Source organism: Aminobacter ciceronei, from assembly GCF_014138625.1.
Taxonomy (GTDB): domain Bacteria; phylum Pseudomonadota; class Alphaproteobacteria; order Rhizobiales; family Rhizobiaceae; genus Aminobacter; species Aminobacter ciceronei.
In genome coordinates this window covers 57,143-111,726 of the sequence record NZ_JACJHY010000007.1, presented here as the reverse complement: position 1 = coordinate 111,726, position 54,584 = coordinate 57,143, and the positions used below count along the sequence as shown (strand labels likewise).

Genomic DNA, 54,584 nt, shown 5'->3' with positions numbered 1-54,584 from the left:
CGGCGGTTCGGCGCACAAGCGGCTTGCCCTGGAACAGCGCCAAAAGCTTGTTGGGCCCGCCCATGCGGCTGGAACGACCGGCGGCGAGCAGCACGGCATGCACTTTCGGAACCGACGGAATGGCGGTGAGATCGCGTGGCTGCGGCCGCGTCGCAATTTCCATCAGCAGGCCGCCGACGCCCATTCCGGCAATGTCGGCCGCGGAAACGTCGAGCCCTGCCATCAGCCGGTCGAGCACCCAGTCAAAGCCGTTTTCCTTGGGGCTGCGCGCGCAACCCGGCGCACCGAGAACGGCGGTCTTGCCGATATGGCCAAGCACAAGAAGGTTACCGGGATCGACCGGCATGCCGGAACGGACGACGGTGCCGCCGGCGGCGCGGATGGCGGCCGGGATGACGTCATCGAAATCGGCCAGCGCCGAAGCGCCGAAAATGACGACGAGGTCGTTGTCGCGGGCAAGCTGCCTGGTGGCCTCGGCCACCGCACCGGCCTCATGCGCCGTGCGCCGTTCGGCGACGAGCCGGCTGCCCGAGCGTGCCAGCCGCTGCTGGGTCAGGCGCGCGGTCTTGTCGAGCACGCTTGGCTTGACGCTGGGCAGCATGGTCTGGATGACGCCGACGCGCTTCGCCGCGAAGGCATTGACGGCGAAGATCTCGCCTTTGGCGCACAGTTCGGTCGCCTGCCGCACCAGATCGCCTGACACGGCAAAGGGGATGATCTTCACCGTCGCCACCATCTGGTCTTTTTCGACCGTGGCATGCTGGGCCAGAGTGGCAACCGTTATCGAGGGGTCTATGGCGTTGATGGCGTCGATCAGGCCGGCATCGACGGTGAAGACGCCGGCTTCACGCGCATGCAGATTGACCCGGCCGGTCGCCGCCGGCTTCACCTCGATATGACGGTGCCGCATGCTGGCCGCGATCGCCCCAGCCGCCTGGTCTTCGCCGAGATCGCCCGGCTCCAGCACGGCGACGACGATCTCGCTCAGCCCCGAGGCTGCGAGGATGGCCACGTCTTCGGCGGCAAGCACATGGCCCTTGCGGTAGCGGAGGTCACCGGCGCTGGTGGAATGCGCAAGCACAGCGCCCTTGGCCTGGTCGACGGGGATTGCGCCAAATCTCACGCCGCCTCGCTTTTTGCCTTGGCGCCGAGGCCGCGCGCACGGAACGCCGAAATGACCTGCGCGAGAATGGCAACCGCGATCTCGGCGGGGTTGGCGGCACCGATGTCGAGCCCGATCGGCGCGTTGATGCGGTCGATCTGCTCCGGCGTCACGCCCATTGCCAGCAGGCGCTCTACGCGCCGGCCATGCGTCTTGCGGCTGCCCAGCGCACCGACATAAAAACACTCGGCATCGAGTGCTGCCTTGAGCGGCCAGTCGTCGATCTTGGGATCGTGGGTGATGGCGGCAAGTGCGGCATAACGATCGAGCGGACAATGCTTCAGCGCATCCTCGGGCCATTCGGCCTTGTGGACGACGTCGGGGAAACGTTCATCGCTGGTGAAGGCCGTGCGCGGGTCGATGATCTCCAGCGGAAAACCGGCGATCTTGGCCATCGGCGCAAGTGCCTGGCTGATATGGACGGCGCCGATCACCACCAGCCTGGGCTGCGGCAGGTGCACATTGAGGAAGAAGCTGCGGCCCTCGGCCTCGACCAGGCCGGACATGCCGCTGCGAAATGCCCTGGCGATCGCCTGGCCAAGGTCGCCTGCGACGGCATCGCCTTCCCTGACGACGCGGTCGCGGCCATCCCCGATGTCGGTGACGAGTATCGCGGCGCGGCGCGCGCGGCGCTCGGCATTCAGGGTTTTCAGGACATAGGGATCCATCGCTCAGCCCAACCGCTCGACATAAACCCTGATCTTGCCGCCACAGGACAGGCCGACCTGCCACGCCGTCTCGTCGGCGACACCGAACTCCAGCATCTTCGGCTGGCCGCTGCCGATGACATCGAGGGCCTCTGATATCACCGCCCCCTCGACGCAGCCGCCGGAGACCGAGCCATGGAAGGTGCCTTCGGCGTCGATAACGAGATGGCTGCCGACGGGGCGCGGCGCCGAGCCCCAGGTTTCGACCACGGTGGCGATGGCGACGTCCTTGCCGTCCTTCATCCAGCCTTCGGCGATGATCAGCGGGTCGCGGGCCTCATCGAGAAACTTGCTTGGCATGGAAACCTCCCTTTGCGACCTTACGCCGCCCGGCGCAGGCCGTCGATCATCCACAATCTGGGGTCGGTGTCGCGCGACGCCGGCGCGCCGAGCGAAGCGCAGAGATCGCCAAGCGCGTTGAGATTGTGCACCGGGCGGAACTCGTCGACATAAGGAAGCATGGCACGAACGCCGCGCGCGCGCGCTTCGAACCCCTCGAAGCGCAGCAACGGGTTGAGCCAGATCAGTCGGCGGCAGGATTTCTTGAGCCGCTCCATTTCCTCGGAGAGGCCTGACACATCGTCACGCTCGAGCCCGTCAGTGATCAAAAGTACCACGGCGCCCTGCCCGAGCACCCGGCGCGACCACAAACGGTTGAACTCGCCCAACGTGTCGCCGATGCGGGTGCCGCCGGACCAGTCCTTGACCGCGGCGGAGCAGTCGGCAAGGGCCGTGTCGGGATCGCGGTGACGCATCTGCCGGGTCAGGTTGGTCAACCTGGTGCCGAAGACGAAGGTGTGCACGCGCCGGCGCTTTTCGGCCAGCGCGTGCAGGAAATGCAGGAAGATGCGGGTGTACTGGCTCATCGAGCCTGAGATGTCGGCAAGCACGACCAGGGGCGGATGCACCTCGCGCACGGAGCGGAATTTCGGCAGGATCAGCTGGCCGCCGGTGCGGGCTGCCGCCCGCATCATGGCGCGCGGATCGACATTGCCGCCATGCGGGTCCGGCTTGAAACGACGCGTGCGCACGGTGTCGAAGGGCAGCCTGAGCGCTGCGATCTCGCGCCGGGCGTCTGACATCTCGTTTGCTGTCATCTGGGCAAAGTCCTTGCCGCGCAGCATCTCGTTGCCCGACACGGTAAAACGGGCGTCGACCTCGATCTCGGGGATTTCGCGCGGCGGCTGGCTGTTGTGGTGGCCTTCGAACATCGCCTGGCTGACGCGGTTTTCGGCGGCGCGCGGCTTCTGCTTCTCGCGGCGGTCGGGCGCCACGGGCGAAAACATCGCCAGCATCTTTTCGATCAGCTCGCGCGACTTCCAGAACAGCCGGAAGGCTTCATCGAAGGTGGCGTGATCCTCGTGGCGGCTGACCAGCACGGCATGCAGCGTCCAGTAGAAATCGTCGCGCGAGCCGATGCCCGCGGCCAGCACCGCCTCGATCGCATCCATCACCGAAGCCGGGCCGACACGCATGCCGGCCTTGCGCAGCGCGCGGGCGAAATAGACGATGTTGTCGGCGATGCGACCGTCTGATGCAGCACTGCTGGGCGTCATGTCACCGCACCTACTCCGCCGCAGCCAGCTCCGCCCTCACCTCGTTGAGGATGCGGCGGCCCTCGCCTTGCTCGATGCGCGCGATGTCGTCCTGATATTTGAGCAGCACGCCGATAGTGTCCGAAATCGTCTCGGGATCGAGTGCTATCTTGTCGAGCTCCGTCAGCGCCGACGCCCAGTCGATGGTTTCGGCGACGCCGGGCACCTTGAATAGCTCGATCTCGCGCAATTTCTGGATGAAGCGGACGACCTCGGCGGACAGGCGCCGGTTGGCCTGCGGCACCTTGCGGCTGACGATTTCGAGCTCGCGCTCTGCATTGGGATAGTCGACCCAGTGATAGAGGCAGCGGCGCTTCAGCGCGTCGTGGATCTCACGGGTGCGGTTGGTGGTGATGATGACGATCGGCGGTTCCTCCGCCCTGATCGTGCCGAGTTCTGGAACGGTGACCTGGTAGTCGGAGAGGATTTCGAGCAGGAAAGCCTCAAAGGCCTCGTCGGTTCGGTCGAGTTCGTCGATGAGGAAGACAGGGGCAGCACCCGCCTTGCCGGTCAACGCGTCCAGCACCGGACGCCGGATCAGGTATTTTTCCGAGAAGACGTTCCTTTCCATGTCGGAGCGGTCGACCTTGCCGACAGCCTCCTCCATGCGAATCTCGATCATCTGCGCCGCATAGTTCCACTCATAGACGGCGGAGGAAACGTCGAGGCCTTCGTAGCATTGCAGCCGGATCAGGCGGCGTCCGAGCGCGCTGGCCAGAACCTTTGCGATCTCGGTCTTGCCGACGCCGGCCTCGCCTTCGAGGAATAGCGGCCGGCTCATCCGCAGGGATAAGAAAAGTACCGTCGCAAGCGCCCTGTCGGCGACGTAGTCGGCGCCGGCGAGCATCTTAAGCGTCTCGTCGATTGTCTGGGGAACTGGACGAGGCGTGTCGGTCATGGCGTTTCCGGAGAGGCGGTCTACAGCACGTGATAGCTGCGGCCGTGATAGATCAGCGGGCGAAGGTTATCGCCGATGCGCAGGCCTGTCACCTTGCCAAACATGACACGATGGGTGGCCAGTTCCTTGGCGTCGACGAGCTCGCAGTCGAACACGGCAACGGCGCCGATCAGTGCCGGCGCGCCTGATGCCAGCACCTCCCACTCGCCAAGGGCGAAGCGCTGTTCGGGCGCGAGGCCTGTGACACCTGAGAAGGCCACGGCCAGTGGCTCGTGCCTGGCGGCGAGCGTGTTGAGGGCAAAATTGCCGTTCTTGACGAACAGGTCGTTGTTGGGGTTCTCGCGGTTGACGCAGACAAGCACCATCGGCGGGTTGTCTGACACCGAGCAGGCAGCGATGACGGTGGTGCCACGTTTTCCCGCCGGACCGTCGGTGGTCACCAGGTGCACCGCGCCGGCAAAATGGCTCATCGCGTCCCGGTAGGCCTGCGGCCCGACTTCAAACTTCTTCAACACCGGGTTTTCCTGCAACGAGACATAACAGCTATATATGGCCGCATCGACCGGGTCACAAGCTGAGATGGCACAAGCACGTTGCGCTTGGCCGGGCCAGGCAGTAGGTCAGGTTATCAGCCTAAACTTGGTCTTGCAGAGGATTTTTCGGAGCGAATGCGAGCCGCAACGGCCATCACCACCCTGCTTTGCGCGTCGCTGGCGACGCTTGCCGCCCATGCCGAGCCGGTGAAGCTCGGGCTTGCGACACCGCTGTCGGGTCCGTCAGCGATCCTCGGCGAGCAGGTCAAATCAGGTGCCGAGCTTGCCGCGACGCGCAGCGACGCTGTTCTGGTGATCGCCGACGACGGCTGCACGGCCGAAGGCGGCGCCAAGGCAGCGCAGGTGTTCATCGACGCCAAGGTTGCGATTGCCGCAGGCTTTCTCTGCACCGAGGCGGTCGAGGCCGCTCTGCCCGTGCTCAAGGCCGCCAACATTCCTGTCATTTCGGTCGGCGTGCGCACCGACAGCCTGACCGACCTGCGTGACAAGACCGCCTGGCCGCTGTTCCGGCTGGGGCCGCGCGGCGATGGCGAGCGCAATGCGGCAGCCTCGATCCTGACGCGGCTGTGGAACGACGAGCTGTTTGCGATCATCGACGACGGCACGATTTATGGCCGCGAGCTGGCCGAAAGTTTCCGCGCCAGCGCCGAACAGGCCGGGCTGAAGCCGGTGTTCTTCGACACCTACAGACCTCAGCTCGACAACCAGGTCGCGCTGATCGGCCGACTGCGCAAGGCGGGCGCCACGCATGTCTTCGTCGGCGGCGACGGCGAGGACATCGCCGTGATGGGCCGCGACGCAGCTTCGCTCGGCGCCGACATCATTTTCGCCGGCGGCGAGACTTTGCGCGTCGCCGACCGCACCGTGCCGCCCGCCACGGGCACGTTGATGATCGCACCGCCTGAATGGTCGGATGTCGCCAAACCGGAGGTGCGTTCGGCATTCGAAGCGGCCAAGACGATGACCGACGGCTACACTTTGCCCAGCTACGCCGCCGTGGAAATCGCCGGCGCTGCAGTGCGGCTCGCCGCGTCGAGCGGAAAGCCTGTCGCGGACATGCTGGCGGGCCAGGACTTCGACAGCGCCATCGGCACCATCCGCTTCGACGCCAAGGGCGACCTTGTGGAAAGCCCGTTCCGGCTGTTTCGTTTCGACGGAACCAGCTACCTGCCTGCAGAGACCCAGTAATGCTGCCAGCCACGTTAACAGCCGGACCGCTGAACCTGATCACCGACGTCGCCGGACTGCGCGTCGGCAACGCCAGCGATGAAAAGCTGAAATCGGGCGTGACGGTGGTGATCTGCGACACGCCGGCCACCGCTGCCTGCCAGGTGCTGGGTGGTGCGCCGGGAACGCGAGAGACCGACCTGCTCGAAGCGCACAACACCGTCGAGACGATCAACGCGGTCGCACTCTCGGGTGGCTCGGCCTTCGGTCTGGATGCCGCCTCGGGTGTGCAGGCAGCGCTGCGCGAAAAGGGCATCGGCTTTGCCATGCGCGACCAGGTGATCCCGATCGTACCGGCGGCGATCCTGTTCGACATGCTGAATGGCGGCGACAAGAACTGGGGCCGCTATCCGCCCTATCGCGAGCTTGGCTACGAGGCGGTGCAGGCAGCGGCGCGCGAATTCGCGCTGGGCACGGCAGGTGCCGGTACCGGCGCGCTGACCGCCGGCCTCAAGGGCGGGCTGGGCTCGGCATCGACGGTTCTGCCCAACGGTGTGACGGTCGGCGCCCTTGTCGCCGTCAACGCGACGGGGTCGGTGACAGTCGGCCGCTCCAGGCATTTCTGGGCGGCACCGTTCGAGCTGGACGGCGAGTTCGGCGGACTGGGATTCCCATCATCACTGCCTGCAGACGCTTCGCGCGTGTTCAAGAAATACGAGGAAGACAACAGTGCGGCCGCCAACACCACGATTGCCGTCATCGCCACAGACGCGGTGCTGACCAAGGCAGCGGCGAAGCGGCTGGCGATATCGGCACATGACGGCTTCACCCGCGCGATCTGGCCGGTGCACACCCCGTTCGACGGCGACCTGGTGTTCGCGCTCGCGACCGGTGCAAGTGGCATCGAGGTCGGGCAGGCCGAGGTCGTCGACTTCTACGCCGCCGCCGCCTCGACCATGGCGCGCGCGATCGCCCGGGGCGTGCATGAGGCAACCGCCACGCGTGGCGACATCATGCAGGTGTGGACGACGCGCAAAGGCTGAAGCAAAACTCTTTGTTGTCTGTATGTTAGCGCCATCGTTTGAATAGCTGAATCAACTGCAGAGAGGGCCGCTGCCTTGAAAGTGATGAAGCTTCTTTGCCTCGCCGCACTGTCGCTGTGCGTCGCCTTGCCGGTCGCACAGGCGGGCGACGCTGCTGAACTCAACGTGCTCGGCTTCAGCGCCGACGGCAAGGTCTTTGCCTTCGAGGAATATGGCATCCAGGACGGCTCCGGCTTTGCCTATGCCAATCGCTTCTATATCGACACCGCGTCGGACAAGTTCCTGCCCGGCACGCCGGTGCGCGTTCAGATGGAAGACGAGAGTGTGGGCCTCGACGCAGCGCGCGCCGAAGCGCGCAAGCGCGGCGACACAATCGTCAAGGAGGAGGAGCTGGCCGCCAATCGCGGCCGCCTCGCCGGTTTCAACGCCGTGACCGAAACGAGTGCCGACCCGTTCAACATGACGGTCAATCCGCGCCCGGTGTTTCCGCCCATCGACAAGCAGCTCGAATTCAAGCTCGCGGAGATTTCCTTCGGCGAGATCGAGCGCTGCGCCGGCATCGGCCCGGTCAAGGGCTTCAAGCTGGTCCGCGTCGATGAAGACGGCAAGGCAGAGGTGCTGCAGGAAGACAAGGACGTGCCGCAGAGCCGTGGTTGCCCGACCGGATACCGCATCGGCGGTGTGCAGACCTTCTTCGGCGATGGCGGAACGCCCGCCTATGCCGTGCTGGTGACCGTCATCCGCCATGGCTTCGAGGGCCCGGACCACCGCTGGATCGCCGTGACGGGGCAGATGTGAGCAATACTGTTGTCGCGGGCCCGTCCCGCAGCAAGAGCCGAGGGCCGATGCGCATACGCCACCGACTGGGCCAGGCGCTGCCGTCGCTGCGGGTTGCCATTCTCGGCGCAGCCCTGTGGGGCTTTGCGATGGGCGCCAGCGCCTTCCTGACGCTTCTGCTCGACCATTGGGAAACGCCGGTGCGCGTCCGTGCGGTCGTGCTGCTGTTCGCGCTCGGCGGCGCGATCGCCTTCCCCATCGGCTGGACCTTGGCGCGCCTTTTGTCACGCCACCGCGGCCGCGAGACCGCTTTCGCGGCGGCATTCGTGTCGTTCGGGGTGGTGACGATCGGCCTGACCGCCCTGCTCTATGCGCTGCAGTACCGGAGCTATTATGCAGAGTGGCATGCCGCACCCTTCACCATCACCTGGGCATTCCAGTTCGTCTTCACCGGGCTCGTCGCGCTCTATCAATTCGCTGTTCTGGGCCTGCGACTCTATTTTCCCGGCGGATTCGTCGCTCTTTTCGCCGCAGCTTCATGGTTTGCCAGCCGTTCGCGTTGAGCATTGCGCCCACCTCTGTTAGGGGAGCCGCAACGAAACCACAGCTGGACGAGCCCCGCCATGATCCCTCGCTATTCCCGGCCCGAGATGGTCGCCATCTGGTCTCCCGAAACCCGGTTCCGGATCTGGTTCGAGATCGAGGCCCATGCCTGTGACGCGTTGGCCGAAATCGGCGTCATCCCCAAGGAAGCCGCGAAGACGATCTGGGAAAAGGGCGGCGCCGCCACCTTCGACGTCGAGCGCATCGACGAGATCGAACGCGTCACCAAGCATGACGTCATCGCCTTCCTGACGCATCTCGCCGAATTCGTCGGCCCGGATTCGCGTTTCATCCACCAGGGCATGACCTCGTCCGACGTGCTCGACACCTGCCTCAGCGTGCAGCTGGTGCGCGCCACCGACATGCTGCTCGCCGACCTCGACGCGCTTTTGGCCGCTCTCAAGCGCCGCGCCTTCGAGCACAAGGACACCGTCACCATCGGCCGTAGCCATGGCATCCATGCCGAGCCGACAACCTTCGGCGTCAAGCTGGCGCTGGCCTTCGCCGAGTTCACCCGCTGCCGCGAGCGCCTGGTGCATGCCCGCGAGGACATCGCCACCTGCGCCATCTCGGGCGCGGTCGGCACCTTCGCCAACATCGATCCGCGCGTCGAGGAGCATGTCGCCGCCAAGCTCGGCCTGAAGCCGGAGCCGGTGTCGACGCAAGTCATCCCGCGTGATCGCCACGCCATGTTCTTTGCCACGCTGGGCGTCATCGCCTCGTCGATCGAGCGCCTGGCCACCGAAATCCGCCATCTGCAGCGCACCGAGGTGCTGGAAGCGGAAGAGTATTTCTCGCCGGGCCAGAAGGGCTCGTCGGCAATGCCGCACAAGCGCAACCCTGTCTTGACCGAGAACCTGACCGGCCTCGCCCGCATGGTCCGCTCCTATGCCGCGCCGGCAATGGAGAACGTGGCGCTCTGGCACGAGCGCGACATCTCGCACTCGTCGGTCGAACGCATGATCGGCCCGGATGCCACCGTCACGCTCGACTTCGCGCTGGCGCGCCTGACCAACGTCATCGACAAGCTCGTCGTCTATCCCGACAACATGCTGAAGAACATGAACAAGTTCCGCGGCCTGGTGCACTCGCAGCGCGTGCTCTTGGCCCTTACCCAGGCCGGCGTTTCCCGTGAGGACGCCTACCGTCTGGTCCAGCGCAACGCCATGAAGGTGTGGGAAGAAGGCAAGGACTTCCTCGAGGAACTGCTGGCCGACAAGGAAGTGACCGCTGCCTTGCCGGAAGCGGAGATCCGTGAAAAGTTCGACCTCGGCTATCACACCAAGCACGTCGACACGATCTTCAGCCGCGTCTTCGTCTGAGCTATTCGACCATCGACGCAAATAAAGTCCTTGCGCGCATCACCGCAAGGACTTGCATCCGTCCCGTCGCGAACGATTTGAGACGTTGATTTCTGCACCGGAAATGTGCAGAAGGCACCCAGTCATCGGACCCGGTGCAATTCCGGGTGGCTCTTCCGGCCGCCGATCCGCCGGACAATCCAGTCAATGCAATCTGATTGCTCGCCAGCAGGCGAGCTTACCATTGCCATGTCCTCTGCAACACAATGACCATCCTTGACAATTTTCGCCGCGATTGGCTTTCCAACGTCCGCAATGACATTCTGGCTGGCATAGTCGTCGCCCTTGCGCTGATACCCGAGGCAATCGGCTTTTCAATCATTGCCGGCGTCGACCCCAAGATCGGCCTGTACGCCTCATTCTCAATCGCAGTGGTCATTTCTATTGCCGGCGGCCGTCCAGGCATGATTTCGGCTGCCACGGCCGCGACGGCCGTCTTGATGGTCACGTTGGTGCGCGAGCACGGTCTGCAATACCTGTTGGCCGCGACCATCCTGGCCGGAATCATTCAGGTCGTCGGCGGATTCGCCCGGATCGGCTATGTGATGCGGTTCGTTTCGCGTTCGGTGATGACGGGCTTCGTCAATGCCCTTGCCATCCTGATCTTCATGGCGCAACTGCCCGAACTGATAGGCATGTCGTGGCAGACCTACGCTATGATTGCCGGCGGCCTCGCCATCATCTACCTGTTCCCCCGCCTTACCAAGTCGATCCCCTCGCCGCTGGTTTGCATCATCGTTCTCACCGCGGCAGCGATTGCGCTCGACATCGATGTTCGGACGGTAGGCGATCTTGGTGCTTTGCCCAACAGCCTGCCAGAGTTCCTCATCCCCAACGTGCCCTTCACCATGGAAACGTTCTGGATCATCTTGCCTTATTCGATAAGCGTCGCTGCCGTTGGCCTGCTCGAAAGCTTACTGACAGCATCTATAGTCGACCAAATGACCGACACGCGCAGTGACAAGAACAGGGAGGCCGTCGGGCAAGGAGTCGCAAATTTCGTCACCGGCTTCCTTGGAGGCATGGCGGGTTGCGCGATGATCGGCCAGTCGGTGATCAATGTGAAGTCCGGCGGCCGGGGCCGTCTCTCCTGCTTCGTGGCCGGATCGCTGCTACTTTTCCTGATCCTTGTGTTGGACGATTTCGTGCGCATCATCCCCATGCCTGCACTCGTGGCGGTCATGATCATGGTATCGATCGGGACATTCAGCTGGTCATCGCTCCACGACCTGCGCAAGCATCCGCGCCGTTCCAGCATCGTCATGCTGGCTACCGTGGTCGTGGTCGTGGGCACGCACAACCTCGCATTGGGAGTTGGAGTAGGCGTGCTATTGTCGGGCATCTTCTTTGCGTGGAAGGTATCCCAGATTTTCCGCGTCACCTCATCCCTGACCGCCGACGGCAAGGAACGAACCTACAGGGTCGAAGGCCAGCTGTTTTTTGCTTCCTCCGACGATTTCCTCGACTCTTTCGATTTCAGGGAACAATTGGAACGCGTTCGCATCGACGTCAGCATGGCCCATATTTGGGATCTGACAGGCGTCGGCGCCGTGGACAGGGCAGTGCTCAAATTTAGGCGCGAGGGCACTGAAGTCGAGGTCGTGGGCCTTAACGAGGCAAGTGCCACGATCATGGACAAACTTGCTGTTCACGACCAGCCTTATGCGATGGAGCGTATGCTGGGTCACTAGCAGGCGTGCCGCCTGGATTGCGCCTGCCTGATGGTTGTGCCAACGCGTTCGCCGGTTATCAACCCGCGAACGCATCCATCAGGATGAAGGTCGCGTCCTGTCGCTGATGCTTGTTGATCAGCGGCACCAGCCGCGTGAAATGCTCGGACGCGCAGTGGATATCGAGCGCCGCGCGATCGGGCCACAACTCGATGAACACGAAATGCCCCGGATCGTTCTGGTCAACGAACAGGTCATAGGACAGGCAGAGTGGCTCCTGCCGCGTCGTCTCCACCAGTTCGGCATAGAGCGGCCGCACGATCTCGACGAACTCAGGCCTGATGAAATCCTGAGCGATGACTTTCAGCATATTTGTCCCGGTCCTGCATGTTCAATGGCCGAACCGCCGGTCTGGCGGTTCGGCCATTGGCTTAGCACAGGCTCCGGCCAGTTGCTGTCAGGAGGAAAGTCAGCCCGGCTGGCCAGGCACAGCGCGGATGACCGTGCCCCAGGGGTCTTCGTAGGTCGAAGCGGCCTTGGCGTCGGCCGAGCGCATCTCGACCCAGGCAAGGCCGGTCAGCGAGGCGTCGCGCCTGCCGGCAACCGGGCTCTGCCAGGAATTGGCGCCGATATGGTGGTGATAGCCGCCCGAGGACAGGAAGACAGCGCTGTTGCCGTATTCCGCGACCGTGTCGAAGCCGAACTGGCTGTGCCACCAGCGGGCCGCCGCAGCGGGATCACCGACGCGCAGGTGGACATGGCCGACAATGCTGTTTTCAGGCGCGCCCTGCCAGCCGGCGTCGCCGTCGGGCACTTCTGATACGATCGAGCCGATGTCGAGCTGCCTGGTCGCCATCTCGACCTGCGCGCCATTCCACTTCCAGCCATCATGCGCGCGGTCGGAATAAATCTCGATGCCGTTGCCTTCCGGGTCGGTGAGATAGAGCGCCTCGCTGACCAGATGGTCGGAAGCGCCGTCGACCGGAATGCGCCTGTCGATGGCATGCTTGATCCAGCGGCCGAGATCGGCCCGGCTTGGCAAAAGGAATGCGTTGTGGAACAGGCCGGCGCTACGCGGATCGTCTGGCTTCGCTGCCTGGTCGGCCTCGATGTCGAGCAGCGCGCGGCTGCCGGCGCCGAGCGTGATCGTCTCGCCGTCGCGCTTGAGTTCCTGCAGGCCGACGACGTCGCGATAGAAACTGGCCAGCGCATTGGCATCGCGGGCCTTGAGGCCGACGCGGGAAACGCTGATCGGGGTCGTCGCGGCAAAGGGAATGTTGCTCATCCTGGGCTCCGTGTGGCCGGCCCGCACTCCCGCACCCAATGCGAGAAGTGCCGCGCTGCCAACCAATTTGCGTCGTGTCAGTTCCAGAATCCACTCTCCGGCCAACAAGGCTGTTTTTCTCCAGCCATAGATCGTCCGCGCGCATCGTTCACACAAGTGAGCAAAGACCGAACACGTCGTTCAACGATTCGATATCGATCTAAGACAGTAGATGACCTCGCGCAGCGCGCCTTTGGCCGTGAAGTGCACCGCCCCCTACAAACATGAGCCCTTGTGCAGATTATCCATTGCATACTCCTCCAATTGACCGACAGCCATATTGATCTTGACCGGGGCACAGGACATGAATGTTTGCGATATGATCGATGCTGGCCAATGTTGCGGCCTCGTCTGGCACAGTGGGAATTACACCTTCTGGTAGAAAAATACCGGCAACAAGGCTGGAAATTAAGGAAACCTTAGCCAGCCTAAATTAGAGCTGATTACAAGTGATGGGCGCAGAGGGGACCTGCGCCGCCGCAAGCATTTTATCTCACGCCGCTCGCGCCCCCGTCCGATTGCTCGTCAGCCTTCCAGCTGGCCATGCAGACGGCCGTCTGGCCAACTGAAACGGGACATACATGCAGTCTGCAGCCGCCCCGACAGAACGAGGCAACGATATTGCGAGTACTGTCGTGGCGACGATGAGCCAGATGGGCGTCATTGGACTGCCGCGCAATTACGAGATCTTCTACGAAGCACTGACCGGCACCAACGCGGCCCTCAGCCTGGAGGTCATCGCACTCGGCAATCGTCCGACACAGGAGCAACTCGACCTGATCGGCCAGAAGTTCTTTGCCCAAAACCATGGGCAAGGCATCGTCGAACATGCCCGCGAAATCCTGGCGCGAGAGCTGGAAGGCGTCGCCAACCTGCTGCGCAACGAGCAGACGCATCTGGAGCGTTATGGCAAGGTTCTCGATGAGACGTCGAGCGGCTTGAACAGCCGTACCGCCATGTCGCAGGAACTGCTGCAGAAAATCGTCGGCGTGATGGCGGTTGCCACCGCCTCGAAGATCGATCACGGCAAGCACGTGGCAACGGCGCTGAGCGACAAGTCGAGCGAACTCGAAAGCGTCAAGTCGAAGCTCGAAGAGTACAAGAAGCTTGCCGATACCGATCCCCTCACCCACATCTGGAACCGGCGCGCCTTCGACCGGCGGATCGCCAAGATCTATAACGACAACAGGGGCGTGCTGTTCAGTGCGCTGATCCTGGCCGACATCGACCGTTTCAAGGACATCAACGACCGGCACGGCCACCCTGTGGGTGACAAGATCCTGCGGATCATCGCCAGCATCTTTCAGTCCAGCGTCCACCGCGACATGTTCGTGGCCCGGACCGGCGGTGAGGAGTTCGCACTGATCGTCGAAGGCACCACTGAGGAAGCGACGTTCGAGATCGCTGACCGCGTTCGCCTTTTGGTTGCGCAGACGCAATTCAAGGATATTCAGCCGGGCGTGAACTGCGGCCAGGTCACCGTTTCGATGGGTGTGTGCATGGCCTCGGATGCCGATAGCGCCGAGGACCTCTACGCCAAGGCCGACCGGGCACTCTACCGCTCCAAACTGATCGGCCGCAACCGCGTTACACGCTATTCGACGATCGCCGAGCGCCAGGGCAAGAACTGGATGCTGTACAAGAAGGACTGAGGCGCATCGCCATCCGTTCAAATGAAAAAGGCGCCGGTCAGACCGGCGCCTTTTCGATTCTGCAACCGCGTTTTGGCGATCAGGCGTTGACGGCTTTCTTCACTGGAGTCGGTGCGCTCTTGCGGAGCAGTTCCGACACGAGGAAAGCGAGCTCGATCGCCTGGTCGGCATTGAGGCGCGGGTCGCAATGGGTATGGTAGCGGTCCTGCAGTTCCTCGGCCGTGATGGCACGGGCGCCACCGGTGCATTCGGTGACGTTGTTTCCGGTCATCTCGACATGGATGCCGCCCGGGTGCGTGCCCTCTGAGCGGTGGATGTCGAAGAAGCTCTGCACTTCGCTCAGGATGCGGTCGAATGGACGCGTCTTGTAGCCGGCAGCGGTGATCGTGTTGCCGTGCATCGGATCGCACGACCAGACGACCTTGCGGCCTTCCTTTTCGACGGCGCGGATCAGCTTCGGCAGGTGCTCATCGACCTTGTCGTGGCCGAAGCGTGCGATCAGCGTCAGGCGGCCTGCCTCGTTCTCCGGGTTGAGCAGGTCGATCAGCTTGAGCAGGTTGTCAGGCGTAATCGACGGGCCGCATTTGAGGCCGAGCGGGTTCTTCACGCCGCGGCAATACTCGACATGCGCGTGGTCGACCTGGCGCGTACGGTCGCCGATCCAGATCATGTGGCCCGAGGTGGCATACCAGTCGCCCGAGGTCGAGTCGACGCGGGTCAGCGCCTGCTCGTAGCCGAGCAGCAGGGCTTCATGGCTGGTGTAGAAGTCGGTCTCACGCAGCGCGTAGTTGGTCTCCGAGGTGATGCCGACGGCCTTCATGAAGTCCATCGTCTCGGTGATGCGGTTGGCCAGCGCTTCGTAGCGCTCGCCCTGCGGACTGTTGGAGACGAACCCGAGCATCCACTTGTGCACGTTCTCCAGGCTGGCATAGCCGCCCTGGGCGAAGGCGCGCAGAAGGTTCAGCGTCGCCGCCGACTGGCGGTAGGCCATCTCCTGGCGCGCCGGATCGGGAATGCGCGACTTCTCGTCGAAAGCCGGGCCATTGATGATGTCGCCGCGGTAGCTCGGCAGCGTCACGTCGCCCTTGGTCTCGTTGTCGGACGAACGCGGCTTGGCGAACTGGCCGGCGATGCGGCCGACCTTCACCACCGGCTGCGCGCCGGCGAAGGTCAGCACGACCGACATTTGCAGGAAGACGCGGAAGAAGTCGCGGATGTTGTCGGCACCGTGTTCGGCGAAGCTCTCGGCACAGTCGCCGCCCTGGAGCAGGAAGGCTTCGCCATTGGCAACGGCAGCAAGCTGTTTCTTCAGCTTGCGCGCCTCACCTGCAAAAACCAAGGGGGGAAAAGATGCGAGACGAGCTTCCGTTTCCACGAGCGCCGCAGCGTCCGGATAAGCCGGGACCTGCTGGATCGGCATGCTTCTCCAGGAATTCGGGGACCATTTCGTCATGTTCGCACCTAATAAAGTTCGCTAACGGGCACCTCACCCGCGCCACAACCCGCCATTGCGGGAACGCGGCTCTTTACACGATGAGGAGCCCCTAATCTACCCCGGAACACGTCCGAGATCGAACGTTTCCCTGCGGCAGGTCCGAGAGGCGACCACGTCAGTTGTCGACGCGGACGCCGTCCTTCACCAGATAGGTCGGCTTGTACATCGTCACCAGCTCTTCAGCAGCCGTCGGATGCACGGCCATGGTGCGATCGAAGTCGTCCTTGGTGAGCCCTGCCTTGAGCGTAATGCCGAGTAGCTGCGCCATCTCTCCGGCGTCGGGGCCGAGCACGTGAGCGCCCAGGACAAGCCGCGTGTCGCCGTCGACGACCAGCTTCATCAGCATCTTTTCCTGCCTGCCCGACAGCGTGTGGCGCATCGGCCGGAAGCTGGTGCGATAGATCTCCAGATGCCTGAACCGCTTGGCGGCGTCTTCCTCGGAGAGACCGACGGTGCCAATCTCGGGCTGCGAGAACACAGCTGTCGGGATGCAATCGTGGTCCGGCTCAGTCGGATTGTCCTTGAACGCCGTTTCGACGAAGCACATTGCCTCATGGATGGCGACAGGGGTCAGCTGGACGCGATTGGTGACGTCGCCGACGGCCCAGATGTTGTCGGCGCTGGTGCGCGAATACCGGTCGACGACGATCGCGCCCTGCTTGTCCATCTCAACGCCGGCGGCCTCGAGGCCGAGGTTCTCGGTGTTGGGTGTGCGGCCGATCGCGAGCAGAACCTGGTCGACGGTGAGCATCTGGCCGGTGTTCAGTGTGACGTCGAGACGGCCATCGCCGCGCTTGCTGACGTCCTGCGAAACCGAATGCAGCAAGATCTTGATGCCCTTCTGCTCCATCGTCTCGTGCAAGGTGCGGCGCAGGTCCATGTCGAAGCGGCTGAGGATTTCCTTGCCGCGATAAACCAGCGTGGTGTCGACACCGAGGCCATGGAAGATGTTGGCAAATTCGACAGCGATATAGCCGCCGCCCTCGATCATGATCGCCTTGGGCAGTTCGGGGAGGTCGAACACTTCGTTCGAATAGATGCAGTGCTCATGCCCCGGCAGTGCGGGATGCACCGCAGCCCGTCCGCCGGTTGCGATCAGGATCTGATCGGCGGTGACGGTGCGGTTTTCATCGACGATCCGGATCGTGTGGCTGTCGACGAGTTCGGCACGCGAATGGATCGTCTCGCCGCCGGAACCTTCGACATTGCGCTTGTAGATCGCCTCGAGCCGCGAAATCTCGCGCTCCTTGTTGGCTACAAGCGCCTTCCAGTCGAACTTGGCCTCGCCGACCGTCCAGCCGTAACCGGCAGCATCTTCGAAATGCTCGGGAAACTGCGAGGCGTAGACATAGAGCTTCTTGGGCACGCAGCCCCTGATGACACAAGTGCCGCCGAAACGGAACTCTTCGGCAAGTGCGACGCGCTTGCCGAGAGCGGCCGCAACACGTGCCGCACGCACACCGCCCGAGCCGCCACCGATGACGAAAAGATCGTAGTCGTACTGGGCCATGGGTGTCCTTCCTGCGGGAGAGCAGTACGCCAACGACGCGCGCCGCTCTTCTAAGTCCTTGAAACTGCGCACCGCACGGGATGCGCCTGTGATGCGGTCACAGGTAGTGGCAGAGACATCAAAAGAAAAGCCCGGCGAATGCCGGGCTTTTGCATCGTGACCGATGGTCGCGGCTGATCAGTTCGCCGGTGCTGCCGGGGCTGCGGGCGCAGCACCCTCGGCCGGAGCCTTGGTGCCGATGACTGCCTTGAGCTGCTCACCCACCTGCTCGGCGAGATCGCGCGCGATGCCGTTCTGCCAGATCTCGGCAGCCTTGACCAATTCGCGCGAGGCGATCGGGCCGTTCTCGATCAGCTCCTTGCCGGCTTCCGAATTGTAGAAAGCAGCAATGTCGTTGAGGTTCTGTTCGGAGAACGACTTTGCGTAGGCGAGCGCCGATTCCTTTTCGAGATCGGCACGGCGGGCGGCCAGCGCCAGCGTCTTTTCGTCGACGGTCTGGGTGATCACTTCCTGCATATCGGGATTCTGCTGGATCAGCTGCTGCTTAAGTGCCGCGGCTGCCTGCGGCAGGATCGAATCGAAAGAGTCGGTCGCGTGGATCGAAGCGATCGCAGCATGTGCCGCCTTGAGGTGGGATTCGCTGATTTCCTGCGCCTGGGCCGAGAATGCGACGGCCGCGAATGCCGAAGCCGCCACCATGACGGAGAAGCGGCGAAGCCGGTTTATCGAAATCATGATGAATAGAACTCCTGTTTAGCGTACCGGATGAACGGTTCTGACCCCGTCCGAGCCGGCGATGACGGCAACGGTGGCCAGCCCCAGAAAGAGACCGTGCTCCACGACGCCAGGAATGGCGTGCAGGGCATCCGAAAGCGCTCTTGTATCTGGAATGCGGCCAAAAGATGCATCGATAATGAAATGTCCACCGTCGGTTACGAAGGTCTCGCCGCCGACTTTGCGCAGCACCAAAGGCCCCGAAAGCCCGAGCTTTTCCGCAGCTTTCGCGATGGCGATCTCCGTCGCCTTGAGGCCGAACGGATTGACCTCGATCGGCAGCGGGAAGCGCCCCAGCGTGTCGACGAGCTTGGTCTGGTCGGCGATGACGACCATGCGCGTCGACGCCGCGGCCACGATCTTCTCGCGCAGCAGCGCGCCGCCGCCGCCCTTGACCAGCGTCAGCTGCGGATCGATCTCGTCGGCACCGTCGATGGTGAGGTCGAGCTCAGGCGTCTCGTCGAGCGTCGACAGCGGAACCGACAGCTCGCGGCAAAGGGTTGCGGTGCGTTCAGACGTCGGCACGCCGATGATCTGCATGCCGTCAGCTACCTTCTCGGCCAGCAGCCTGACGAACTCCTCGGCCGTCGAACCGGTACCTATGCCAAGGCGCATTCCGCTCTCGACATACCCCAAGGCGGCGCGCGCCGCCTCGATCTTCAAAGCCTTGGCATCCATGACTTGTTCGCAAAATCCTCGAATATCAGGCTTGGCTCCTAGCATTTTTGCCCGTTGGGTCAAAGGCTTTATGGCCCGGGCTTGCGTCCTGCCGGGTCCAAGGCTATCGCCTCTTGCAACGCACAACTCCACAAAAGGCGGAGCCATGTCCAAGCCGATCATCGTTTTCGACCTCGACGGGACGCTCGTCGACACCGCCCCCGACCTTTTGGACAGCCTGAATCACACGCTCGTCGCCGGCGGCCTCGCCGAAGTCGACGACCGGGCGTTCCGCCGCTTCGTCGGCCAGGGCGGCCGCATCATGATCGAGCGCGCCTACAACGCCCAGCAAAAGCAGCTGGCCAGCGTGGAGCACGACCGCCTGCACGACATCTTCCTCGATCACTACACGGTCAATATTCCGGGTCGCTCGCTGCCTTATCCCGGCGTGGTCGCCGCGATGGACCGCTTCACTGATGCCGGCTACCTGCTCGCCGTCTGCACGAACAAGTACGAAAACCTTGCCAAGGGGCTCATCCAGGCGCTCGGCCTGTCCGATCGTTTCGCCGCCATCACCGGCCCGGAAACCTTCGGCATCCGCAAGCCCGATCCGCGGCACCTTACCGAAACCATCGCCAAGGCCGGCGGCGACGCGTCCCGCGCCGTCATGGTCGGCGATTCGGTCACCGACATCGACACGGCAAAGGCCGCCGGCATTCCTGTGGTTGCCGTCGATTTCGGCTACACCGACCGTCATGTCAGCGAATATGAGCCGTCGGTGGTCATCTCGCACTACGACGAACTGACGCTTGGCATGGCCCAGAAGCTGATAGAGGCGGCAAGTCGCTAAAGCCGCCTTGACACCACTCCCACCCCTCCCCTATATCGCCGTCACGTTCGGCTCTCGGGCCTCGGACGGGCGATTAGCTCAGCGGGAGAGCACACCCTTCACACGGGTGGGGTCATAGGTTCAATCCCTATATCGCCCACCATTACCTTGGCCCCTCCGCAGCCGTCTCCAAGCAATACGCACAGTCATGCCAAACGATGCCGGAACGTGTACGATTCTGGCATCGAATTGATATGGCCCGTTCTCCTTCCGCAGATCTGTCGACGCGCAAGGAGATGTCATGAGCGAAGATTGGGAAGTGTGACCCGAGCCGCTGGCTGAAAACGTGCTGTTGGCCGAGGGCCATACGATCATCTGGCGACCGAAGGTCAAGCTACCCTGGCGATTGCCAGCACGGCCGTCCCGCGTGTTGATCGAACATGATGTGTTCTGGCCGGCTGCAAGTGCGAGAGGGACCGCACGCGGTTACACTTACCACGTGAAGGCGGTCGATGATCAGGCGGACGATTCAGTTGAGCGTGCCGTCGAGCCTGGCCGCCGCCGCGCCTGGCGGACTGGGAGCCTGAACCAAGCTGGCGCTATGGAAAAACCGGCCCCTCTGGTTCGGGCTCAGTCGGCGTCACAGGCTTTTCCCTGACCTGCCTCTCCGGCCGATCGCTGCCTTCAGCTGGCTTTGCCGCACGCCCGCAGTTATCGCTCTTTCGATAGGTGGCAGCGCCGCCCGTTTCGGTTTCGCACCGCCGCCTATCGGTCTGGCAGGCCGTCAACAGCATAAGTGACGCAAGGACGAGAACAATCTTCAGTACAGAAGGCATGCATTCCTCCAGACACACAGCGAACCCTTGCCGGCACCTTAGGTACAGCAGATTACCACAAGACTATATTGTCACATAATTTTCAAATAACATCACGTAATACGCATAAGAATATTTTCCACTACATCTTTACTCCAATTCAGAACGCCAAATCACAATTCGATATCCGAATACATAACCGAACAACGGCAATGCCGCTCTCCCTTACACGTCCCGGATCACTGGCGACGAACACTACGCTACCTGCCCCGATCAGGAGACAAACGCAGTCTCCGGCAAGATGGGACCAGAATTCGTCGTTTCGCCGTTACGATATTCGTGTCATTTGCCGTGCGACGGTAACCAATTCAACTACCTGGACTAAACATCGAGACCGGCCAATACATTGCCACGCGCGATTCGAATAACCTGAGAGACTCTGCTTTTTGATGTTATTTTCCAGACGACCTGCAGATGAAATTTACAGATATTCTTTTGAAGCGAAGCTACGCGCTCTATTTCGTGGTTATCTACGTTTTGTATCTCGCCCTCCTGCTGATTGCCCTGCGAGAGCGGAATCCGGCATTCACCGTCGACGTCACCACAATCTTGCTGCCGGCGATCGAGCTCGCGTTCTTTTGCGTGCTGGGACTTGTTGCCTGGCATGCCCAGCGCAGCGGCTGGGTGGCCTTGCCGGCGTTGTTCGTCTCTCTCGCCGTGCCCCTGCTGGTGATGCTGATCTATCTGGTGCAGGGATTTTCCGCCTATCTGTCGGGGCACTACATCTCCGTTCTGGCGTTGGAAAACCACACCGACGGCAGCCAGTATGCGGCAAAGCCCCTGTTCTTCGTCATCGCAGCCCTTGGCTTCGGAAGCTGGATCTGCCTTTCGTTGTTCGCCCTCAAGGCGCGCAAGCAAGCTGCGCTCCACCGGCCCGGAAAGAGCTTCGTTTTCGCCGCGACACTTGCCTGCCTGCTCTTTGCCGGCATGTTCGACAGCTCTTCCTTCACCGAAAGAACCCTCGATCTCCGTCCGGATATGGCTCCGGCCACATCTCTTGCCCGCAAATTTCGCGATCTGCGCAGGGCCCGCAACAACCTCTCTGACATGGCCGACACGCTGGATCGGCAAGGCATCAGCCTGCCGATCAACGAGCACTACCCTCTGTTGCGGGATCAGGCCTATTCCAGCCCTTTGTCGTTTGGCGCCGCACAATCGGCGTCAGACAGGCCCAACATTATCGTGGTCTTTGCCGAAGGGTTGTCTGCCCGCTTTCTGGGAACCTATGGCGGCAAGCATCAGGGATTGATGCCCAACATCGACCGCTTTGCCGCGCGTTCAATGACTGTCTACAACTACTTCAGCCACACTGCGGCAACCTATCGAGGAATCCAGGGACAGCTGGTTTCCGGATATCCGAGGAATGGCGGCGCCGAAAGCGGCGGCTGGGAAGCCGAAGGGGAAAACAACACAGCGCTGCTCACCAGCATCAACTACCGGACGATACCAGACATCCTGCTGGACCGAGGCTACAAGACGGCATTTCTGTCCTCCAGCCCGCAGGGCGCCAGTTTCAACGCCATGCTGCGATCGCTCGGCTTTGACACCGTCTACGCCGTAGAGACGCTCCCTGAACTTTTGGGTGGCAGACCCGCAGCACTCAGTTCCGGCACGTCTGACGCAGCCGACGCGGAGGTATTTTCGGGCCTGAAAGGCTTCCTGGAGAAACAAGCCTTAAGCGGCAACAAGCAGCCGTTCTTCGTTGCGACCTACAATGTCGGCACCCATGCGTTCCTGGATTCCGACAGCGCCGGCGTGACCTATGGCAGCGGTGATAACCCCGCGCTGAACAGGATGCACAATTTCGATGCGCAGCTTGGAAAATTCCTGGATTACTTTCAGAGCTCGAGCTTTTCCGACAATACGATCCTGATCATCACTGCCGATCATGCGACCTATCCTGAACCCGCGGTGGTAAAGGCCCTGCAGGGGGGCGACTACCAAGCCTATTTCGTCGACCGCATCCCTTTGATCATTCATCACAGCGAATTGGCTCTGCCGGTGACCTTCGACGCCGACTATCGCACGTCGGTCGACTTCGCCCCCACGCTGCTGCACTTGCTTTCGTTGCAGGACGCCAGGAACGCCTTCATGGGATTTTCGATTTTTGAGCAAGCGCCCGCGCACCATGTGCCGTTGGCCGCGATGGGAGAGGAGTATTATTACATCGGCCCGCATGGGATTTCGAAGGCGACAGGGACGGCAGATGAGGATGCGAAGTACTTGGCCTATCAAAACTACGTCCGGATGTATTACTGGCTCGAAAGCCAGAACCGGGTGTTCCCGCCTGAAGAATCTGCATCGAATTGACCGGCACCGACCGTTCTGCGATCAGCAGGCGAGCGGGAAAATATCCGATGCGGTGCTTCGTCATCAACCTTGATCGGGAGACTGGACGGCTGGCCTGGATGACCACGGCCTTCCGCCGGATGGGCCTGGGCTTCGAGCGCTTCAGCGCCATCGACAAAACCGCACTTGATGACGACATCATCAACCGGCTGGTCCTGCGCAATCATCACAATTGGTCGCCGGGCGAGGTTGCCTGCTTCATGAGCCATATCGCTGTGTGGCGACGGATTGCCGAAGGCAGCGACAGACATGCGGTCGTGCTCGAAGACGATGTCTATTTCAGCCGGGATGCCGCCGATTTTCTGAGCGACGACGCGTGGATTCCTGCAGGCGTCGACCTGATCAAGCTCGAAACGACGCTGAATCCCGTGTTGGTCGGCCGGCGCGGCGGCAAGATCAAGACACACCGCCTGCTGCCGCTGTACAGCTTCCACAACGGCGCTGCCGCCTATGCCATCTCCAGGCGCCTGGCCGCGCAATTGGTGACGCAGGCCAGCAGGATCGACCACCCGGTGGACGATTTTCTCTTCGACATGACCAGGCACGAGACGCCCTGCTGGCAATTGTCGCCCGCCATCAGCATCCAGGAAATGTTCCTGCCCGACCAGGCGATCACGCTGCCGAGCGACCTCGAGCCGGAACGGTTGGCGTCACCGCGTATGCCCCAACCGAAAGTGCGGCTGACGCGATCCGAAAAGGCAATCCGCGAAATCCGGCGGCTGTTGTGGAGGATCCTGCACTTTCCCCGCCGCGCCATCATTCCGATGGGCGCGCAGGACCGGCAATCCGGACGCCTGGCTGAACAGATGCTCGGCTGACCCGGACCTTGTCCTGAGCCTGCATGCAGCAGATCAGATGCTCGGTGCCCTCGCCGCATCTGTACGAGCCATGGCGTCCTTGAGCCTGGCGTCGCGATCATAGACGTCGCCGAAATACTCGACCTTGCCGTCGAGATCAGGCCAGGCGGTGAAATAGGCGACGTACACCGGGATCTTGCGGGTCACTTTCTCGAAGGAATGGCCCTGCTTCAGCTTGGCCGCGATGTGATCTACGTCGGTGCCAAGCACTGCGGCGGCCATGCCGCGCGGATCGGCCAGGCGGATGCAGCCATGGCTGAAGGCCCGGTTGTCGCGGTCGAATAGCGCCTTTTGCGGGGTGTCGTGCATGTAGATGGCGTGCTTGTTGGGGAACAGAATCTTGAGCTCGCCCAGCGCATTGGCCTCGCTCGGCGCCTGGCGCACGCTGTAGGGCACCTTCGAGCCATACTGGCCCCAATTGATCGCCGACGACGGAATGCGCTGGCCGCGCGAATCGGTGACTTCGTAACCGGCGCGGTCGAGATAGCTGGGATCGTTGCGCAGGCGCGGCAGCATCTCGTTGACGATGATCGACTGCGGCACGCCCCAATACGGGTTGTAGTCGACCTGCTCGATTTCGTCCTGGAAGAAGCTGGTCTGGTTGCTGGTCTTGCCGATCACCGTCCGCATCTTGAGCTTTTCCGTGCCGCCGTCGATGTAGCTCGCGGTATAGGCCGGCTGGTTGATGAAGACGCGTGGGCTGCCGAGCTCGGATGGCAGCCAGCGCAGCTGTTCGAGCGCGACGACGACCTTGTCGAGGCGATCTGCCTTCGACGTGCCGGCAAGGGTTGCCACCGTGCGCGGGCCGACGACGCCGTCGGCCTTGAGCCCGGCACGCTTCTGCACCGCCTCGATGACCGGCACCAGTTCGGGTGTATAGATTTCGCTGCTGCCGAGCCTGGCCAGCGTTTCGCCGAATTCGCCACCCATCTCATCGTCGAGGTCGCGGGCGATGAGATGCAGCAGCTTGGGCAGCTCCGGGCTGGTCTCGCCGGGCTTCAGCAAAAGCTTGGCATCAACGACGATGTCGTTTTCCTCGCTCGCCTTGAGCGCCTCGAGTTCGACGCGCAACGCCTTGTATTCGGGATTCTGCGGATGGAATGCCTCAAGCAAGGCCCGCGCGTCATTCGACTGGCTGAGTCTCTTCAGCACGCCGGCCATGTCGAGCGGCTTGGCGGCGAAATCATAGTAGCCGGAGATGCGGTTCGGATCGATGCGGCCGCCTTGTGCATCATGCACGTAGCGCAACACGCGTGCCGACATCGCCATCTCGAAACGGATGAGCGTCTTCATCCGGCCGACGGTGTCGTCAAGCGCATAGGCTGCCGGGGGCACGGAGACCGCATAGTCGGCCGGCATCAGCCCGTGGCTGGCGGCGTCGCTCAACGTCCTGATCGCCTCTTCGGCGCGGCTGTTGGCGGTCTGGCCGGTGACCCAGATGAAATCGGGATTGGCCGTATAGTAGTCGAGCAGCCCTTTGGCGATGTCCTTTTCGGCAACAAGGTCGAAGGCATCGAGCCCGGCCAGCGCCTCGCGGAACGCCGTACCGGCAAGCGACGGCTCCAGCGAAACCGACTGCGTGCCGGCGATCAGCTTGGCAAAGTCGACCGTCACCATCGCGTCGGTCTTGTAGGTATAATAGGACGGCGCGCTGATCTTGGCCGCCGCTACTGGTGCCCGCTTCTTCTGCACCGGAGCCGGCGGAAATTCGCCCTGCTGCTGGCGCGGGGCGCGGTTGCCACCACCGAACAGGATGTCGAAGAAGTTCTGAGCACCAGCCTGCGGCGCGCCAAGCGCCACTGTCGCAGCCAATGCAGCCAGCGGAAGCGAGATCGGCCTGCTCAGGAGAGAAAATTTCATAAAGACACCATCCCTGCCCGGAAACTGCTCTGGAATCGCCATGCGCCGGTGGAAGAATTCCTGTCCACAAATGGCTGATGTAAGGCGCTGCTCTCTCGATTCATACCGATAACGTTAAGCTTTCATAAATTTCCCGGCAGCTGTTGCCGAACAGTTTCACATCATCGTGAGACAAGCCGGCAGGTGGCACAATTCATCGGCGATGACAGCCTCGCCGCTTCATGCGATCACTTGGCCTTGCAAGCTGCATTTGGGCCGAATTGACGCGAGGGCAAGATGAAGAAGGGCTACACGGAACTGCTCGACGAGGCCAATGCAGTGGTCGAGGTGGTGTCGCCCGAGGAAGCGGCAACCCTGCTCGACGACACCGAGACCATCTTCGTCGACCTGCGCGATCCGCGTGAGGTCGAGCGCGAAGGCAGGATTTCGGGCGCCCAGCATTGCCCGCGCGGCATGCTCGAATTCTGGATTGACCCCGACAGCCCCTATCACAAGCCGTTCTTTTCCAGCGGCAAGAACTTCGTCTTCTTCTGCGCCGGCGGCTGGCGCTCGGCGCTCGCCGCCAAGACCGCGCAGGAGATGGGGCTGGAGCCGGTCCGGCACATCCTTGGCGGGTTCACTGCGTGGCGCGCGGCGGGCCTGCCTGTAGAGCCAGGCAACAAGAAGGGCTGATCGGCGGGCGGCGACGACAGCAAATCGCGCGCTTGACCTCGCCCCTGGGGCCAGCCCTAGACACGGCGTTATGACCGATTCCTATCTCCTCGCCGGCCGTTTCGGGGCCGCCACGCGGCTGTCTCCAAAGGCATTGCGGCTCTATGCCGAGCAAGGCCTGCTGGTGCCGGTCCACGTCGATCCGCAGACCGGCTATCGCTATTATGCCTCCGCGCAGGCGCCACGGGCGCGCCTGATCTCGCGGCTGCGCCAGCTGGGGCTGCCGATCGCCCGCGTCACGCAGCTGCTGGAGCTCACACCGGAAGCACGCGTCGTAGAACTGCAAAGCTGGCTAAGCGCGCAGAACGACAGGCTTGCCGACCAGGCCGAACTCGTGCGCGCGCTTTCCCGGCAAGCCGAAGGCGGCGAACCGGCATTGATGGCGACGATCGGCCTGCGTGAGGTACCGGCCGCAAAGGTCGTGTCGCGACAGCGCCAGATCGGCGTCGAAGGGCTGGACGATTTCATCGCCGCAGCCGAAGCCGACATCCGGACGCATTTGCGCGCCTCGGGATCGGCTTGCGACGGATTGATGAGCGTGCATTTTCACGACCTTGTCAGCCGCGACAGTGAAGGTCTCGTCGAGGTCGCCATCGCCTGCGCGGGAAAGCTCGAGCCGGCAGGCGACCTGCTCATCAGGCTGCAGCCAGCGCGGCGCGAGATCTATCTGCCGGTTCCCAAGGCCTATGAGAATTTTCCCCGCGTCATGCACGTGTACGACGCCCTTGAAGCGTGGCTCGACGCGCGGAGCGAGCTGAGTTGCGCCGGCAGCCCTTGCGAAACCTATCCCGGAACCCAAGGCGCCCGTTTCGACGTCGCCTATCCCCTTATCTGACAAGAGGTCCAGACATGACGCACTTTGCCTACACGGGCTCGGGCCCGTATTGCTATGCCAATTCCTTCGCCATGATGTTCGGCGCCGATGGACCGTCGACCGCCGTCATCGAGGTGGCCATTGGCGGCCCGTTCGGCATGCAGTTGATCGGCGGCACGTTGCCCTTCTTCGACCCCTATGGCTGGGACCCGGAGAAAGGTTTCGAAGTCGCGCTTTCAGCGCTCGGCTGGACATCTGATGTCACGCAAGGGGGCGAAGCCGAAGAGGCCCTGGCGCGCCTCAAGGCGGCATTGGCCGCCGGCCCGGTCTGGATCGGTCCCGTCGAGATGGGGCATCTCAGGCATCAGCCACGCATGCGCGGCCCGATTGAGGCCGATCATTACGTCGTGGCGCTCGAAGTCGACGACGAGAGCATTCTGATGCACGATCCGCAGGGCTATCCCTATGCCCGCCTGCCCCTCGCCGACTTCATGGCCGCCTGGAGCGCAAAAACGCTGATCTACGGCACGCCCTATACGATGCGCACCGCCTTCAGGCGGACCGCCGACGTCGCCGAAGTGGACATGATCAGGGCGTCGATCCCTTCGGCGATCCGCTGGCTGTCGATGGCGGGTGAGCACGACATGCCGACGGGGAGCTCGGGCAACGCCGCCGCCGCCGAAGCGCTGGCGCGGCTGATAGAGCGTGGTTGCGGCGACGACCTTCGTAGCCACATGATCCATTTCGCCGTCCAGGCAGGCGCTCGCCGCGCGACAGACGCCGCGACCTGCCTGGAACGCGCGGGATATGTCGAGGCGGCTCGGATTGCGGGACGACAGGCCCGGCTCATCGGCGCGCTGCAATACCCCCTTGTCGCCGGCAAGGATGGCGAAGCGGCGGCATCGCTTCGCGAACTGGCGCCGACCTACGACATGCTGAGGGCCGCGCTGAAGGGCCAGGGCTGAGCCCTGGCAATCCGCATGGCGCCAACGACTGCCTAGTGGACCGTGTCGAGTTCGCGCGCTGCCTGGAGAAAACCAACCGCCTCGGCCACGACCTTGGCGCTCGACAGGATGCGGCGGTGACCGAGACCGTCGGCCCAGAACAGCCTGACATGGCCGCCGGCGCCGGCCATGGCGCGCGCTTCGTTGGCCGACACTTCCCTGTCGTCAGGGGCGTGGATCACAAGCGTCGGGGTGGCCAGGCGCATCAGCAGCCTGGAACCGACGAACTGGCCGATTGGGGTGCCGGTCACACGCTGCACCTGCCCCGAGATCGCGCGCTGCGTCCTGGGACCGAGGTTCAGATAGCGGCCGAAATCGTCGAACAGCCTGGGCATCGAATCGGGCGCGGCCACCAGCACCAGCCGCTTGGCTCCAAGCGGCTCGAACCCCTTGACGGTTCCGGCAGCAGCGTTGACGGCAACCGCGCCGCCGAAGGAATGGCCGACGATCGCCTCGAACGGCCCGAACCATTGGCCGGCAAGGGTTGCCGCTTCGACGGCCTTGGCCATGTCGAGCGCGCGTCCAAGCGAGCCACCATGCCCCGGCAGGTCGAGCGAGATCACGCGCATGCCGGCATCCCTGTAGCCTTCGATCAGCGCTTGCATGTATTCGGTGCGCGAGCGCCAGCCATGGATGACGAGCACTGTTCCCCTGCTTGCTCCCTCAGGGCGAAACTCGTGCATCGCCACACAGCTTTTCTGCGTCTTGATTCGATGATGGCGCGCCTCCGCCATGAAGCCCGAAGCATTGCCGATGGCGCGCCTTTCGCCCGATGTCAGCGAGCGCTGGCTCGGCGTTCGTCGAAAAAGCTCGAATGCGGCGCGACCGGCGAGACGTGGCGAAACCAGTTCGGCCGCACCGAACAGCCGCCGGATGACCTTGAGCCCGATTGATGCCATAGTGATCGTCCATCCATAAGTTCAATCATGAACAATAATAGTTCAATCATGAACAATAGACAAGATTTGCCGTGGGACAACCCGCGGTTCCGCAACTGGGTCGCCGTGGCCAAGGCGTGCCACTCGATGGAGCGTGCCCTGGCGAGCGCGCTGCAGCCGCACGATCTGAAGCCGGCGCAGCTCGATGTCCTGATGAATCTCTATCGCCATCCCGGCATTTCGCAGCACGATCTGGCCCGCAAGCTGCTTGTCGGTCGCTCGAACATCACCATGCTGCTGCCGCAGCTGGAAAAGCGCGCGCTGGTCAAGCGAGAGGGCGATGCCAAGGACCGCCGGGTGATGCGACTAACGCTGACCGAAGACGGCGCCGCACTGCTGATGCGGGCGCTGAAAGCCTATGGCGCCTTGATCGAAAAGGCGATGAGCGCATCGACGCCCGAACAATGCGACCTGATCGGCGCGCACATGCTGCGCGTTGCAGACGCACTGAAGGAATAGCCGCTCAGGCGGCAGCCCTTGCAGCCCGCCTGCCCCGCGGCGCCTCCGCCCTTCCCATCGATCTGACGAAACCGAGCACCGCTGCGGCAAGGCCCGTCGCCAGCACCCACCAGCCCGGCCGGATCGTGTAGGAAAACTGCAGGTTGGCCCACAGCACGCGGGCGGGCGGCACGCCGGTCGCCAGCCCGTACCAGGCCGCTTCGACAATCACCGTCGACATCGCAGCGACGACCGCAATCGCGACAAGCACCAGCGGCGATGTCAGGTTGAGCCCACGCCAATGCGCCAGGCGGTAGAACATCAGAAGCAGGAACAAGCCGGCCAACAGCGTCGGCTCGTACACGTCGGCCTTGGACTGCATGAAAAAATGCAATGCCGCAAGTATGCCGATAGCGTAGACAATCTTGTGCAATCGGTTCCAGTTGCGCCCGAGCTTCCTGATAGCCCCGTCCGTCGACGTCAGCCCGAGGGCAACAAGTCCCAGCAGTGCAACGAAGCCGATGGTGAGATAGATTCGAAGCGCGATCTCGCTGACGACACGGAAAACATCCCAATTCTGGTCGAAGAAATAGAGCACGAGATGACCGATGGCGTAGGCAAGCGCGGCAATGCCGAGCATGCGACGGATGAGGATCAGCTTCGGCCATTGGCCGATGCGGCGCAGCGGCGTCACTGCCAGCGACATCAACAGGAAGCGGATCGCCCAATCGCCGGTTTCATGGATGGCGGCGGTGAAGGGCCGTGGCCCGAGCAGCGTGCCGGCGCCGGCGCCTTGCGGAAAGCCTTTCACCGCGTAGTAGCCAAGCAGCAATGCCGGCACCAACGTTCCGGCAAAGGCCAAAGCCTTGAGCGGCGAGAGTTTTCCGGCGCGGTCAGTCCAGGGCGTCATTCCATCCAGCTCCAGCAGTTTTGCTGGTATACGTCGATAACGCCCGCTGAGTTACACCAACGCAATCACTTTGTTTTGAGCCCGGTTGCCGCGCTGACGGCCCAAAACGCGGCCTCGGCCTACCACATCGACTTCCTGGCGCGCTCCGGCCATTCACGATCATAGGTTTCGCCATCGATGCCGGCGCGACTGGTGATCGCAAGGATCTGTCCCGGCGTTGGCAGCGTCTTCGGATCGACATGACGCTCGGGGTTCCACAGTTCCGACCGCACGATCGCGCGCGCACACTGGAAATAGACGGCATCGACGTCGACCACCGTCACCGAACGCGCCGGCTTGCCTTCGACTGCGAAGGACGCACACAGCTCCGCATCGACGCTGATATGGGCACGACCATTGACGCGCAGCGTCGTGCCGGAACCCGGCACCAGAAACAGCAGCGCGACGCGTGGATCGCGGATGATGTTCCTCAGCGAGTCGGCGCGGTTGTTGCCGCGGCGGTCCGGCATCATCAGAGTGCGTGGATCGTGGATGCGGACGAAGCCGGCGAGATCGCCGCGCGGCGAACAGTCGAGCCCTTCCGGCCCGCTGGTCGCCAGCGAGACGAAGGGCGAGGCCTCGATGAACGCGGCGTATTCAGGGATGACATGGTCGAGTTCCTTGACCAGCGAGGTTTCGCCTGGAACGCCGTAGAGCGCCTCAAGCTGTTCGACCGTTGATATGACCGACATCATGTCCCCTTCCTGCTTGGATGCTGATGCGCTTAGCCGGCAAATGTGAACTGCCCAAGACAACGTGAACGGCCAAAGACAATCAGCGGTCGCGGCTCAATCCTTTTTGCGCCAGCTCGTCGAGATATTCCTGCCAGCGCTTGTCCTTGTCGTGTCCGAGCGTATGCAGATAGTTCCAGGTGAAGATGCCGGTGTCGTGGAAATCGTCGAAGGTGATGCGTACGGCATAATTGCCGACCGGCTCGACCTTGAGGATGGCGACCTCCTTCTTGCCAGGCACCGTCACCCGCTGCTCAGGCGAATGGCCCTGCACCTCGGCGGAGGGCGAAAGCACGCGCAGCAGTTCGGCCGAAAGCTCGAACGGGCGATGGTCCGGGAACGTCACCGTCAACAGCTTGCGGTCCTTGGAGACCCTCAATTCCTTCGGTGCCGTCATGATCCGTCCTGCCGTTATGAGATGCAATTCACTACTGCGCTTCGGACGTCGCGGAAAGCGCTAAGACAGCGCCGGGACGGCAAACCAAGGAGAGTCACTCCGGGGCAACAAACTTTCATCTTGATTGACATGCACAAGCGTACAACATAGCCGTAATATGACAGTGCTGGCCAAGGCACCACGAAACGGGAAACGGAAGCGCAGACCATGGATATGATCGATCCTTTCGGTCGCTCGATCAGTTATCTGCGCGTGTCGGTTACCGACCGCTGCGACTTCCGTTGCACTTATTGCATGGCCGAAGACATGGCCTTCCTGCCCAAGAAGGACCTGTTGTCGCTCGAGGAGCTCGACCGGCTTTGCACCGTCTTCGTCGAAAAGGGCGTCAAGAAGCTGCGCCTGACCGGCGGCGAACCTTTGGTGCGCAAGAACGTCATGCACCTCATTCGCCAGCTCTCGCGCCATCTCGATAGCGGCGCACTGGAAGAGCTGACGCTGACCACCAATGGCTCACAGCTGTCGCGCTTCGCTGCCGAACTGGCCGATTGCGGCGTCAAGCGCATCAACGTCTCGCTCGACACGCTCGATCCCGACAAGTTCCACGCCATCACGCGCTGGGGCCATCTCGCCAAGGTGATGGAAGGCATTGATGCCGCCCAGGCGGCCGGCCTGCACATCAAGATCAACGCGGTTGCCCTCAAGGGTTTCAACGACACCGAAATCCCTGAAATCCTGCGCTGGGCCAATGGCCGTGGCATGGACCTGACGGTCATAGAGACGATGCCGATGGGCGAGATCGATGCCGACCGCACCGACCAGTATCTGCCGCTGTCGCTGCTGAGGGCCAATCTCGAGCGGCAATTCACGTTGACCGACATCCCGTTCAAGACAGGCGGACCGGCGCGTTACGTCGATGTCGCTGAAACCGGCGGAAAGCTGGGCTTCATCACGCCGATGACGCATAATTTCTGCGAGAGCTGCAATCGCGTGCGCCTGACCTGCACCGGCACGCTCTATATGTGCCTCGGCCAGGAGGACGCGGCCGACCTCAGGGCGCCGCTGCGCGCCTCCGAAGGCAACGAACTCTTGTCCAATGCCATCGACGAGGCGATCGGACGCAAGCCGAAGGGCCACGATTTCATCATCGACCGCCGCACCAATCGGCCGTCCGTCTCCCGCCACATGAGCGTGACAGGCGGCTGAGCGATATCGACCTTCGCCACCCGACAACGTCCTCGTGAGGCCATGAGCATGCTTACCGGCTCGCCGCGACGTTCTCCGCCCCGACCTTCTCTGCTATGACGCTGGCGAAGCGTGTCGCCTGCAAGCTGCAAGCGCTGTGGCGCCATGTGTTTCCGCGCGCGCAGGCGTTCTGCGTCGAAACCGTCGGACGTGCGCGGCTTGCATACGATCCGCAGTATCCGGCGTTCGTGCGGGAATACTATTTGTACTGTGTCGCATTGTTCCGCGAAACGCTGGCCGTGCGCGACGCGCCGGTCAATCTCGTGTTCGGCGACTCCGAGGTCGACTGCGGCAATGCGAACCGCACGCGGCGCATCGATGTCCAGTGGGAACACACGCTGGTCATGCCGGGCGGGCGCGACAGCGACGGCGCGCCGACCGGTGCCGTGCCATTGCCGGACGGCCAAGGGCACTATCTCGCGCGCGTGGTGAACCGCGCGGTGGTCGAATCGGCCGACGTGATCATCGACTACAGCCAGCCGAATGTCGAAAACCTGCGTCGCGCCGGCGGCTTCGATGCGTATCTGGCCAAGACGATCGTGCTCGCGCCGCTGCTGTATGACACCGACGTCACCCCAGGCACGCGGCGGCGCGACGCGATCACGCTGTTTGGCGACATCGAGCAACCGCGCCGCGCGGCGTTTCTTGAAGCGGCCCACACGGCGCGCCTGTCGCTGGTCAATGTCAGCGGTGTCTACTCGGGCGCCGCGCTGTGCAGGCTCTACCGCGACACGCGCGTGCTCGTGAACGTGCATCAGACCGGCCAGCACCACACGTTTGAGGAATTGCGCGTATTGCCGGCGCTGCTGTGCGGTGTGGTCGTCGTCAGCGAAGATGTGCCGCTACGCGAGTCGATCGCGTATCACCCGTTCGTGGTGTGGGCGCGCTACGGCGAACTCGCCGACACGGTGCGCGCGGTGCTCGCCGACTACGCGGCCTATCGCGAACGGATCTTCGGCGACGGGCGATTCGAGGCGGTCGTCGAGCGAATGAGGCGGGACAATCGCGATGCGGTGAAGACCGCGCTGCAGCGGTTGTGGTAGCGTCGGGACGCGGCTGACCTCAGGGCGCCGCTGCGCGCCTCCGAAGGCAACGGGCTTTTGTCCAACGCCATTGACGAGGCGATCGGGCGCATCATCGACGCCGCACCAATCGCCCGTCCGTCTCGCGCCATATCAGTGTGACAGGCGGCTAAGTTGCAGCTATCGTCGCCACCCGACAACGTCCTCGTGAGGTAATGGGCATGGCTTACCGGTTCGCCAGGACGTTCTCCGCAATGGTGCTGGCGATGGTGCTGGCCGCGCCTGCACTTGCCAAGCCATTCATCTACACCAATGCCCGCTTCGGCACGTCGGTGACGTTTCCGCATGAAATCTTCGTCAGCAAGGCCGAACCGCCCGAGAACGGCGACGGCATGACATTCCTGGCGGCGGATGGGGCGAGCCTCGCGATCTACGGTTCCAACAACGCGCTCGAGCAGACGCCCAGGCAGCTTGCCGACATGAGTTCCGAGGGCGTGGAGGTCACCTACCGCAAGCTGGGCAAGGACTGGATCGTACTGTCGGGCCACGACGGCAACGACATATTCTACCACCGGCTCGAATTTGGCAGGGGCGGCGTCATTCATGCCTTCCTGCTCAAATACCCAGTGTCGTCCAAGGCCAAATACGACCCGTTGGTGAGCGCCATCGCCGAGAGCCTCAACGGCCCGTGAGGCCAATCGACATGTCTGGTCCATCCGATTGGCATTGCTGTTTCACGCACCGGTGCTAAAGCCGTAAGCAACAGCAGCAACGGAAAGCCGACGTGCCACTTTCCTCGAATATTCGCGGCGCCACCTTCATGGTCGTCGCGATGGCAGCCTTTACCTTCAACGACACGCTGAGCAAGCTCGCCGCCCAGACGATCAATCCGGGCCAGCTGATGCTGGTTCGCGGGCTGTTCGCCACCACGCTGATCAGCCTTCTCGCCTGGCAGCAGGGTGCCTTGAAGGGCTACCGGAGCTACTGGCATCCGATGGTGTTCCTGCGCCTTGTCGGCGAGGTTGGCGGCACGGTTTGCTTCCTCGCCGCCCTGCCCCATCTACCGTTGGGCAATATCTCGGCCGTGCTGCAGGCGCTGCCCTTGGCGGTAACCATGGGGGCAGCCCTTTTCCTCGGCGAGGCCGTCGGCTGGCGCCGCTGGCTGGCCATCGCCTCCGGTTTCGGCGGCGTCCTGATCATCGTCCGGCCGGGGTTCGAAGGCTTCAACGCGTTTTCGCTGCTGGCCCTGCTTTCGGTCGCCTTCTGCGCCGTGCGCGATCTGGCAACGCGCAAAATCCCCGGGCACATCCCGTCGCTTTTCGTCTCGACCACCACCACTGTCATCATCACCGTCACCGGGGCGCTGACCATCGTGCCGTTCGGCGGCTGGGTGACCATGTCGGTCAATCTTGTCGCATTCCTTGCCGGCGCCGCGGTGCTGGTGCTTTTCGGCTACCAGTTCGTCATCATGGCGATGCGCGAAGGCGAAATTTCCTTCATCGCGCCGTTCCGCTACACCGCCCTGATCTGGGCGCTCTCGCTCAGCGTCTTCGTCTTCGGCGATATCCCCGACCTGGCCATGATCGCGGGTGCTGCCGTCATCGTTGCTTCCGGCCTCTATTCGCTCTATCGCGAACGCGTTGTCGGCAAGGGCCGGCCGGCAGCCGAAAGCACCAGTGCTTCGATGGCACCCGACGGGATCTAGGCATGGCAGAGCAGATTGCAGGGTTGATCCTCGCCGGCGGCCGCTCCAGCCGGATGGGCGGCGCAGACAAGACGCTTCTGGCGCTTGCCGGCCGTCCCCTGACCGGCCTGGTGCTCGATCGCCTGCGCCCGCAGGTCGGTCGGATCGCCATCAACACCAATGCCGACCCAGCCGGTTTCGTTGGCTTCGGCGTCGACATCATCAGCGACACGATTGCAGGTTATCAGGGACCGCTGGCGGGAGTCCTGGCCGGCATGGCGTGGGCGGCAGTCGAGCCTGATATCACGCACATCCTCAGCGTTGCCGGCGACACGCCCTTCTTCCCCGAAGATCTCGGCAAGCGACTGGCCGCGCACGCGGTCGCCGGACGCGTCGTTGCAGCCGCCTCGAACAGGCGCGTGCACCCGACATTTGCGCTGTGGCCGGTTTCGCTGCGCGAGGCGCTTGCAGGGTTTCTGGAAAGCGGCGATACCCGCAGAGTGATGACTTTTCTTGAGCAGGCAGGCCTCGAAGTGGTGGATTTTCCGGTGACGCAACGTGGTTCCGTTGAAGTCGACCCGTTCTTCAACATCAACACGCCCGACGACCTTGCCCAGGCTGCGCGTATCATCGACGAGGCAGACCGATGACGCATCGCGTTTTCGGCATCACCGGCTGGAAGAACTCCGGCAAGACGACTTTGACCGAACGCCTGGTGACGGAACTGGTCAGACGCGGCTGGATGGTCTCGACCATCAAGCATGCCCACCACGATTTCGACATAGACAAGCCGGGCGCTGACAGCTTTCGCCATCGCGAGGCTGGGGCCACGGAAGTCGCCATCGTGTCGGGGCGGCGCTGGGCGTTGATGCACGAGCTGCGCAACGAAACCGAGCCCACGCTCGACGAGGTTCTCGAGAGAATCGCTCCTTGCGATCTGGTGCTGGTCGAAGGCTACAAGCGCGAGCACCATCTCAAGATCGAGGCACGCCGGCTCGCGGCCAAGGACCGCTCGCCATTGACATCGAACGACCCTTCGATCGTTGCCGTCGCCGCCGACCATCCGGTCGAAGGCGAACAGGTTCCGGTGTTCGGCATCGACGACATCACGGCGATCGCCGACTTCGTCGAAGCGCGGACAGGCCTCGCCGCGCAGTGACGCTGCGTCACCGCGCTTGCCCGATCGCCCGCTCGCAAATCCCCTTTTCGCGATTGATTTTTAACTGAAAACAGTGGGAGTATCGCGGCCAGCGGCGGAGTTCATCCGCTCAACGGCCGCCATGGACGGGAACCGGCCGAAGCGAACAGAGAGGAACATCATGGGTATTTCCAAGCGTATTGCCCTGGCTGCGACCGCGGCCCTGGCGCTCACCATCGGTATGGCGCAGGCGCAGGAAAAGACGATCAAGATCGCCACTGAAGGCGCATACCCTCCCTACAACAACCTGACATCAGACGGTAAGCTCGTTGGCTTCGACGTCGACATCGCCAACGCGCTCTGCGAGGAGATGAAGGTCAAGTGTGAGATCGTCGCCCAGGAATGGGACGGCATGATTCCCGCGCTCCAGGCCAGCAAGTTCGACGCCATCATCGCCCAGATGTCGATCACACCAGAGCGCAAGGAAAAGATCGACTTTTCCAAGAAGTACATCAACACGCCAGCCGTGATCGCCGCCGCCAAGGACACCGACATCAAGGGTGTGACCAAGGAAGACCTCGCCGGCAAGACCATCGGCGTCCAGGGCTCGACCATTCACTATAACTACGCCGAGAAGGTCTTCACCGACAGCACCGTCAAGTCTTATCCGACGGCTGACGAATACAAGCTCGACATGGCCAACGGCCGCCTCGACGCGGTCAGCGACGACGCCGTGACCTTGGGTGCCTGGCTGGAAACCGCAGACGGCGCTTGCTGCAAGATCGTCGGCACCATCCCGAACATGCCCGAGATCCACGGCGACGGCGCCGGCGTCGGCGTGCGCAAGGGTGACCCGCTCGCGGATCAGTTCTCGGCAGCCATCGACGCCATCCGCGCCAACGGAAAATACAAGGAAATCAACGACAAATACTTCAAGTTCGACGCTTACGGCAGCTGAGCCGTCAATGCTGTGAAAACTGAACAAGCGGCGGGACAAGTTCCCGCCGTTTGGCTAACATAAGCTCAACGACAAGCCGTCTACAAAGACGGCGGCACTCCCGCCAAGGGAGGCCGATGGGGGCAGCATACCGATGCAAAGCGCGTGGACGCTTCTGAGTTTCGGGCCTGACGGATGGGGGGACGATCTCGCTCATGGCGTGCTCGTCACGGTTTCGCTCGCCCTTGTGACATTGCCGCTGGGCCTGCTGATCGGCTTCCTGGTTGCACTTGCCAAGCAGTCGGGCGAACCTTCGATGCGGCTCGCCGGTAACATCTACACCACCATCTTCCGCGGCTTGCCCGAACTGCTGACGCTGTTCCTCGTGTTCTACGGCGCCCAGATCGGCATCCAGCAGGTCGTGCGGCTGGTGCGGCCCGACGCGGTTGTCGAGATCAACAGCTTCGTCGCCGGCATGGTCGCTCTCGGCGTCGTCTTCTCGTCCTACGCCAGCGAGGTTTTCCTCTCGGCCTTCCGCGCCATCCCGCGTGGCCAGTATGAGGGCGGTTATTCCGTCGGCCTGTCGCCGCGCCAGACGATGCGGCTGGTGATCCTGCCGCAGCTCGTGCGTATCGCACTGCCCGGCCTGTCCAATCTCTGGCTCATCCTGCTCAAGGACACGGCCCTGGTCTCGGCCGTCGGCCTGACCGACATCGTGCGCCAGAGCAGCATCGCAGCCCGCGTCACCAAGCAGGCATTCATGTTCTTCGGCGTCGCCTGCCTCATCTATCTCGCGCTCGCCATCATCTCCTCATTCGGCATCGGCGCCATCGAGCGCTGGGTCGGCAAGCGGGCGGCCCAGCGATGAGCGCGACTGACGGAACCACTGTGAAAGTGCAGCGCCCGGCAGCACCGCCGCGCGGTTGGTCGCGTGAACGCATAGTTGGCTGGGTCCTGGTCTGTCTCTGGATCGCGCTCGGCGCCGGCCTGGCCACCTATCTGTTCAGCGCCTGGAATCCCGAACTTTTCGCCAAATATGCGCCGTCCTATCTCTCGGGCCTGCGTGTGACCCTTGTGCTGGTGGCGATATCCATCGTCCTCGGTGCCATCCTGTCGGTTCCGATCTGTTATGCCCGCATGTCGAAGAACCGCGTTCTGAACGCGATTTCCTACGGCTATGTCTATTTCTTCCGCGGCACGCCGCTGCTCGCTCAGACCTTCCTGATCTATTACGGCTTCGGCTCGTTCCGGCCCCAACTCGAGGCCATCGGCGTGTGGGGCTTCTTCCGCGAAGCCTGGTATTGTGCGGTATTCGCCTTTGCCCTCAACACCGCCGCCTATCAGGCCGAGATCCTGCGCGGGGCGATCGAGAGCGTCGGCAAGGGCCAGTGGGAGGCAGCGTCCGCGCTTGGCCTGTCCAAGCTGCAGACGCTCTACAAGATCATCCTGCCTCAGGCCTTGATCGTCGCGTTGAGGCCATATGGCAACGAGATCATCCTGATGATCAAGGGTTCGGCCATCGTCGCCATCATCACGGTCTATGACCTGATGGGCGAGACGCGCCGCGCCTTCTCGCGCACCTTCGACTTCCAGACCTATCTCTGGGCTGCCCTGCTCTACCTGTCGCTGGTCGAAACCCTGCGACATCTGGTGGACTGGATCGAAAGGCGCATCACTCGCCATCTGCATCGCTGATCAGGTCACCGAAACGCTGGTCCAACCATCGTCCTTGACGAATCCGTTCCATGGCATAGACCACGGACACCAGAGCATTTTGCACTTCGAAAGGGTGAGCCATGGCATCGGTTGCGTTCCTTGGTCTCGGCGTTATGGGGTACCCCATGGCCGGCCATCTCAAGAACAAGGGCGGGCACGACGTCACCGTCTACAACCGCACTGCCGCCAAGGCCGAGAAATGGGCTGCCCAGCATGGCGGCGCCTTTGCCGCGACGCCCGCCGAAGCCGCGCAAGGCAAGGACTTCGTCTTTGCCTGCGTCGGCAATGACGACGACCTGCGCGAGGTCACGACCGGCGCCAGGGGTGCATTCGGCTCGTTGAAGAAGGGCGCCATCTTCATCGACAACACAACCGCCTCGGCCGAGGTGGCGCGCGAACTCGACACCGCCGCCAAGGCGGGCGGCTTCCACTTCCTCGACGCCCCGGTTTCAGGCGGCCAGGCCGGTGCCGAAAACGGCGTCCTGACCGTCATGGTCGGCGGCGAGCAGGAACCCTTCGAGCGCGCCCGCCCTGTCATCGATTCCTTTGCCCGCATGGTTGGGCTGATGGGGCCTGCAGGCGCTGGCCAGTTGACCAAGATGATCAACCAGATCTGCATCGCCGGCCTCGTCCAGGGCCTCGCCGAGGGCATCCATTTCGGCAAGAAGGCCGGCCTCGACATCGAAAAGGTCGTTGACGTCATCTCCAAGGGTGCCGCCGGCTCCTGGCAGATGGAAAACCGCCACAAGACGATGAATGCCGGCAAGTATGATTTCGGCTTCGCCGTCGACTGGATGCGCAAGGATCTCGGCATCTGCCTGGAAGAGGCCGACCGCAATGGCGCCAAGCTGCCGGTGACCGCCCTTGTCGACCAGTTCTACAAGGACGTGCAGGGCATGGGCGGCAAGCGCTGGGATACCTCGTCCCTGCTCGCCCGCCTCGAGAAATAGAGCGGCACCATGGCGCTTTCGTCGGCTTCGACCGTCGATGATATCATCGCGCATCTGCGCACGCTGGCCTCGCAAGCGAATCTCGCCGGTATGGCCCGCTTCGGCATTGCCACCGACCGCGCACTCGGCATCCCCAATGCCGTGACCAATCCCATAGCCCGCCTGCTCAAGCGCGATCACAGCCGCGCTCTGGGCCTGTGGGCGACAGGCATTCGCGAAGCGCGCATCCTGGCGGCCGCGACCGACGAGCCGGCAAAGGTGACCCGCGCCCAAATCGACGCGATGGCCGCCGAGTTCGACAGCTGGGAGATCGTCGATCACGCAGCTCATCTCATCTGCGCTGCAAATCTGGCTCACGAGATCATCCCGGCCTATGCCGCCGATGAGCGCGAATTCGTCCGCCGTGCAGCCTTCTCGACGATCGCGACCGCCGCGGTACATCTCAAGAAGGAGCCGGACGAGACCTTCCTCGGCTGGCTCGGGCTTGTCGAGGCGCAGGCGGGTGACAGCAGGAACTTCGTCAAGAAAGCCATAAACTGGGCGCTGCGCCAGACCGGCAAGCGCTCACCTGCCCTCCACGCACCCGCCTTGCAACTGGCGGAGAAGCTGGCGGCGTCGACTGACAAGACGGCGAAATGGATCGGCAAGGACGCCGTGCGCGAACTCACAGATCCCAAGATTGTCGAACGCCTGAGCGCGAAAGCTTGATCAAGCCGCCGACGCGCCGCTCTCCTTGTCGAGGATCATGTAATCGAGCGGCATTTCGGTCGTGTACTTGATCTGCTCCATGGCGAAGGACGACGACACGTCGCGGATCTCGATCTTGGCGATCAGCCGCTTGTAGAAGGCGTCATAGGCGCCGATATCGGGCACCACGACACGCAGGAGGTAATCGACGTCGCCGCTCATGCGGTAGAACTCGATCACTTCAGGAAACTCCTGGATCACCTCGGAGAAGCGGCGCAGCCATTCATGGCTGTGCGAATTGGTGCGGATCGCCACGAACACGGTCACGCGCGCATTGATCTTTTCAGGATCGAGCAGCGCCACGCGGCGCTTGATGACGCCCTCTTCCTCGAGCTTCTGGATGCGGCGCCAGCACGGTGTGGTGGACAAGCCGACTTTCTTGGCGACGTCGGCCACGGCCAAGGTCGCGTCCTCCTGGAGGAGGCGGAGGATTTTCCGGTCAAGGCGGTCCATATCTGGGCTCCGTTAGAAAAGGTTCGCCATAATCCTGTCATTTAGGCCATCATACAAGAAAGGAATTCTCCGCACACCCTGTATCTTCGGTATCGAATTCCACTACACTTGGGAAAGGCGACGTTGGATTTCCGCCTTGAGAAAAGGCAGCAATTCCATTTCGAACCAGGGATTCCGCTTGATCCAGCCGGTGTTGCGCCAGGACGGATGCGGCAAAGGCAGCACATGCGGCGAAGACGAACGCGCCCAGACAGCCCGCCAGTCGGCGACGGTGTCGGTCAAGGACGCCGCGCGCGCCGCGCCCATGTGCCAGCGCTGCGCGTACTGACCGATCGTCAGCACGAGATCGATCTGCGGCATCAGCTTCATCAGCCGGGCACGCCAGGCCATTGCGCATTCCCGTCGCGGCGGCAGATCACCGCCCTTGGCGTCCTGGCCCGGGAAGCAAAAGCCCATCGGCACGATGGCAAAGGCGTCCGGGTCATAAAAGGTCTCCGACGGCACACCCAGCCAATCGCGCAGCCGGTCGCCTGATGCGTCGGTGAAAGGCGCTCCGCTCAGATGCACCCTGGTGCCCGGCGCCTGCCCGGCAATCAGGATGCGCGCAGTGGAAGACGGCACCACCACCGGCCGCGGCTCATGCGGCAAGGACTTGCCCAGTGGTTGCTCGACGCAGATGCGGCAAGCCTTGATCTCGGCGACGAGGCTGTCGAGTTCGGCCGACATGATCAGGCGGCAGCGCTCGGGCGTGCCGCCAGCGCGCGATACCAGCGCTGCACGTTGGTAAACGCCTCCGGCATCACGATCTTCGCCGGCTTCATGAAGTCGATGGCGCACAATCCGGTGATGTCGGCGATGGAATAGTCGTCCCCGGCGGCGAATTCGCGCGCGGCGAGTTCCTTGTCGAGAAAGGCCAGGAACTCGATGGCCTTCGGCCGGTTGACCTCGCCCCATTCCGGCACCTGGGGGATTTCCCACTCCTTCATCGCCGGATGGGTATGGCGGAAGGCGAAGGCCACCGGCTGGAACAGATTCTGCTCGATCCGCCTTTGCCACATCTCGACCCTGGCCTTGCCGAGCGCACTGTTGCCGAACAAGGCGGGCTCGGGATGAAGCTCCTCGAAATAGCGGCAGATGGCGACCGTTTCGGTGAGGATCGTGCCGTCGTCGAGCTCGAGTACCGGCAGTCGCTGCAGCGGATTACGCGAGGAAACATCAGCTCTCTTGTGCTCCATCGCCCCCATGTCGACTGATACCTTGGGCACATCAATGCCTTTTTCGGCCAGGAACACGCGCACGCGCCTCGGATTCGGCGCCCTTCCCCCGTCAAACAGCTTCATTTCTGCCTCCTCAGACTTGTACCGATCTTGCAAGCATAAGCCGCAAGCTACGAGAATCGAAAGATTTCCCGCAGCCAGTTGAGCATGCGCCCATAGCTGCCATGCTCGATTTCAGCCATATCGCCATGCATGGTGCGCCAATCGCGCGGACGGTCGAAGTCGCCGGCCCACAGGCCCTTTCGGCCAAGCCGCGCGGCCGCTTCCTCCGCTTCATAGCCACCATAGGCAACGGCCCAGCCGGCCTCCACCTGCGAACGGTTGAGATCGGCGCCGGCAGCCGTGCACTCGCCAAGCAGTCGGCCGTAACGGTCGCGCTCCCAGCCGGCGCAACGCACCTGGCGCCCACTGACCAGCTTCGACAGCGCCTCGCGCGAACGCCGGCCGCAGGGATAGTCAGCGCCGTCCTTGCGGCAAATCTGGGAATATTCCGGCGCATCGATGCCGCGCAGGCGGATGCGCTCGCCGCCGAGCGTGATCGAATCACCGTCATTGACGACGGCGACCCCTTCCGTCCTGCGCGTTTCCACCCGGTCGAGGCGCGCCGAAACCAGGATCAGCAGCCCGAGGACGGCAAACGCCAGCGCATAGTCGAGAATCTTGCGCCAACGACTGCGCGGGCGCCTGAAATACCGCTGCCGCGGCCTGCCCGACCACGAACGGCTCATATGGCAAACAATCCCTTAATCATTCGGACGTAGCGTGCGGACTTGAAGAAAAGCGCGCGCGAAAACTGAATTATCACATGCCGTTGCAACGCTCTAACACGGCGGACAAGATCATTGTGGACCGCAGGAAACGCCATCGCAACAGCGATGTCGCTCGTGCTGTGCGCAAGACACGCGATCAATTGGCCCAGCAGCCGGGCGGCCTGGCTTTCGACCGCGAACTGCTGAAGCTGCACGCTCGTTCGATCAGGGCCAATTCTGCAACCCTGCCGCTTCTCGTCGTCATCTTCGCCGGCATCGGGTTCTTGCTCGGCGCTGACGATGCCATCCTCAAATGGTCGCTGGTCGCGATGATGGGTTATGTCGGGTTGGCCTTGCTTGCCCGCCGCGCCGACGAGGCAGCGCCTGCGGCGATGACGCCGTCGGCCATCCGGCGCAATTTCTTCATTGGCCATTTCGTCACCGGCCTCGCCTGGGCCTATCTCGCCGCCATGACCTGTGCGGCTTGCGAACCCGGCCTGCTGTCGGTCGTCAAAGGCGTATTCCTGCTCGTCGCCATGGCCGCGACCGCAATCGTCGCGTCGTCGCTGCGCGGCGCACTGGCCGCAACTTTCGTCGTTCCCGTCGCCGCCTATGCCGCCTTCGGCGTCAACCTGTCCGAGCCGCTTGGCATCATCATGGTCGCGCTGCTGGTCGCTGCCTTGCCCTTCTTTTCGCTCGTTGCCGGCATCAAGAAGCGGTCAGCGCTGCTGCTGATGGCCGCCCGGTCCGAAATGGACGCGCTGATTGCCGAACTGGAGACGGCAAAATCGATGTCGGACGAGGCCCGCCGCCGCGCCGAAGACGCCAATCTCGCCAAGTCGCGATTCCTGGCCACGATGAGCCATGAGCTGCGCACGCCACTCAATGCCATCCTCGGCTTTTCGGAAGTGATGGCCGGCGAAGTGCTCGGGCCGATCAACAGCCCGACCTATCGCGAATATTCCCGCGACATCCACCAGTCGGGCCAACACCTGCTCGACCTCATCAACGAGATCCTCGACCTGTCGCGCATCGAGGCCGGCCGCTATCAGCTCAACGAAGAGCCGCTGATGCTGCTCCAGGTGGTCGAGGATTGCTGCCACATGATGGAGCTCAAGGCACGCAACAAGGATCTCAAGATCGTCGAGCAGTTCGAGCCGACGCTGCCGCGCCTGCTCGGCGACGAACGCGCCATCCGACAGATCACGCTCAACCTTCTGTCCAACGCAATCAAATTCTCGCCGACGGGCAGCGAAATCCGCGTCCGCGTCGGCTGGACCGCCGGTGGCGGTCAGTACATCTCGGTCAAGGACAGGGGCCCGGGCATTCCCGCCGACGAAATCCCCGTCGTGCTTTCGGCTTTCGGCCAGGGCTCGATCGCCATCAAGAGCGCGGAACAGGGAACCGGCCTTGGCCTGCCCATCGTCCAGGGCCTGCTTGCCTTGCATGGCGGCGAGTTCGAATTGCGCTCGAAGCTGCGCGAAGGCACCGAGGCCATCGCGGTCTTCCCGCCGGCCCGGGTCATCGACGACCTGCCTTCGCTGGCGCGCAGCACCGGCGGCCGCCGCTAGGGCAATTCAGGGAAAGTGGGAAGCGGGTTTCCCTGGGGAATCGCGCGGACCCAGAAGCTGGAGCGCTGTTCGAAGAACGTGGAAATGGGTGATATCAGCGGATAGCCGCTGCCATTCCCGAGCTGATCTGCGCCGCCGTCCTGACCAGGCCTGCGGCAAGCCCCGCACCAACCGCCTCGCCATGGTCGATGCCAAGCCCGAGCAAGGGCCGCGCGCCGAGCTTGGCCAGCAGGCGGGCATGGCCCGGCTCGGTCGAGACATGCGAAAACATGCAATGGTCGAGCGCCGTCCGGTCGACGGCGTAAAGCACGGCGGCGGCAGCGGTCGTGGCGAAGCCGTCGAGCAACACCGGCATCTTTTCCATGCGTGCCGCAAGGATGGCACCGGCAATGGCCGCGAATTCACGCCCGCCGACCCGACGCAAAGCATCGAACGGGTCCTTGATGTGAGGGCCATGCAGCGCCAGCGCGCGGTCGACCATTTCGGCCTTGCGCGCCTGCATGGCGGCATCGGCACCGGAACCCGGCCCGACCCAGTCGGCGCCCTTGCCGCCGAACAATGCCGCGCAAAGGGCCGCGGCAACCGTCGTGTTGGCAACGCCGAGGTCACCGATGCAGAACAGATCGCTGCCGCCGGCAATCGCCTCCATGCCGAAAGCCATGGTGGCGGCGCAGCCACGTTCGTCCAGCGCCGGCTCGACGGTGATGTCCGATGTCGGCAGGTGCAGCGCCAGGTCGAGCACCTTCAGCCCGAGATCGTTAGCAAGGCAGATCTGGTTGATCGCAGCACCGCCGGCAGCGCACAGCTCGACGCGCTGGGCCGTCGCTTCCATGGCTCGCGGCGACACGCCCTGTGCGGCGACACCGTGATTGCCGGCAAAGATCGCGACCATAGGCTTGAGCACCGAGGGTGGCGCGCGGCCCGTCCAGCGCGCCAGCCAGGCCGCGATGTCCTCGATGCGGCCGAGCGAGCCTTTCGGCTTGTCTGTCTTGGCAAACAGCGCCCAGACCTTGCCTGCCTGGGCGACATCGCCCTCGGGCAGATGCGCAAACAGGTTGCGGAAATCGTCAAAGGGGGAAGCGCTGGTCATGGGTGCTGCCTGCCGTTCGTCATGGTCATGCGCGGCATAGCCGCCTCGACGAGCGAAAACAATCGCGAGATCGCATCCAGGCGGCGAGACGTGACGTCGCGGGATAGCGCTTGCAATGACGCGCAGGCTACATCATCTGTGGCGGGCCGGTGCTAAACATCGGTGCGAGGCCCCATGGACGACACGATGACGGCAATAGAAACCCCTTGCATCATGCTGTGCTCGATTGACGATGCGACGGGCTATTGCTTCGGTTGCGGCCGTACCCGCGACGAGGTTGGCGCCTGGTACAAGATGACGCCGGAGACGCGCCGCGCCGTCATGGCCACCTTGCCCGCCCGTCTCGAGACCATCGAGCGCAAGCCGCGCCGCGAAACGCGCCGCGCGCGGATGGCGCGAGAAAATGCGTCCAGCTAAGGATACCAGACAGAGATGAGCCGGCTTTACTGGGTCGTCATTGCCGTGCTCGGCGGCGGGCTGCTGCTCTTGCTGCTCAACCATTCGTCGGGCGAAACGCTCGGCCTCAACAATGACAGCTTCGGCCAGTTGATCTACGCTGGCGCGCTGCTGCTGGTCATCGGCGCTGGCGTCCTGCGCCATGGCACGCGCTTCGGCGACACGGTGCGCGGCCTGGCAATGTGGGTGGTGATCGTTCTGGTGTTTGTCGCCGGCTATCAGTACCGCTACGAACTGCAGGACGTCGCCAGCCGTGTCACCGCCGGCCTCGTGCCGGGAAGCCCGATGTCGGCGCTGGATGGCGATGGCCGCGCGACCGTCACCCTGGACAAACTGACCAACGGACATTTCGGCGCGCGCATGCAGGTCAACGGCCAGACCATTGATGTCATGGTCGACACGGGCGCCACAACCACCGTCCTGACCGTGGCCGATGCCCGCCGCGCCGGCTTCGATCTCGAAAGCCTGAGCTTTACCGTACCGGTCTCGACTGCCAACGGCATTGCGCATGCGGCACGGGTCACTGCGGCGAGCGTCCAACTCGGCTCCATCGAACGCAGAAACCTGCCGATGCTCGTCGCCGACCAGGGGCTCGAGCAGAGCCTGCTCGGCATGAACTTCATCGGCTCGCTGTCGGGCTTCGACGTGCGCGGCGACAGGATGATCCTGCGCGACTAGGGCTCTAGTGGCCGATCGACCATTTCTTGCGTGTCGGCACAGGCTTGTTGCCGATCTTGCACAAGGCGCAGCCACAACCGGCAAGATGCGCCTTCTTCACCACTTTTGGTTCGGTGCCGCTGGCCTCCGACCGGGCCAATGCGCGGCGCAACTTGCCGTTCATCAGGCTCAGGCGTGGTGCGGCCACGTCGCGCTTGCTTTGCTCCTCGCATTGCGGACAGGCGCACGCCCGAAGCGCGTCCTGCATCGGCACCCATTCTTCAAACGGTCCGCAATCGTCGCAAACATAACTGTAGAGCGGCATGACCAGCCTCCAGAAAGCATCCATTGAAACGATATGGCGGGCAAAACAGCCCTCGCCCGCCCGCAAGCGGCCAAGCGCGCCAACGCCTGGCCGGAAAAGCCGGCGTCAGAGCTTGCCGTCGAGCAGCAGGAAGCCCGGCAGCCAGCCGGTGACGATGCCGGCAAGCAGCGTGACCACCGCCGTCAGCCGCAGGATCGGCCGCTGCAGCGCCAGCAGCAGGAAATACAGGAACCACAGCACGCCCCATATCACCCAGTTGGACGCGAGCCAGAGATCGGTCGACGTCTGGGCGGTGGAAAGTCCTTGCACCGCGACCGGGATGGTGGTGATGGCGACGAACAGGCTGAACCAGCCGAGGCCGCGTCCGTCGACCTTCACCACCCTGTTATAGGCCACCCAAAAATAGGTCGCCGAAAACAGTATCGTCAGCGCCGCCCCCTTGATCGAGGCAGCATCGGCAGCTGGTCCGAACGCCCAGGCGAGCGACGCGCACAGCGTGACGACACCCGAGACCACGTTGATGACGACGATTTCCCGGTCTTCGATCTTTCCGAGAAGCCAGAGTCCGTTCAGAAACAGGACGGCGCCGACATAAAGCAAAGCAAATCCAAGCAGCATGAATCCCTCCCAGGAGAGCGCCGGCCAGGACCGGGCCTGACCGTCGCTTCATTGTTGTTGTGCAGCCTGATCAGCTCGTCTTGGCAACGTCGGCCTTGAAGTCCTGCTTCTTGGGCCCGAGCGCATTGGGATTGATGTCGAAGTCGAAGATCGCCGTAGGAATCGCCAGGGTGGCGCAGACGTTGGGGATGTCGACGATGCCGGCGATGCGCCCCTCGACCGGTGCCGTGCCGAGGATCATGTAGGCCTGTTCGCCCGAGTAGCCGAATTTCTTGAGGTACTCGATGGCATTCAGGCAGGCCCGGCGATAGGCGACGTGAGCGTCGAGGTAATATTGCTCGCCGGTGTGCTCATCGACCGAGATGCCCTCGAAGATGAGATAGTCGTCGAAATGCGGGTCGATCGGGCTCGGCTTGAAGATCGGGTTGATGACGCCGTATTTCGCCATGCCGCCCTTGATGACGTCGACGCTGATATCGACCCAGCCAGCCATTTCAATGGCGCCGCAGAAGGTGATTTCGCCGTCGCCCTGCGAGAAGTGGATGTCTCCCATCGAGAGCCCGCCACCCTTTACATAGACCGGGAAGTAGACCTTCGAACCGCGCGACAGGTTCTTAATGTCGCAGTTGCCACCGTGTTCGCGCGGCGGCACCGTGCGCCAGGCTTCGGCTGCGGCCGTCCGAGCAGCATCGCCCTTCATCTGTCCCATCAGTGCCGTGTCGGCATATGGCAGGGCTGCCAGAGGCGGCACTCGAGCCGGATCGGTCGCCACCAACGCGGCTTCGCGCCGGTTGGCTTCGGCAAGCAGCTTGTGGTCCGGCAGGCAGCCGATCAGGCCGGGATGGATGATGCCGGGGTAGCGCACGCCAGGAATGTGGCGCGACGTCGTGTAGATGCCGTGGAAATCCCAGCAGGATTTGCTGGCCTCCGGATAGTGCTCGGTCAGGAAGCCGCCGCCATTTTCCTTGGCGAACAGGCCGTTGAAGCCCCATTCCGAATCGGGCTTGGCGCCGAGATCAAGAATGTCGACGACCAGCAAATCGCCGGGTTCCGCGCCGTCGACGCCGAACGGGCCGCTGAGATAATGGACGCGCGTCAGGTCGACGTCGCGGACGTCGTTGGCGCTGTTGTTGTTGCCGATCTGGCCTCCCGTCCAGTCATGGCACTCCACCCGGTAGGTGCGCCCAGGCTTGAGATACTCGACCATCGGGATATCGGGATGCCACCGGTTGTGCGTCTTGATGGCATGGTCTTCGGGCGCCTTGTTCAGATCGACTGAGAATACTGTCTGTGGCATGCGGCTGTTCCTCCTCATTTGCCGGCGTGCAGGGGGGGTGGCTTGCGCGCCGTCCCCGTTGCTGCGCCGGGCAGCGCGACGCCGCCCGGCATCACCGTGCGTCGCCAAGCTAGGAGCGGCATGTAATCGCCATGCATCGGAAAGCGGGCCGTATTGTAATTTTTTGTAACCAAACGGATGGCTGCAGGCATGGGCCGCGCAAGGCGACCCATCAATTTCAGCTAGAATTTTCAGTGTATTAGACAGACATTCCCGCGCAGGAAGGATGTCGATCTGCCCGCACCCGCGGGTCGGCGGCGCCGACCGCGACCAATGGCCATCTTCCCTTCTCGACCGGGCCCATGAATTGCGATTATCGTAGCTGCCATGTCAGTTGCCGAGCCAAGATCACGCATTCTCATTGTCGATGACGATCGTCGGCTGTGCAGCTTCCTGGAAAAATTCCTGACCAGCGAAAGTTACGCCATCGTCAGCGCCCATGACGGGCGTTCGATGCGGCGTGCGCTGGCCGACGAGGCCTTCGATCTCGTCATCCTCGATCTCGGCTTTCCCGTCGGCGAGGACGGCGTGACGCTGGCGCGCAGCATGCGCTCGCAATACGACCTGCCGCTGATCATGCTGTCGGGCAAGAACAGCACGATCGACAAGGTCGTCTGCCTCGAACTCGGAGCCGACGACTACATCACCAAGCCTTTCGAACCGCGCGAACTCCTGGCGCGGGTGCGCACGGTGATGCGGCGTTTTGCCAAGCGCATCAACCTGCCCGAGCAGGCAGAAGTGGATCGTTCGGCCGCCGTCTGTTTCGATGGCTGGCAGCTCGATCCCGCACGCTACAAGCTGTCGTCGCCGAACGGCGAGAACGTGCGGCTCACCAGCCAGGAGTTCCAGATCCTGTCCGCGCTGGTCGAACGGCGCGGCCGCATCCTGTCGCGCGAACAGATCCTCGACATCGTCGCCAACCGCAACTGGACGCCTTACGACCGCAGCATCGACGTGCTGATCGGCAAGATACGCCGCAAGTTGCGGGACAATGCGCGCGACACCCAATTCATCAAGACCATTCGCGGCGTCGGCTACATGTTCGCCCCTCAGGGCCGGGACTGAACTGCCCGCGGCAGATAGAGATTGATCCGGGTGCCCTCGTCCGGATTGCTGGAGATGCCCAGGCGCCCGCCCGACTGTCGCACGAAGCCATCGACCATCGGCAGACCGAGGCCACTGCCCTTTCCCGCTGCTTTGGTGGTGAACAGCGGTTCCAGCGCCCGGCGCCGCACCGCCAGCGGCATGCCGTGGCCGGTGTCGATGACCGAAATGACGACATACTGACCGGGTAACAGACCCGAGGCGACGCGGGCGTCATCGGGCCGGACGACAAAATTGCAGGCCTCGAACCGAAGCAGGCCGCCATCCGGCATTGCGTCGCGCGCGTTGAGCGCCAGATTGAGCAGGCTGGTTTCCAGTTGTGCCGGCTGAACTTCGACCTCATGCAGATCGTCCGCCAGTTCGAGCGACAGGCCGATCTTGTCGTCCAGCGTGCGACGCAAGACGCGCATCAGGTCGGGCAGCGCCTCACCCAGATCGACACGGGCCGTGTCACCGCCCTCGCGGCGGCCGAAATTGAGCAGGCGCGAGGTCAGCTCCGTCCCTGCCTTCACCGCCTCCAGCGCATCGTCGACCATCTGCGCCAGTTGAGGCTCGGTCTGCACGTGCTCCTGCAGCCAGCGCAGATTGCCGAGCAGGACAGCCAGGATGTTGTTGAAGTCGTGCGCGATGCCGCCGGTCAGCTGTCCCATCGCCTCGATGCGCTGCATCTGCCCGAGCCGCTCGGCGACCAGGCGCTTTTCCTCCATGAGCCGCGTGCGTTCGAAGCAGCGCTCCAGCGTCGCCAACAGATCGGCACTGTGGAACGGCTTGCACAGATAGTCGTAGGCGCCGGCCTGCAACGCCTCCACCGCCGTCTCGACCGAGGCATAGGCTGTGACCATCAGGCAGATGAGATCGGGGCTTTGCTGGCGAAACGCCCTGACCAGTTCGACACCGTTGCCGACGCCCAACCGCACGTCGACAAGGGTCACCGCCGGCAGGTGCAAGGCCAAAGCGCGCTGGGCTGACGGCGGATCATGCGCGATGATCGCCTGATAGCCTTCGAGCTCGAGCAATCCGGCGAGGCTTGCGGCAAAATCCTCGTCGTCGTCGACGATGAGAACACGCTTCTTCTCGGTCGGCTCGGCTGCATGCGGAATGACGTCGTCGCCGATGAAATCGGTCTGCAGATCGGTCTGGTCGGTCATGACGAACCAGCGCCCGCGCGCGGCAACACGATCGACACGCGCGTGCCGGCTCCCTGCTCGCTGTCGATCAGCACAGAGCCGCCATGCTGCTCGACGATGCGCTTGACCAGCGGCATGCCCAATCCGACGCCGAACGCCTTGGTGCTGAACAGCGGCTCGAACACCCGTGCCACTGTCTCGCGCGACATGCCGGTCCCATTGTCGGCAACGCAGATGATGGCGTTGTTGCCCTCGCAGCGGGTCGAGACGACGATTGCCGCGTCATCCGCCGTCTCGCAGGCCTGCAGCGCATTGGCCAGGACGTTGGAAAAGGCCTGCCGCAACCGCTCGCCGTCGGCCGATATCCTGCATCCCGCGGCAAGTTCCAGCTGTATCGGCCGCGCAGCCTCCTGTTCGGCGACATGCTGGGCCACCCATCGGTCGATCAGTATCGGCGAGACGACCAGGGCGTGCTTGCGCGAGAAATCGAGCAGGTCCTCGATGATCCGCACGCAGCGCCAGGCATTTCGCTGCAGCCGTTCCAATTCAGAGAGTACCGGTGCGTCGGCGCTCTTCAGCGAGCGGCGCAACACGTCGGCTGACGTCACCAACGTGCCAAGCGGATTGCGCAGCTCGTGGCTGACGGTTGCCGTGATCTGACCGATGGCGGCGAGGCGCTCGTTGCTCGCCAGGTCTCGCTGCGTCTGCCGCAACTTTTCCAGCGAGGCGACAAGATCGCGCTCGGCAAGTTCCCGGCTCTCCTGCGACAGCACGATCCACCAGGCGCCGATGCCGAGCAGCGGCAGCAGCGCGAGAAAAACCCTGAGAAGCAGTTGGCCGCTTGCCAGATGCGGCTGCTCCGACCCGGGCTCGATCAGGCGATAAGTCAGCAGAAACACGCCGCCCGAGAGCACCGCGAGCGCAAACAGCACACCTGCCACCTTGAGCAGGCGCTGGCCCATGCGCGGGGCGATCTTGTCGCGAATATGCGGCAGCGCCTTCCCGAAATAGCGCGAGCGCGACGTCTGCAGCTCGCCTCCCGGCGCCTTGCAGACATCGTGGCAATGCGAATCCAGGCTGCAGCACAGCGAGCAGATCGGCTGCTCGTAGAAGGTGCAATGCACCATGTCGGAGCCTTCATAGGTGACGCCGCAGATGGCGCACAGATTGGCATCCGACGTGGCCGCCGGCAGGTCGACGGGCTGGCGCGCCAGATAATACCGCCCCTTGGTGGCAACACCGATGGCCACAGCGGAGCCGAGTGCCGTGACAAAGGCGATCGGCGCGGCATAGGCCTGCGCCATGACGCCGAAAATGCCGGAAAAACACAGCAGGGCAACGAACGACGCCAGCGCCATCGAACCGCAGCCGACGGGGTTGAAGTTGTAGAGATAAGCGCGCTTGAACTCCGGGAATGCCGGGCTGACTCCGATCGGCTTGAGGATGGCGAGGTCGGCAAAGATCGAGCCTACCCAGGCAGCGGCGATGATCGAATAGACCGCCAGCACCAGCTCCAGCGTCTGGAAAATGCCCAGCAGCATCAGAAGCAGCGAGATCAGGATGTTGAACACCAGCCAGACGACCCGGCCGGGGTGGTAATGGGTGACGCGCGAGAAGAAATTGGACCAGGCCAGCGAACCGGCATAGGCATTGGTGACGTTGATCTTGACCTGCGAGATCAGCACGAAAACGGCGGCCAGGGTGAGCACGACGCGCGGGTCGGCGCTGACATATTCATAGGCGATGATGTACATGTGGATGGGTTCGAGCGCCGTCGAGCGCGACAGCCCGGCCTGGATGGCGAGCACCGCGAGCAGGCTGCCGCACAGTATCTTGAAACCGCCGACGACGATCCAGCCCGGCCCTGCGGCAATCACCGCCGCCCACCAGCGGAAACGGTTCTCACGCGTCTTGTCAGGCAGGAAGCGCAGATAGTCGACCTGTTCGCCGATCTGGATCGACAGCGCGCACAGAACGCCGATGGCCGAGCCGAAGGCCAGGAAGTTGAACCCCTCGCCTGCCACATCGCTGCCGACGAAAGCCGCCCACTCGTTCAGCGTGTCGGGATGGGCAAACAGGATGTAGGCGAAGGGCGCCAGATGCATGGCGATCCAGATCGGCTGCGACAGCAGCTGCAGCTTGCTGATCAGCGTCACGCCCATGAAGGTGATGGGGATGATGACCACCGAGGAGATGACATAACCCAGCACCAGCGGCACATCGGCGAACAGGTGGAGCGCCTGCGCCATGATCACGCCTTCGAGAGCAAAAAAGATGAAGGTGAATGTCGCGTAGATCAGCGAGGTGATCGTCGAGCCGATATAGCCAAAGCCCGCGCCGCGCGTCAGCAGGTCCATGTCGATGTTGTGGCGGCTGGAATAATAGGCGATCGGCAGGCTCGTCACGAAAACGAACAGGCACGTCACCAGGATCGCCGGAAAGGCGTTGGCGAAGCCGTAGCTCAGCGTGATAGCACCGCCGATGGCCTCAAGGGCGAGAAATGAAATGCCGCCGAGTGCTGTGTTGGCAATGACGAATGGCGACCAACGGCGAAACGACCGGGCCGCGTATCGGAGTGAATAATCCTCCAGCGTCTCGTTGGCGATCCAGGAGTGGTAGGATCGCAAGGCCGGCAGTTGCGGCGTTTCCATCACGCGCAGCCTTCACGCGCCATAGCTCCGCCC

57 protein-coding genes, 1 tRNA gene, 1 pseudogene and 1 other annotated feature (1 of these 60 cut by a window edge) are annotated in these 54,584 nt (G+C 63.1%); of the genes and pseudogenes, 31 read left to right on the top strand and 28 right to left on the bottom strand.

Going from position 1 to position 54,584, the window contains the following annotated elements:
• The 6 genes in view from HNQ95_RS09500 to HNQ95_RS09475 are tightly spaced (at most 20 nt apart) and all read right to left on the bottom strand, a layout consistent with a single transcriptional unit that may run on beyond the window.
• Window positions 1-1,123, bottom strand: the 5' portion of a protein-coding gene (locus tag HNQ95_RS09500) for an NTP transferase domain-containing protein (protein WP_182573958.1). Its footprint begins 488 nt before the window's first position; the window shows 1,123 of its 1,611 coding nt (coding positions 1-1,123); it begins with the start codon at window positions 1,121-1,123; its stop codon lies off the left edge, out of view.
• On the bottom strand, window positions 1,120-1,830 hold the full coding sequence (locus HNQ95_RS09495) for an XdhC family protein (RefSeq protein WP_067961331.1): 711 nt from the start codon (window positions 1,828-1,830) through the stop codon (window positions 1,120-1,122). The genes HNQ95_RS09500 and HNQ95_RS09495 overlap by 4 nt, the downstream gene beginning before the upstream one ends.
• Before the next feature lie 3 nt (window positions 1,831-1,833).
• Window positions 1,834-2,169, bottom strand: coding sequence for an XdhC family protein (locus HNQ95_RS09490; RefSeq protein ID WP_067961329.1), 336 nt, complete (start codon window positions 2,167-2,169; stop codon window positions 1,834-1,836).
• Between the two features lie 20 nt (window positions 2,170-2,189).
• A complete protein-coding gene (locus HNQ95_RS09485; RefSeq protein ID WP_182573957.1) occupies window positions 2,190-3,425 on the bottom strand; it encodes a vWA domain-containing protein in 1,236 nt (411 codons plus the stop codon).
• A 10-nt stretch (window positions 3,426-3,435) separates the two neighbouring features.
• Window positions 3,436-4,362 (bottom strand): AAA family ATPase, encoded by a 927-nt coding sequence (locus HNQ95_RS09480; protein ID WP_182573956.1) that lies wholly within the window; start codon window positions 4,360-4,362, stop codon window positions 3,436-3,438.
• Window positions 4,363-4,382: 20 nt separating this feature from the next.
• Window positions 4,383-4,877 carry a flavin reductase family protein gene (locus HNQ95_RS09475; RefSeq protein WP_067966410.1) on the bottom strand — a complete coding sequence of 165 codons (495 nt, stop codon included), beginning with the start codon at window positions 4,875-4,877 and terminating at the stop codon, window positions 4,383-4,385.
• A gap of 153 nt (window positions 4,878-5,030) precedes the next feature.
• On the opposite strand from HNQ95_RS09475, the gene HNQ95_RS09470 reads away from it, so the two are divergent.
• From HNQ95_RS09470 to HNQ95_RS09445, 6 genes are all read left to right on the top strand, one after another.
• On the top strand, window positions 5,031-6,104 hold the full coding sequence (locus HNQ95_RS09470) for a branched-chain amino acid ABC transporter substrate-binding protein (protein ID WP_182573955.1): 1,074 nt from the start codon (window positions 5,031-5,033) through the stop codon (window positions 6,102-6,104).
• A complete protein-coding gene (locus HNQ95_RS09465) occupies window positions 6,104-7,126 on the top strand; it encodes a P1 family peptidase (RefSeq protein ID WP_182573954.1) in 1,023 nt (340 codons plus the stop codon). Before HNQ95_RS09470 ends, HNQ95_RS09465 begins: the two co-directional genes overlap by 1 nt.
• Window positions 7,127-7,210: 84 nt before the next feature.
• Entirely contained in the window at window positions 7,211-7,924 is a 714-nt protein-coding gene (locus HNQ95_RS09460) for a DUF2259 domain-containing protein (RefSeq protein ID WP_182573953.1), read from the top strand.
• A 47-nt stretch (window positions 7,925-7,971) separates the two neighbouring features.
• Complete coding sequence (locus tag HNQ95_RS09455) at window positions 7,972-8,466, top strand: hypothetical protein (protein ID WP_182573952.1); 495 nt, start codon at window positions 7,972-7,974, stop codon at window positions 8,464-8,466.
• 60 nt (window positions 8,467-8,526) lie between these two features.
• Complete coding sequence (gene purB, locus HNQ95_RS09450; RefSeq protein WP_067961313.1) at window positions 8,527-9,828, top strand: adenylosuccinate lyase; 1,302 nt, start codon at window positions 8,527-8,529, stop codon at window positions 9,826-9,828.
• A gap of 124 nt (window positions 9,829-9,952) precedes the next feature.
• Window positions 9,953-10,008, top strand: a sequence feature (sul1 is cis-regulatory element that is thought to sense ions involved in sulfur or methionine metabolism; They are found in Alphaproteobacteria).
• Between the two features lie 65 nt (window positions 10,009-10,073).
• Window positions 10,074-11,558 carry a SulP family inorganic anion transporter gene (locus tag HNQ95_RS09445; RefSeq protein ID WP_182573951.1) on the top strand — a complete coding sequence of 495 codons (1,485 nt, stop codon included), beginning with the start codon at window positions 10,074-10,076 and terminating at the stop codon, window positions 11,556-11,558.
• A 58-nt stretch (window positions 11,559-11,616) separates the two neighbouring features.
• Here the strand turns inward: HNQ95_RS09445 and HNQ95_RS09440 are convergent, their stop codons facing one another.
• Together HNQ95_RS09440 and HNQ95_RS09435 are read right to left on the bottom strand one after the other, a co-directional pair.
• Window positions 11,617-11,907 (bottom strand): putative quinol monooxygenase, encoded by a 291-nt coding sequence (locus tag HNQ95_RS09440; protein ID WP_067961308.1) that lies wholly within the window; start codon window positions 11,905-11,907, stop codon window positions 11,617-11,619.
• A gap of 99 nt (window positions 11,908-12,006) precedes the next feature.
• On the bottom strand, window positions 12,007-12,909 hold the full coding sequence (locus tag HNQ95_RS09435) for a VOC family protein (RefSeq protein WP_376769253.1): 903 nt from the start codon (window positions 12,907-12,909) through the stop codon (window positions 12,007-12,009).
• Between the two features lie 533 nt (window positions 12,910-13,442).
• Here HNQ95_RS09435 and HNQ95_RS09430 point away from each other — a divergent pair.
• Window positions 13,443-14,513, top strand: a complete 1,071-nt coding sequence (locus HNQ95_RS09430) for a GGDEF domain-containing protein (protein ID WP_067961304.1) — start codon at window positions 13,443-13,445, stop codon at window positions 14,511-14,513.
• A 79-nt stretch (window positions 14,514-14,592) separates the two neighbouring features.
• Here the strand turns inward: HNQ95_RS09430 and HNQ95_RS09425 are convergent, their stop codons facing one another.
• The 4 genes from HNQ95_RS09425 to rpiA form a co-directional block, all read right to left on the bottom strand.
• Window positions 14,593-15,966, bottom strand: a complete 1,374-nt coding sequence (locus HNQ95_RS09425; RefSeq protein ID WP_067961301.1) for a class II 3-deoxy-7-phosphoheptulonate synthase — start codon at window positions 15,964-15,966, stop codon at window positions 14,593-14,595.
• A 157-nt stretch (window positions 15,967-16,123) separates the two neighbouring features.
• A complete protein-coding gene (gene gor, locus HNQ95_RS09420) occupies window positions 16,124-17,518 on the bottom strand; it encodes a glutathione-disulfide reductase (RefSeq protein ID WP_067961298.1) in 1,395 nt (464 codons plus the stop codon).
• A 177-nt stretch (window positions 17,519-17,695) separates the two neighbouring features.
• Window positions 17,696-18,253 carry a DUF2059 domain-containing protein gene (locus tag HNQ95_RS09415; RefSeq protein WP_182573949.1) on the bottom strand — a complete coding sequence of 186 codons (558 nt, stop codon included), beginning with the start codon at window positions 18,251-18,253 and terminating at the stop codon, window positions 17,696-17,698.
• Between the two features lie 18 nt (window positions 18,254-18,271).
• Window positions 18,272-18,970, bottom strand: coding sequence for a ribose-5-phosphate isomerase RpiA (gene rpiA, locus HNQ95_RS09410; protein ID WP_182573948.1), 699 nt, complete (start codon window positions 18,968-18,970; stop codon window positions 18,272-18,274).
• 145 nt (window positions 18,971-19,115) lie between these two features.
• Between rpiA and HNQ95_RS09405 the strand changes: the two genes are divergently transcribed.
• From HNQ95_RS09405 to HNQ95_RS09390, 4 genes are all read left to right on the top strand, one after another.
• Complete coding sequence (locus tag HNQ95_RS09405) at window positions 19,116-19,799, top strand: phosphoglycolate phosphatase (RefSeq protein ID WP_067961289.1); 684 nt, start codon at window positions 19,116-19,118, stop codon at window positions 19,797-19,799.
• Between the two features lie 67 nt (window positions 19,800-19,866).
• A tRNA-Val gene (locus HNQ95_RS09400) sits at window positions 19,867-19,941 on the top strand.
• A gap of 1,126 nt (window positions 19,942-21,067) precedes the next feature.
• Window positions 21,068-22,963 (top strand): LTA synthase family protein, encoded by a 1,896-nt coding sequence (locus tag HNQ95_RS09395; RefSeq protein ID WP_182573947.1) that lies wholly within the window; start codon window positions 21,068-21,070, stop codon window positions 22,961-22,963.
• Window positions 22,960-23,820 carry a glycosyltransferase family 25 protein gene (locus HNQ95_RS09390; protein WP_182573946.1) on the top strand — a complete coding sequence of 287 codons (861 nt, stop codon included), beginning with the start codon at window positions 22,960-22,962 and terminating at the stop codon, window positions 23,818-23,820. Before HNQ95_RS09395 ends, HNQ95_RS09390 begins: the two co-directional genes overlap by 4 nt.
• A gap of 33 nt (window positions 23,821-23,853) precedes the next feature.
• Here HNQ95_RS09390 and HNQ95_RS09385 read toward each other — a convergent pair whose 3' ends face one another.
• The gene (locus tag HNQ95_RS09385) at window positions 23,854-25,719 is read right to left on the bottom strand and encodes a L,D-transpeptidase family protein (protein WP_182573945.1); all 1,866 of its coding nucleotides are present in this window, start codon (window positions 25,717-25,719) and stop codon (window positions 23,854-23,856) included.
• Window positions 25,720-25,995: 276 nt separating this feature from the next.
• On the opposite strand from HNQ95_RS09385, the gene HNQ95_RS09380 reads away from it, so the two are divergent.
• From HNQ95_RS09380 to HNQ95_RS09370, 3 genes are all read left to right on the top strand, one after another.
• Window positions 25,996-26,391 carry a rhodanese-like domain-containing protein gene (locus HNQ95_RS09380; RefSeq protein WP_182573944.1) on the top strand — a complete coding sequence of 132 codons (396 nt, stop codon included), beginning with the start codon at window positions 25,996-25,998 and terminating at the stop codon, window positions 26,389-26,391.
• Window positions 26,392-26,461: 70 nt separating this feature from the next.
• Window positions 26,462-27,265 (top strand): MerR family transcriptional regulator, encoded by an 804-nt coding sequence (locus HNQ95_RS09375; protein WP_182573943.1) that lies wholly within the window; start codon window positions 26,462-26,464, stop codon window positions 27,263-27,265.
• Between the two features lie 14 nt (window positions 27,266-27,279).
• A complete protein-coding gene (locus tag HNQ95_RS09370) occupies window positions 27,280-28,209 on the top strand; it encodes a YobF C-terminal domain-containing protein (protein ID WP_182573942.1) in 930 nt (309 codons plus the stop codon).
• Between the two features lie 32 nt (window positions 28,210-28,241).
• Here the strand turns inward: HNQ95_RS09370 and HNQ95_RS09365 are convergent, their stop codons facing one another.
• Window positions 28,242-29,147, bottom strand: coding sequence for an alpha/beta hydrolase (locus HNQ95_RS09365; RefSeq protein ID WP_067961269.1), 906 nt, complete (start codon window positions 29,145-29,147; stop codon window positions 28,242-28,244).
• A 48-nt stretch (window positions 29,148-29,195) separates the two neighbouring features.
• On the opposite strand from HNQ95_RS09365, the gene HNQ95_RS09360 reads away from it, so the two are divergent.
• Entirely contained in the window at window positions 29,196-29,645 is a 450-nt protein-coding gene (locus HNQ95_RS09360; protein ID WP_067961264.1) for a MarR family winged helix-turn-helix transcriptional regulator, read from the top strand.
• A 4-nt stretch (window positions 29,646-29,649) separates the two neighbouring features.
• Here HNQ95_RS09360 and msrQ read toward each other — a convergent pair whose 3' ends face one another.
• The 3 genes from msrQ to HNQ95_RS09345 form a co-directional block, all read right to left on the bottom strand.
• Entirely contained in the window at window positions 29,650-30,534 is an 885-nt protein-coding gene (msrQ, locus tag HNQ95_RS09355; protein ID WP_067961261.1) for a protein-methionine-sulfoxide reductase heme-binding subunit MsrQ, read from the bottom strand.
• A gap of 119 nt (window positions 30,535-30,653) precedes the next feature.
• Window positions 30,654-31,265, bottom strand: coding sequence for a pyridoxamine 5'-phosphate oxidase family protein (locus HNQ95_RS09350; RefSeq protein WP_067966405.1), 612 nt, complete (start codon window positions 31,263-31,265; stop codon window positions 30,654-30,656).
• 82 nt (window positions 31,266-31,347) lie between these two features.
• The gene (locus tag HNQ95_RS09345) at window positions 31,348-31,701 is read right to left on the bottom strand and encodes a gamma-butyrobetaine hydroxylase family protein (protein ID WP_067961257.1); all 354 of its coding nucleotides are present in this window, start codon (window positions 31,699-31,701) and stop codon (window positions 31,348-31,350) included.
• A 207-nt stretch (window positions 31,702-31,908) separates the two neighbouring features.
• On the opposite strand from HNQ95_RS09345, the gene moaA reads away from it, so the two are divergent.
• The 12 genes and pseudogenes from moaA (at window position 31,909) to HNQ95_RS09290 (ending at window position 41,098) form a co-directional block, all read left to right on the top strand.
• Window positions 31,909-32,904: a GTP 3',8-cyclase MoaA gene (gene moaA / locus HNQ95_RS09340; RefSeq protein ID WP_067961254.1), complete on the top strand. Its 996-nt coding sequence runs from the start codon at window positions 31,909-31,911 to the stop codon at window positions 32,902-32,904.
• Window positions 32,905-32,999: 95 nt separating this feature from the next.
• On the top strand, window positions 33,000-33,986 hold the full coding sequence (locus tag HNQ95_RS09335) for a hypothetical protein (protein WP_182573941.1): 987 nt from the start codon (window positions 33,000-33,002) through the stop codon (window positions 33,984-33,986).
• A pseudogene (locus HNQ95_RS33600) lies at window positions 33,987-34,138 on the top strand (GTP 3',8-cyclase MoaA); the annotation flags it as partial.
• Between the two features lie 48 nt (window positions 34,139-34,186).
• Entirely contained in the window at window positions 34,187-34,657 is a 471-nt protein-coding gene (locus tag HNQ95_RS09330) for a hypothetical protein (protein ID WP_246340640.1), read from the top strand.
• A gap of 92 nt (window positions 34,658-34,749) precedes the next feature.
• On the top strand, window positions 34,750-35,670 hold the full coding sequence (locus HNQ95_RS09325) for a DMT family transporter (RefSeq protein ID WP_067961247.1): 921 nt from the start codon (window positions 34,750-34,752) through the stop codon (window positions 35,668-35,670).
• 2 nt (window positions 35,671-35,672) lie between these two features.
• Window positions 35,673-36,299 (top strand): molybdenum cofactor guanylyltransferase MobA, encoded by a 627-nt coding sequence (gene mobA, locus HNQ95_RS09320; protein ID WP_067961244.1) that lies wholly within the window; start codon window positions 35,673-35,675, stop codon window positions 36,297-36,299.
• Window positions 36,296-36,808: a molybdopterin-guanine dinucleotide biosynthesis protein B gene (gene mobB, locus HNQ95_RS09315; RefSeq protein ID WP_182573940.1), complete on the top strand. Its 513-nt coding sequence runs from the start codon at window positions 36,296-36,298 to the stop codon at window positions 36,806-36,808. Before mobA ends, mobB begins: the two co-directional genes overlap by 4 nt.
• Window positions 36,809-36,968: 160 nt before the next feature.
• On the top strand, window positions 36,969-37,745 hold the full coding sequence (locus tag HNQ95_RS09310) for an ABC transporter substrate-binding protein (RefSeq protein ID WP_182573939.1): 777 nt from the start codon (window positions 36,969-36,971) through the stop codon (window positions 37,743-37,745).
• A gap of 133 nt (window positions 37,746-37,878) precedes the next feature.
• Window positions 37,879-38,592 (top strand): ABC transporter permease, encoded by a 714-nt coding sequence (locus HNQ95_RS09305; RefSeq protein ID WP_182573938.1) that lies wholly within the window; start codon window positions 37,879-37,881, stop codon window positions 38,590-38,592.
• Entirely contained in the window at window positions 38,589-39,419 is an 831-nt protein-coding gene (locus HNQ95_RS09300) for an ABC transporter permease (RefSeq protein ID WP_067961223.1), read from the top strand. Before HNQ95_RS09305 ends, HNQ95_RS09300 begins: the two co-directional genes overlap by 4 nt.
• A gap of 101 nt (window positions 39,420-39,520) precedes the next feature.
• On the top strand, window positions 39,521-40,390 hold the full coding sequence (locus HNQ95_RS09295; protein ID WP_182573937.1) for an NAD(P)-dependent oxidoreductase: 870 nt from the start codon (window positions 39,521-39,523) through the stop codon (window positions 40,388-40,390).
• A gap of 9 nt (window positions 40,391-40,399) precedes the next feature.
• On the top strand, window positions 40,400-41,098 hold the full coding sequence (locus tag HNQ95_RS09290; protein ID WP_182573936.1) for a DNA alkylation repair protein: 699 nt from the start codon (window positions 40,400-40,402) through the stop codon (window positions 41,096-41,098).
• On the opposite strand, the gene HNQ95_RS09285 is transcribed toward HNQ95_RS09290, so the two are convergent.
• From HNQ95_RS09285 to HNQ95_RS09270, 4 genes are all read right to left on the bottom strand, one after another.
• Window positions 41,099-41,590 carry an Lrp/AsnC family transcriptional regulator gene (locus HNQ95_RS09285; protein ID WP_067961212.1) on the bottom strand — a complete coding sequence of 164 codons (492 nt, stop codon included), beginning with the start codon at window positions 41,588-41,590 and terminating at the stop codon, window positions 41,099-41,101.
• A gap of 102 nt (window positions 41,591-41,692) precedes the next feature.
• On the bottom strand, window positions 41,693-42,316 hold the full coding sequence (locus HNQ95_RS09280) for a uracil-DNA glycosylase family protein (protein WP_154383958.1): 624 nt from the start codon (window positions 42,314-42,316) through the stop codon (window positions 41,693-41,695).
• Between the two features lie 2 nt (window positions 42,317-42,318).
• A complete protein-coding gene (locus tag HNQ95_RS09275) occupies window positions 42,319-42,930 on the bottom strand; it encodes a glutathione S-transferase family protein (RefSeq protein ID WP_067961206.1) in 612 nt (203 codons plus the stop codon).
• Between the two features lie 47 nt (window positions 42,931-42,977).
• Window positions 42,978-43,595, bottom strand: coding sequence for a thermonuclease family protein (locus HNQ95_RS09270; RefSeq protein WP_182573935.1), 618 nt, complete (start codon window positions 43,593-43,595; stop codon window positions 42,978-42,980).
• 77 nt (window positions 43,596-43,672) lie between these two features.
• On the opposite strand from HNQ95_RS09270, the gene HNQ95_RS09265 reads away from it, so the two are divergent.
• A complete protein-coding gene (locus HNQ95_RS09265; protein WP_182573934.1) occupies window positions 43,673-45,187 on the top strand; it encodes a sensor histidine kinase in 1,515 nt (504 codons plus the stop codon).
• 94 nt (window positions 45,188-45,281) lie between these two features.
• Here HNQ95_RS09265 and HNQ95_RS09260 read toward each other — a convergent pair whose 3' ends face one another.
• Window positions 45,282-46,277, bottom strand: coding sequence for a nicotinate-nucleotide--dimethylbenzimidazole phosphoribosyltransferase (locus HNQ95_RS09260; protein ID WP_067961200.1), 996 nt, complete (start codon window positions 46,275-46,277; stop codon window positions 45,282-45,284).
• 186 nt (window positions 46,278-46,463) lie between these two features.
• On the opposite strand from HNQ95_RS09260, the gene HNQ95_RS09255 reads away from it, so the two are divergent.
• Together HNQ95_RS09255 and HNQ95_RS09250 are read left to right on the top strand one after the other, a co-directional pair.
• Window positions 46,464-46,694 (top strand): DUF1289 domain-containing protein, encoded by a 231-nt coding sequence (locus HNQ95_RS09255; RefSeq protein WP_067966403.1) that lies wholly within the window; start codon window positions 46,464-46,466, stop codon window positions 46,692-46,694.
• Window positions 46,695-46,709: 15 nt separating this feature from the next.
• The gene (locus HNQ95_RS09250) at window positions 46,710-47,411 is read left to right on the top strand and encodes a TIGR02281 family clan AA aspartic protease (protein WP_067961197.1); all 702 of its coding nucleotides are present in this window, start codon (window positions 46,710-46,712) and stop codon (window positions 47,409-47,411) included.
• Between the two features lie 4 nt (window positions 47,412-47,415).
• Here the strand turns inward: HNQ95_RS09250 and HNQ95_RS09245 are convergent, their stop codons facing one another.
• The 4 genes from HNQ95_RS09245 to HNQ95_RS33390 form a co-directional block, all read right to left on the bottom strand.
• On the bottom strand, window positions 47,416-47,715 hold the full coding sequence (locus HNQ95_RS09245; protein ID WP_067966401.1) for an FmdB family zinc ribbon protein: 300 nt from the start codon (window positions 47,713-47,715) through the stop codon (window positions 47,416-47,418).
• Window positions 47,716-47,820: 105 nt separating this feature from the next.
• Window positions 47,821-48,333, bottom strand: a complete 513-nt coding sequence (locus tag HNQ95_RS09240; protein WP_067961194.1) for an AmiS/UreI family transporter — start codon at window positions 48,331-48,333, stop codon at window positions 47,821-47,823.
• Window positions 48,334-48,403: 70 nt separating this feature from the next.
• On the bottom strand, window positions 48,404-49,630 hold the full coding sequence (gene fmdA / locus HNQ95_RS09235) for a formamidase (RefSeq protein ID WP_067961192.1): 1,227 nt from the start codon (window positions 49,628-49,630) through the stop codon (window positions 48,404-48,406).
• A 14-nt stretch (window positions 49,631-49,644) separates the two neighbouring features.
• A complete protein-coding gene (locus HNQ95_RS33390; protein WP_210289154.1) occupies window positions 49,645-49,821 on the bottom strand; it encodes a hypothetical protein in 177 nt (58 codons plus the stop codon).
• A 175-nt stretch (window positions 49,822-49,996) separates the two neighbouring features.
• On the opposite strand from HNQ95_RS33390, the gene HNQ95_RS09230 reads away from it, so the two are divergent.
• A complete protein-coding gene (locus HNQ95_RS09230; RefSeq protein ID WP_067961189.1) occupies window positions 49,997-50,734 on the top strand; it encodes a response regulator in 738 nt (245 codons plus the stop codon).
• Here the strand turns inward: HNQ95_RS09230 and HNQ95_RS09225 are convergent.
• Both HNQ95_RS09225 and HNQ95_RS09220 read right to left on the bottom strand, forming a co-directional pair.
• A complete protein-coding gene (locus tag HNQ95_RS09225) occupies window positions 50,719-51,921 on the bottom strand; it encodes a sensor histidine kinase (protein WP_067961185.1) in 1,203 nt (400 codons plus the stop codon). The genes HNQ95_RS09230 and HNQ95_RS09225 overlap by 16 nt on opposite strands.
• Window positions 51,918-54,551, bottom strand: a complete 2,634-nt coding sequence (locus HNQ95_RS09220; RefSeq protein WP_154383956.1) for an ATP-binding protein — start codon at window positions 54,549-54,551, stop codon at window positions 51,918-51,920. The genes HNQ95_RS09225 and HNQ95_RS09220 overlap by 4 nt, the downstream gene beginning before the upstream one ends.
• Window positions 54,552-54,584 lie beyond the last annotated feature (33 nt).

What these genes read in the sequence shown, in the direction of transcription:
- HNQ95_RS09495 (WP_067961331.1), bottom strand. Translation starts at nt 1,830, where the DNA reads ATGGATCCCTATGTCCTGAAAACCCTGAATGCCGAGCGCCGCGCGCGC.
- HNQ95_RS09490 (WP_067961329.1), bottom strand. Translation starts at nt 2,169, where the DNA reads ATGCCAAGCAAGTTTCTCGATGAGGCCCGCGACCCGCTGATCATCGCC.
- HNQ95_RS09485 (WP_182573957.1), bottom strand. Translation starts at nt 3,425, where the DNA reads ATGACGCCCAGCAGTGCTGCATCAGACGGTCGCATCGCCGACAACATC.
- HNQ95_RS09480 (WP_182573956.1), bottom strand. Translation starts at nt 4,362, where the DNA reads ATGACCGACACGCCTCGTCCAGTTCCCCAGACAATCGACGAGACGCTT.
- HNQ95_RS09470 (WP_182573955.1), top strand. Translation starts at nt 5,031, where the DNA reads ATGCGAGCCGCAACGGCCATCACCACCCTGCTTTGCGCGTCGCTGGCG.
- HNQ95_RS09465 (WP_182573954.1), top strand. Translation starts at nt 6,104, where the DNA reads ATGCTGCCAGCCACGTTAACAGCCGGACCGCTGAACCTGATCACCGAC.
- HNQ95_RS09460 (WP_182573953.1), top strand. Translation starts at nt 7,211, where the DNA reads ATGAAGCTTCTTTGCCTCGCCGCACTGTCGCTGTGCGTCGCCTTGCCG.
- HNQ95_RS09455 (WP_182573952.1), top strand. Translation starts at nt 7,972, where the DNA reads ATGCGCATACGCCACCGACTGGGCCAGGCGCTGCCGTCGCTGCGGGTT.
- purB (WP_067961313.1), top strand. Translation starts at nt 8,527, where the DNA reads ATGATCCCTCGCTATTCCCGGCCCGAGATGGTCGCCATCTGGTCTCCC.
- HNQ95_RS09445 (WP_182573951.1), top strand. Translation starts at nt 10,074, where the DNA reads ATGACCATCCTTGACAATTTTCGCCGCGATTGGCTTTCCAACGTCCGC.
- HNQ95_RS09440 (WP_067961308.1), bottom strand. Translation starts at nt 11,907, where the DNA reads ATGCTGAAAGTCATCGCTCAGGATTTCATCAGGCCTGAGTTCGTCGAG.
- HNQ95_RS09430 (WP_067961304.1), top strand. Translation starts at nt 13,443, where the DNA reads ATGCAGTCTGCAGCCGCCCCGACAGAACGAGGCAACGATATTGCGAGT.
- HNQ95_RS09425 (WP_067961301.1), bottom strand. Translation starts at nt 15,966, where the DNA reads ATGACGAAATGGTCCCCGAATTCCTGGAGAAGCATGCCGATCCAGCAG.
- gor (WP_067961298.1), bottom strand. Translation starts at nt 17,518, where the DNA reads ATGGCCCAGTACGACTACGATCTTTTCGTCATCGGTGGCGGCTCGGGC.
- HNQ95_RS09415 (WP_182573949.1), bottom strand. Translation starts at nt 18,253, where the DNA reads ATGATTTCGATAAACCGGCTTCGCCGCTTCTCCGTCATGGTGGCGGCT.
- rpiA (WP_182573948.1), bottom strand. Translation starts at nt 18,970, where the DNA reads ATGGATGCCAAGGCTTTGAAGATCGAGGCGGCGCGCGCCGCCTTGGGG.
- HNQ95_RS09405 (WP_067961289.1), top strand. Translation starts at nt 19,116, where the DNA reads ATGTCCAAGCCGATCATCGTTTTCGACCTCGACGGGACGCTCGTCGAC.
- HNQ95_RS09395 (WP_182573947.1), top strand. Translation starts at nt 21,068, where the DNA reads ATGAAATTTACAGATATTCTTTTGAAGCGAAGCTACGCGCTCTATTTC.
- HNQ95_RS09385 (WP_182573945.1), bottom strand. Translation starts at nt 25,719, where the DNA reads ATGAAATTTTCTCTCCTGAGCAGGCCGATCTCGCTTCCGCTGGCTGCA.
- HNQ95_RS09380 (WP_182573944.1), top strand. Translation starts at nt 25,996, where the DNA reads ATGAAGAAGGGCTACACGGAACTGCTCGACGAGGCCAATGCAGTGGTC.
- HNQ95_RS09375 (WP_182573943.1), top strand. Translation starts at nt 26,462, where the DNA reads ATGACCGATTCCTATCTCCTCGCCGGCCGTTTCGGGGCCGCCACGCGG.
- HNQ95_RS09370 (WP_182573942.1), top strand. Translation starts at nt 27,280, where the DNA reads ATGACGCACTTTGCCTACACGGGCTCGGGCCCGTATTGCTATGCCAAT.
- HNQ95_RS09365 (WP_067961269.1), bottom strand. Translation starts at nt 29,147, where the DNA reads ATGGCATCAATCGGGCTCAAGGTCATCCGGCGGCTGTTCGGTGCGGCC.
- HNQ95_RS09360 (WP_067961264.1), top strand. Translation starts at nt 29,196, where the DNA reads ATGAACAATAGACAAGATTTGCCGTGGGACAACCCGCGGTTCCGCAAC.
- msrQ (WP_067961261.1), bottom strand. Translation starts at nt 30,534, where the DNA reads ATGACGCCCTGGACTGACCGCGCCGGAAAACTCTCGCCGCTCAAGGCT.
- HNQ95_RS09350 (WP_067966405.1), bottom strand. Translation starts at nt 31,265, where the DNA reads ATGTCGGTCATATCAACGGTCGAACAGCTTGAGGCGCTCTACGGCGTT.
- HNQ95_RS09345 (WP_067961257.1), bottom strand. Translation starts at nt 31,701, where the DNA reads ATGACGGCACCGAAGGAATTGAGGGTCTCCAAGGACCGCAAGCTGTTG.
- moaA (WP_067961254.1), top strand. Translation starts at nt 31,909, where the DNA reads ATGGATATGATCGATCCTTTCGGTCGCTCGATCAGTTATCTGCGCGTG.
- HNQ95_RS09335 (WP_182573941.1), top strand. Translation starts at nt 33,000, where the DNA reads ATGACGCTGGCGAAGCGTGTCGCCTGCAAGCTGCAAGCGCTGTGGCGC.
- HNQ95_RS09330 (WP_246340640.1), top strand. Translation starts at nt 34,187, where the DNA reads ATGGCTTACCGGTTCGCCAGGACGTTCTCCGCAATGGTGCTGGCGATG.
- mobA (WP_067961244.1), top strand. Translation starts at nt 35,673, where the DNA reads ATGGCAGAGCAGATTGCAGGGTTGATCCTCGCCGGCGGCCGCTCCAGC.
- mobB (WP_182573940.1), top strand. Translation starts at nt 36,296, where the DNA reads ATGACGCATCGCGTTTTCGGCATCACCGGCTGGAAGAACTCCGGCAAG.
- HNQ95_RS09310 (WP_182573939.1), top strand. Translation starts at nt 36,969, where the DNA reads ATGGGTATTTCCAAGCGTATTGCCCTGGCTGCGACCGCGGCCCTGGCG.
- HNQ95_RS09305 (WP_182573938.1), top strand. Translation starts at nt 37,879, where the DNA reads ATGCAAAGCGCGTGGACGCTTCTGAGTTTCGGGCCTGACGGATGGGGG.
- HNQ95_RS09300 (WP_067961223.1), top strand. Translation starts at nt 38,589, where the DNA reads ATGAGCGCGACTGACGGAACCACTGTGAAAGTGCAGCGCCCGGCAGCA.
- HNQ95_RS09295 (WP_182573937.1), top strand. Translation starts at nt 39,521, where the DNA reads ATGGCATCGGTTGCGTTCCTTGGTCTCGGCGTTATGGGGTACCCCATG.
- HNQ95_RS09290 (WP_182573936.1), top strand. Translation starts at nt 40,400, where the DNA reads ATGGCGCTTTCGTCGGCTTCGACCGTCGATGATATCATCGCGCATCTG.
- HNQ95_RS09285 (WP_067961212.1), bottom strand. Translation starts at nt 41,590, where the DNA reads ATGGACCGCCTTGACCGGAAAATCCTCCGCCTCCTCCAGGAGGACGCG.
- HNQ95_RS09280 (WP_154383958.1), bottom strand. Translation starts at nt 42,316, where the DNA reads ATGTCGGCCGAACTCGACAGCCTCGTCGCCGAGATCAAGGCTTGCCGC.
- HNQ95_RS09275 (WP_067961206.1), bottom strand. Translation starts at nt 42,930, where the DNA reads ATGAAGCTGTTTGACGGGGGAAGGGCGCCGAATCCGAGGCGCGTGCGC.
- HNQ95_RS09270 (WP_182573935.1), bottom strand. Translation starts at nt 43,595, where the DNA reads ATGAGCCGTTCGTGGTCGGGCAGGCCGCGGCAGCGGTATTTCAGGCGC.
- HNQ95_RS09265 (WP_182573934.1), top strand. Translation starts at nt 43,673, where the DNA reads ATGCCGTTGCAACGCTCTAACACGGCGGACAAGATCATTGTGGACCGC.
- HNQ95_RS09260 (WP_067961200.1), bottom strand. Translation starts at nt 46,277, where the DNA reads ATGACCAGCGCTTCCCCCTTTGACGATTTCCGCAACCTGTTTGCGCAT.
- HNQ95_RS09255 (WP_067966403.1), top strand. Translation starts at nt 46,464, where the DNA reads ATGACGGCAATAGAAACCCCTTGCATCATGCTGTGCTCGATTGACGAT.
- HNQ95_RS09250 (WP_067961197.1), top strand. Translation starts at nt 46,710, where the DNA reads ATGAGCCGGCTTTACTGGGTCGTCATTGCCGTGCTCGGCGGCGGGCTG.
- HNQ95_RS09245 (WP_067966401.1), bottom strand. Translation starts at nt 47,715, where the DNA reads ATGCCGCTCTACAGTTATGTTTGCGACGATTGCGGACCGTTTGAAGAA.
- HNQ95_RS09240 (WP_067961194.1), bottom strand. Translation starts at nt 48,333, where the DNA reads ATGCTGCTTGGATTTGCTTTGCTTTATGTCGGCGCCGTCCTGTTTCTG.
- fmdA (WP_067961192.1), bottom strand. Translation starts at nt 49,630, where the DNA reads ATGCCACAGACAGTATTCTCAGTCGATCTGAACAAGGCGCCCGAAGAC.
- HNQ95_RS33390 (WP_210289154.1), bottom strand. Translation starts at nt 49,821, where the DNA reads ATGCCTGCAGCCATCCGTTTGGTTACAAAAAATTACAATACGGCCCGC.
- HNQ95_RS09230 (WP_067961189.1), top strand. Translation starts at nt 49,997, where the DNA reads ATGTCAGTTGCCGAGCCAAGATCACGCATTCTCATTGTCGATGACGAT.
- HNQ95_RS09225 (WP_067961185.1), bottom strand. Translation starts at nt 51,921, where the DNA reads ATGACCGACCAGACCGATCTGCAGACCGATTTCATCGGCGACGACGTC.
- HNQ95_RS09220 (WP_154383956.1), bottom strand. Translation starts at nt 54,551, where the DNA reads ATGGAAACGCCGCAACTGCCGGCCTTGCGATCCTACCACTCCTGGATC.